Below are 57,671 nucleotides of genomic sequence, written 5' to 3'. Positions count from 1 at the left end.
TCCGGTCCCGGAGATCTACGAGGCCATTCGTACGGCCGAGCCCCTGGACGATCCGGTGACCTTCCGTTTCCCGGCCAGTGTGCGCCGCCATTACGAAGGACTCGCCGCATTCCCCGACCGGCTGCTCGTCATGGGCGACGCCTTCTGCAGTTTCAACCCGATCTACGCGCAGGGCATGACCGTGTCCGCCCTGGAATCGCTGACCCTGCTCCGGCATCTGCGCACGGGTGTCCTGCCGCAGCCGCTCTCCTTCTTCCACGACATCTCCGCGGACGTCGACGCGCCCTGGGACCTGTCGGCCGGTGCCGATCTCGGATTCCCCGGCGTCGAGGGAAAGCGCACGGTGAAGACCCGTCTGGTGAACGCCTATGTGGCGCGGCTCCAGAAAGCGGCCGTGCACGACGCGGAAATCTCCAACGCCTTCATCCGGGCGGCGGGCCTCATCGATCCGCCGCAGGCGCTCATGCGTCCCCGCATTCTTCTCCGGGTACTCAGGCACTCCCTGAGACCGGCCTCGTGATCTCGGCCCCGGCCGATGAAAGGTGAAACAACCATGCGCCCGTTCCGCATAGACATCCCCCAGGCCGCCCTGGACGACCTGGACCGCCGGATCGCCGACGCACGGTGGCCGGCCGAACTGCCCGGCGTGCGGTGGGACCGCGGCGTCCCCCTGGAATACCTGAAGGACCTGGCGGACCACTGGCGCACCAAGTTCGACTGGCGCGCCGTCGAGGACCGGCTGAACCAGGTCCCCCAGTACGTCACCGAGATCGACGGCGTCGACGTGCACTTCCTCCACGTTCGCTCGCCCGAGCCGACGGCGACGCCGCTGATCCTCACCCACGGCTGGCCCGGTTCGGTCACCGAGTTCCTGGACGTCATCGGGCCGCTGACCGACCCGGCCGCCCACGGCGGGGACCCGGGCGACGCCTTCCACGTGGTCATCCCGTCCCTGCCCGGATACGGATTCTCCGGCGCGCCCGCCGAAGCCGGCTGGGGGGTGAAGCGGGTCGCGCGGGCGTGGGCGGAACTCATGGCGTCCCTGGGCTACGACCGGTACATCGCCCAGGGCGGGGACTGGGGCTCCTCCATCTCCCTGCACCTCGGCCTCGCCGACCCGGAGCACGTCGCCGGGGTGCACGTGAACATGCTGGTGACCATCCCGCCGGAGGACCCCGCCGCGATGGCCGCCCTGGACGCGACGGACGCGGCACGGCTCGCGCACGCGGCCGCCTTCGAGGAGGACGGCACGGGATGGCGGAAGATCCAGTCCACCCGCCCGCAGACCCTCGCGTACGCGCTCACCGACTCACCGGTCGGCCAGCTGGCCTGGATCGCGGAGAAGTACAAGGAGTGGACGTCCTCGAAGGACGCCCCCGAGGAGGCGGTGGAGCGCGACCAGCTGCTGGCCGTGGCCTCGGTGTACTGGCTCACCGCGTCCGCCGGGACCAGCGCCCAGCTGTACTACGAGTCGAACCGCACCGTCGAGGACTTCCTGGAGACCTGGGCCGGTCCGTGGCCGCTCACCATGCCGGTCGGCGTGACGTACTTCGCGGGGGACATCGTCCGGCCGGTCCGTGCCTTCGCCGAGCGCATCCTGCCGACCCTCGCGCACTGGACGGAGCACGACCGCGGCGGCCACTTCGCCGCCCTGGAACAGCCCGGACCGTTCGTGGACGACGTACGGGAGTTCGCCCGGAAGCTGCGCTGACCCGGGGTCGGGCACCCCGCGAAAAAACTTCTCGACTTTTTTCCCGGGGGATGTCGAGAACGGCTCGCCCGCTCCGACCAAGGGGTGAGAGAGCGCACCGGCGCACCACTACGACACAAGGAGTTCCCATGCCGAAGTTCATGCTGATGGTCAACCACGACGGCGGAGTCTTCGAGCAGCCCATGGACGAGTGGGACCCCAGCGACATCGCCGCCCACTTCCAGTACTACGAGGTCCTGACCAAGGAGCTGACCGAGAGTGGCGAGATGATCCAGTTCACCGCGCTCGCCGACCCCCAGCTCACCAAGATCGTGCGGGCGGACGGGGTGGCGGCACCGAAGGTGGCCGACAGCCCCGACCCCGAGTCCAAGGCGCACCTGGCCGGCTTCAACATCTTCGACGTCGCCTCCGAGGCCCGCGCCCTGGAGATCGCCGCCCGCATCTCCGCCGTCCCGGGCCCCGGCGGCGTCCCGACCCAGCAGCCGGTCGAGGTGCGCCGGGTGATGAACGACTAGGGCGTCTCCGCCGAGCACGACGGGCACAGCTGATCGGCCGAGCGCGGGCCCTTGACCGGGGTCCGGCAGTCCGGCCGCCGGCACTCCCACATCGGGCCCGGCCGCGTCGTCGCGGCCGGGCGCTCCGGCGAGGTCTCCACGGGGCGGGCCGAGGGGCGGGAGCGGCGGGCGGAGCGTTCGGCGCAGCGCGGGCAGACCCCGCCCGTGTCGATGTCGACCCCGTCCTCGCAGCGCGGCGCCCCGCAGTCCCCGTCACCGACGAGGCGGACCGCGATGCCCACGGGCCGCTCCACCCGGCCGTGCGCGGCGTCGTCGCAGAAGCCCCAGGTGTACCAGCGGCGGCCCACCCGCTCGGCGACCTGCTCGGCGGTCCGCCACTCCAGCGCGGCGAGGACCGCGTCGCGCAGCACCTTCGGGCGGTAGCCGGGCAGCCCCCTCCGAAGCTCCGGCGGGAAGGCCGCCTCCACCGTGCGCACCGCGCGGCTCTGCTCCGCGCTCATCCGGAAGGACCGCTCGGCGGTGAGGGCCGCGCGCGGTTCTCCGGCTCTACTACGGTGAGTTGGCCTACGGCCGTCACCGGCGCTGCGCGCCGCAGGCGCATCCCGGTCTCGTTGACGTTGGTCTGCTTCACCTTCGTCTTCTTCCACCCCTTCCGGAGGGGGTACCGAACCCCTTCGCGCAGGGGGCCGTACCCCCTCGGAGAGGGGTACGCCTCCGAGCGCGGAAGTCTGCGCCGACGGCTCCGTACCCCCTCCCAGGGGGTACGGAAATCCTCGATGGCCGGGGCGCGGAACGCGGTCAGCGGCGGAGGCCGTTCCTTGTCCCGGCGGGCCCGCGTGCGCTCGGCGGCGACCCGGGCGCAGTGCTCCTTGAGCCCCTTGCGGACGGCCTCCAGCCAGAGGTCGAACTCCGACTCGCGGCGCCGCCGCTGCTCGTCCGTCTCGGACCTGGGCCCCCGGTTGAGGGCGTACCACTCGCCCATCGAGCGGGGGCCCGCGTATCCGGCGGACGGGGTCTGGTGGATGACGTAACGGTGCCGGCGCTTGAGGCCCGTCTCCACCCTCTTCACGGTCACCGCCTCGATGACCTCCAGTTCGAGGAGGTAACGGGCGACGTGCTCGGGCTTCTTGAGGTGCAGGAGCCGGGCCAGGGTCGCCAGCCCCGGCCACACCTCGGCGTCGTTGCGCTTCACGTTCAGGTGCGACGACAGCGCCCACCACAGGGCGCGCGCCTCCGACGAGGCCCCGGAGAGGAGCACCCAGTCCCCGAGCATGGTGAAGGGTGCACGGCGTCCCAGTTCGAGCTCGAAGGCGACGTCCAGCTCGGCCGGGTCGGAAAGGCTCACCGGGCCGCCTCGAACGGGCTGCCGTGCACATGCATCAGGTCTCCCGGGGTCCGTCCTGGCCGCCGGCGGACCGGCGGCCAGTGGCGGGGGGTGCGTCGTACGGGGTGGATCAGGCCGTGCCGGCGATCGCCCCGGACCGGAGACCGGGTGCGGGGAGCGGGGGGACCGTGTCGGCCTCGACGGTCGCCTCGAAGGCGCACGCTCCGTTCTGGAGGCCGCTGACCCGGAGGGTGCGGCGCGTCCCGGCCGCCCCGGGCGCGGCCGGGACGGCGGTGATCGTGCAGGGGCTGTCGAACTCGACGTAGCGGTGGAAGGCCATGTCCATCGATATTGGCATGCTCATGTCAGGCTGATCGCCGAGTGCGAGTACCGCCTGCTGCACCGCCTCGAAGAGGACCATGCCGGGCGCGTGGTCGACCGGGTGGTCGAAGAGGACGGGGTGGGTGGGGTCCAGCAGGAGCTGCCACTCCACGGCGCCGGCCGGGCCGCCGGCCGCCGGTCTGGCCGGCTCGGCGAGGACGACGTCGGCGGCGAAGCGGCGGTCCACGGTGTGGGGCGCCAGGGGCCTGCGCCGCCCGGCGGCGACCGGCTCCGGCGCGACACCGCCCCGGCCGGCCCGGACCTTCCGGTAGACGGCGGGGGAGCTGCATCCGATACGGGTGCTCGCCACGGCCAGGAGGGCGTCGCCGCGGCTGATCTCGAACCGCATCGCGAGGGCCGAGGGCAGTCCGCGGACGCGTCTGATCTCGTGACACCACACCCGCAGGTCGATCTCCGCCGGGGTGCCGGTGACCCGCATGGCCTCGGGGTCGGCCGTGTACCGGAAGTCCTTCCAGCTGAGCTGGTAGCCGAAGGGGACCTCGTACGCCGCGTGCATCAGCAGCGGGAACGTCTGGCGGATCGTCTCGCACAGCAGCATCGGGTCGTACACCGCCTGGCTGACGGAGTAGAAGCTGTGGCTGCGGGGCCACTGCGCGGTGAGGGAGAAGGCGTCCGGCCCGGTGCGCTGCCACCCGGTCAGGAAGACCTCGGCGAGAGCCGCTCGATGCACATACTCTTTGGCCACAGTGGTGGTCAGGCCATGCCGGGCGGTCGTGTCCACGGGCTCAGTCAACATGTGACTCCTAGCGGGGTGGGCTGGATGCAACCTTCTAGGGATGTGGAGCAGGCTGATAAAATAACGGTTGCTCGGTATTTTTCCAAGAGGGGCGCAAGTGGTGGCGACAAGGGATCCGAAGCAGGAACGAGCGATCAGGACAAGGGACTTGATCGTTCGTGCGGCAGCCGAGGTGTTCGAGGAGAGCGGTTACCACGCCGCGAGCGTCGCCAAGATCAGCGCCAAGGCCGGCGTGACCCAGGGCGCGCTCTACTTCCACTTCAAGACGAAGCAGGCCATCGCGCAGGAAGTCATGCACGCCCAGAGCTCCTTCGTGCAGATACCCGACGAGGGCAGGGGCCTGCAACGGCTCCTGGACGTCAACTTCTACCTGGCCAGGGAGCTTCAGCGGAACGTGCTCTTCCGTGCGGGCGTCCGGCTCGCGGTCGAACAGGGCGAGATCGGCATCCAGGACGCCAGCGCCTACCAGGGCTGGGCCGACCAGTTCCACGAGATCCTCGTCGAGGCGCGCGAGGAGGGCGAACTGCTCGCCGACGTGGACGAGCGCGAGTTCGCCCAGGTCCTGGTGGGCGCGTACAGCGGCACCCAGCTCTACTCGAAGGTCGCCACCGGGTCCGTCGACCTCATTGAGCGCATCGCCTCGCTCTGGCGGTACCTCCTCCCCGGGATCGCCACCGCCGAGGCCCTGGCCCGGCTCAGCGTGCGGCCGAACTGGGCGGAGCCGCGGGGGTGAGCCCGGTACGGGTCGTGCTCACCGGCGCCACCGGATTCATCGGCGGCGCGGTCCTGCGCGAACTCGCCCGGCACCGCGCCGCGACCGGCGCCGTGCTCCGCGCGGTCGGGCGCGGCCCGCGTCCGGACGGCCCGGCCGCCGCGGCCGACGAGTGGGTGTCCGCCGAACTCACCGAACCGGACTCGCTGCGGGGCGCCTGCGAGGGCGCCGACGTGCTCCTGCACCTGGCCTCCGCGCTGGGCCCGGACGCGGCCCGTTGCGAGGCGGTCAACGCCGGCGGGACGGCGGCCGTCATGGCCGAGGCCGTCCGGGCCGGGCTCGGGCGCATCGTGCACCTGTCGACCGCCGCGGTCTACGGCCGGGGGCCGCACCGGGGCATCGGCGTGGACGAGATCGTCCCCGCGCCGGTCTCCGCCGCCAGCCGCAGCCGGCTGCTCGCCGAGCGCCCCGCACGCGAGGCCGGCGCGTGCGTGCTCCGGCCCGGCCTCGTCCTCGGGCGCGGGGACCGCTGGGTCGTCCCGGCCCTGGCGGAGCTCGTACGCAGGGTGCCGGAGCGGTGGGACGGCGGGCGGGGGCTGCTGTCCGCGGTGGCCGTGGACGACCTCGCCCGGCTGATCGCCGCACTCGCCCTGGCGCCCGGGTCCGGGCCGGCCGCCGGGGGCGTCCACCACGCCTCCCACCCGCGGCCCGTGCGCAACGGGGAGCTGATGGACACCCTCGCGGCGCACGCCGTACTGCCGGCCCAGCGCGGCGAACTCGACTGGCCCGGCTGCCTGGAGCGGCTGCGCGCGGCCCCGGGGCCCGTCAGCGAGCGACAGTTCGAGCTGCTGGCCCGCGATCACTGGTACCGGAGCGAGGAGATCTGGGACGTGGCGCACTGCGATCCCGGGCCGGGACCGCTGGCGGCCGTCGCGGACGCGGCGGACTGGTACCGGGAGCGGCTCGCCTGATCCGGCCTCGGGCCGGGCTGTATCCGTCCCCGGGCCCGGCGTGTTCCGTTCCCGGGTCGGCCAGGCCTCAGGCCGGCACCGCTGCCTCGGGTTCGGCGGTGATGCCTCCCAGTGCCACCTGCCAGGCCCCCCGCAGCCTCGTCAGCGCGTCCTGGCGCTGCGTGTCCGGGCCCAGCGCCGTTCCGTGCAGCAGCAGCCTGATCAGTTCGGTGACGTCGTCGGGCCGCGCCGCCGCACGTACCTGGCCCTGCTTGCAGGCGTCGTCCACGAGAGTCGTCACCAGGGGCAGCCAGATCCGGGACCAGGGGGCGGTCGACCGCTCCCTGGACAGCCGGACCGCGCACCGCACGAGGGGGTCCTCCTCCAGGAGCCGGGCCAGTTCCAGGAGCAGGTCGGCCAGCCGGGTGAGCGGCGGCGTCGTCTGTGCCGCGAAGACGCGCACCGTCGAGCGCGTCACCTCCGCGCCCTCCTCCTCGACGGCGTCGGCCAGATCGTCCTTGCTGGCGAAGTGGTAGGTCAGCGCCCCCATCGTCATGCCCGACTTCTCGACCACCTGCGCCAGGGACGTGCCGTGGAAACCGTCCCCGCTGAACGCCGAAGCCGCCGCCTCCACGAGGAGGGCTCGTGTGCGCAGGGCCTTGACCCGCTTAGCCATAGTCACTCCGGATCTGTCCTGCCGTATCCAATACGCGGTCACCATCACGGGGCAACCGAGCGTTAACAAGGGGGAGTTGGCAAAGTGCGGCAGTTCGGGCGCTGTGTCACACCGGACCCGGTTCCGATGTGGCGAAGTGGAACCGAGGCCGTACGGGCGGGAGGAAAAAAAGAGGACGTCCGCTATTCTTTTGCGAGTCCAGTCACCCTGCCGACAGGGAGTCGCACTGTGCTCACGTCCCTCCCGCCGCGCCCCGGACCGGTCTCGGCCTTCGACTTCACCGAAGTGGTCTTCGGCCACCTCCCCCGGGTGGACCAGCGCAGATGGGCCCACGCCTACCTCGACGCCCTCCTGGCCACGCCCGGCAAGAAGTCGGTCCGCCGACTGGCCGAGTCGCTGGCCGGATCGGCGTCCACCGCGCAGTCGCTGCACCAGTTCGTCAACGCCAGCCCCTGGCCCTGGGAACCGGCGTACGGGGAGCTGATGCGGTGGGCGGAGGAGCACACGGTGCCGCGCGCCTGGACCATCGACGTCGCCGTGGTCCGCAAGCGCGGCGAACACTCGTGCGGGGTGCACCGCCGCTTCGTGCCCAGCACCGGACGGTCCGTCAACTGCCAGGTCGGCATCGGCGCTTTCCTGGTCACCGACGACGACGCGCTGCCGGTCGGCTGGCGGCTGCTGCTGCCCCGCATCTGGACCGAGGACCCGGCGCGCCGCAGCCGCACCCGCATCCCCCACGACGTCGACGCGCGCGGCCTGGAGATGTGCGCCCTCGAACTCGTCCGGGCCATGGGGGAGCGGTCCCGGCTCGGCGAGGTGCCGTTCGTCGCCGACCTCAGCAGCCACTGCCCCGGTACGTCGCTGATCCGCGGACTGAGCAGGAACCACCGGGACTTCCTCGTCGGCGTGCCGGCCCGCTTCCCGGTCGTCCCCGACCGCCACCTGCGCGCGCGGCCCTGCGACAGCGCCGCGCCCCTCGCGACCCCGGCCGCCGACCTCTTCGAGGCCGCGCGCGACCAGCACCTGGTGGGCTCGCACACGATCCGCGACAGCGGCGGCCGGCCGCTCACCTTCCGTACCGCGCTCGTCCGGCTCCCGGGCCCCGCCGCGGACCCGGCGGCCGCCCGCACGTACCGGCTCATCGCGGGCCCCGCGCGCGGGACCGGCCCGCAGCCCCTGTGGCTGACCAACATGGTCAGCCGGCGGCTGGACGACGTACTGCGGCTCACCCGGCTGCGGACCCGCTCCACACAGACGCTGGACCGGCTGGAGCAGGACTACGGGATGGCCGACTTCGAGGGCCGCTCGTATCCGGGCTGGCACCACCACATGGCGCTGATGTCCGCCGCCTACATGCACGCCCGGCTGGGCGCCGACGCCCCGGCGCTGGTGCGGGCCTCGTAGGGGGAGTCCAGGGCGAGCAGCGCGCCGAGCAGCGCCGGCCAGTCGCCCGGGACCTTGGGGCGGACGGCGCCCTCGCCCATGTGGTGCAGCCCCACCAGCGCCGAGACGACGAGCCCCGCCACGGCCGCGCTGCGGGTACCGGCCGGGACCGCGCCCTGCCGCTCCGCGTCCCGCAGGACGTCCTCCACGGCCGCCGACCAGGCGGCGAACGGATCGTCCACCGACGCGTCGACGAGTCCGCGTTCGGCCAGCAGCCGGAAGCTCCCGCGCACCTCCGGGTCGTCCGCCAGCAGCCGTGCGACCTCCTGGGCGAGTGCGGTCAGCAGGCCGGCGGCCTGGGGGAAGCGCGGGCGCAGCCGGCCGATCAGCCGCGGTACCAGGTCCGCCTGCCGTGCGATGACGGCCTTCGCGAGGTCGGTCTTCGACGCGAAGTGGAAGTAGACGGCGCCCTTGCTCAGTCGCCGGCGCGCCGCGACGTCCTCCAGTCGTGTGCCCAGATACCCCTTTTCTCCGAATACCTCGGCGGCTCCGCTCAAAATGGCTTCCCGGGTCCGGACGGATCGCTCGTGCACACTTCACCACCTTGGTGTTTTCAAGAGACTCACTCGGTCCCTACGGTGGATGGATGTTGAAGAACACCTATGAAGGACAGGACTGCAACGTCGCCCGCTCGCTGGAAGTCATAGGCGAACGGTGGACTCTCCTCATCGCTCGTTCGGCGTTCCTCGGTATCAAACGGTTCGACGGATTCCTGAGCAACCTCGGAATTGCTCGGAACGTGCTGGCCAACCGCCTGGGGAGGCTTGTCGAGCACGGTCTGATGGAAAAGGTTCTCTATCAGGAGAAGCCCGTCAGATACGAATACGTGCTCACCCCGAAGGGCCGCGACCTCGCCAAGCCCGTCATCGCGCTGATGCAGTGGGGGGACCGCAACCTCCACCTCGCCGGCGGCCCCCCGCGTACCGCCGAACACCTCGGCTGCGACGGATCGGTGCACGCGCAGCTGCGGTGCACGGACTGCGACCGCGAGGTGCACACGGACGAAGTGGCGGTCCGCCGGACCCGCTGAGCCGCCTACATTCCGGCTGCCCGGTCAACAGCGCACAGCGGAAGATGCCCGCCCCTCGCGCCCCGCCCACCATGAAGCCTCCACCGCCTCCCGTGGCGGTCCGAAGGAGGCTGATCGTGACGGCTGTGGGAGCACTGCGCCGGATTCTCATGGCGCCGTCCCTGGACGAAGTGACCTTCGCCCGACGAGGTTTTCCCGTCGAGGAGACGGCGCAGACACGCGCCCTCGAGACCATTCCGCAGGCGGTCGTCTGCGGGTTCGAGTGGGCCATCGAGGCCGGCGACCCGAAGGAGACCGAGCGCCATCTCGCCCTGGTCGACCCGGAGCTCCAGGGCTTCGCCTACGAGGGCGCGACCATGGCCTGCGTCGTGCGCGACGCCATGGGCCCCGGGAAGGGCCACCGGACCCTCGACCTGCTGCGCGGCCCCGGCGCCCCGCACATCTTCCTGAACTACATCGGCATCGGGTTCGCCATGGCCCGGCTGCCGCGGCCGCTGTGGAAGAAGGTCCTCCCCGACCTCTCGGACAGCGCCGAAGGACCCCCGCTCTACCCGCAGATGAGCTGGCTGGCCGTGGACGGATACGGCTTCGACAAGGCGTACTTCGACACCGCCCGGCACATCGACGCGCAGCACACCCCCGCCGCCTACCCCTGGCAGGGCGACGCCGGCTACTTCCCGCGCGCCGTGGACCAGGGCATCGGCCGGGCGCTGTGGTTCATCCACGGCGCGCACACCGAGCACGTCGACGCGGCCGTCCGCCGCTTCGCCTCCGCCCGCCACGCCGACCTGTGGAGCGGGGTCGGACTCGCGGCCACCTTCGCCGGCTCCTCCCACGCCGAGGACCTGGCCGCCCTGCGCCGGCTGGCCGGGGAGTACGCGCCGCAGGTGGCGCAGGGCTCGGTCTTCGCCGGCAAGGCCCGGCACCACTCCGGCGTCGTCCCCGAGCACACCCGTATCGCCGTACGCGAACTCGCGGGCCTGTCCGTCGAGGACGCGGCCGCACTCGCCGACGACTGCGCGGTGGAATCCGGCGACGGCACGCTGCCCGCCTATGAGCTGTGGCGGGAATCGGTACGCGGAAAACTTCCCGTGAACACCGGCTGAGCATTCCCGGAGTGGACACGGATCGGCTGCGGAAGGCACTTTTTCCGGAAAGCCGAAGACATCGGATGCGATCGCGGAAATGACGACGAGGGACGGTCTTCACTGTGTCAAAAATTCTTCGCGCGGCGAGGCGCAGGATTCTCACGCCGAATGTGTCGGCGACCAGAATGGACGTTCGCGGATTCAACGTGAAGGATGCGGCGTCGAAGAACCAGCTGGAAACGATCGGTAAAACGTTCCTCGACGGATACGCGTACGTGGTCGAGGCGCGGTCGTCCGCCGAAGCGGAGGAACGCCTCGAAACCATCGACGAGCAGTACCGCGGATTCGCGTACGAGGGCGCCGGCATGGGCGCCGTCATGCTCGACTCGCTCGCCGGCAGCACCAAGCGGCTCGACGGCCTCCTGGCCGGGCAGGGGCAGCACCACATCTACATGGTGTACGTCGGCATCGGCTGGGCGATGGCCCGGCTCCCGCGCTTCCTGTGGCCCGACGTGACCCGCACCGACCCGCTGCTGCGCTGGCTGATCCTGGACGGCTACGGCTTCCACCAGGCGTACTTCCGCACCGACGCCTATGTGCGCGACCCGGCCCGCGTCCACCCCTTCACCTGGGCGGGCGGCCCCGCGGACTACAGCCTGCGGGCGATCGACCAGGGCATCGGACGCGCCCTCTGGTTCGTCGGCGGCACCGACCCCGACGTCGTCACCGGGCTCATCCGCTCCTACGCCGAACACCGGCACGCGGACATGTACGCCGGCGCCGGCCTCGCCGCCACCTACGCGGGCAGCGTCGGCGAGGACGAACTCCGGCGCTTCGCCGAGCAGTCCGGCCCGCACCTCCCCCAGCTCGCCCAGGGCGCCGCCTTCGCCGCCGAGGCCCGGGAGAAGGCCGGTCTGACCATCGGCCACACCCACCTCGCCGCGCGCGTGCTCTGCGGCCGGACCCCCGCGGAGGCGGCCCGGATCTGCACCGACCTCATGCCCGGCGAGGACGCCCGCGCCACCACCGGACCGTCCGGCGAACCCGCGTACGAGACCTGGCGGCAGCAGATCGCCGGCCGGCTCACCGCCCTTCCCCTCACGCAGAAAGATGCCCTCTCATGACCCACCCACGGATCTGGTTGCGGAAGCAGGCGCCCGGTGTTGTCGCCCTCGCCCTGATGGTGGGCACCTTCTACGCGGTGCGCCTGCCCGTCTCCAGCGCGGCCGACAAGAGTGCCATGGCCTCGCACTTCACCTTCAAGGCCGAGTCCATCGCGATGCCCGCCGGCTACAAGCAGCAGACCATCCGCAAGGTCAACAAGGCGTACGAGCACATCGACGCCTGGATCTCCTCCGTCGGCGCCGGCATCGCCATGAACGACATCGACGGCGACTCGCTGCCCAACGACCTGTGCGTCACCGACCCGCGCATCGACCAGGTCGTCGTGACACCGGCCCCCTCCCCGAACCGCACCAGCCCCGCCTACGAGCCGTTCGTGCTGGACCCGGCCCCGCTGCCGACCAGCAAGACCATGGCCCCGATGGGCTGCACCCCCGGCGACTTCAACGAGGACGGCGTCACCGACCTCCTGGTCACCTACTGGGGCCGTACGCCGGTGATCTTCCAGGGCAAGCGGGGCGCCGGCCAGGACCTCACGAAGATGAGCCCCGACGGCTTCACCCCCGTCGAACTCGTCCCGGGCGCCGGCGGCACGACGTACAACGGCCCGCTGTGGAACTCCAACACCGCCGCCTTCGCGGACTTCGACGGTGACGGCCACAACGACATCCTCATCGGGAACTACTTCCCCGACAGCCCCGTCCTCGACCCGTCCAAGGACGGCGGGGTCACCATGAACGACTCCCTGTCGCACGCCCAGAACGGCGGCGGCTCCCACATCTTCCGCTGGACCGAGAACGGCTACAGCGAGGTCAAGGGGGCCATCCCCTCCGGCATCAGCCACGGCTGGACCCTGGCCGCCTCCGCCAACGACCTCGACGGCGACCAGCTCCCCGAGCTGTACCTCGGCCACGACTTCGGCACCTCCGCCCTGCTCTACAACGTCTCCCGCCCCGGAAAGATCCGGTTCGCCGAGGTGAAGTCCGCGTACAGCTCGACCATCCCGAAGTCCAAGCAGATGGGCCGCAGCTCCTTCAAGGGCATGGGCATCGACTTCGGCGACCTCGACAACGACGGCCTGTACGACGCGTTCGTCTCGAACATCACCACGTCGTTCGGCATCCAGGAGTCGAACTTCGCCTTCCTCGACTCCGCCCGCGACCAGAAGGACGTACGCGCCAAGCTGCGCGACGGCGTCGCCCCCTTCACCGACCACAGCGCCCCGCTCAACCTGGCGTGGTCCGGCTGGGGCTGGGACGTGAAGACCGGCGACTTCGACAACAACGGCGACCTGGAGATCGCGCAGGCCACCGGCTTCGTCAAGGGCAAGACCAACCGCTGGCCGCAGCTCCAGGAGCTCGCCACCGCCAACGACGCCCTGGTGCGCCACCCGATGTGGTGGCCCAACCTGCGCGAGGGCGACGACCTGGCCGGCGACCAGGCGCTGCACCTGTTCTCCAAGAGCCCGGACGGCTCCTACGCCAACCTGGCCCCCGCGCTCGGCCTCGCCGTGCCGGTGCCCACCCGGGGCGTCGCCACCGGTGACGTCGACGGGGACGGCCGGCTCGACATGGCCGTCGCCCGCCAGTGGGGCGAACCCGTCTTCTACAGCAACACCAGCAAGAACCCGGGCGACTACCTCGGGCTCAAGCTGGTCGACGCCAACGGCTCGCCCGTCGTCGGCGCCCAGGCCACGGTCACCCGCTCCGACGGCAGCGTGCGCGTCGGCCGCGTCGACGGCGGCGGCGGGCACTCCGGGCGCCGCAGCAGCGACATCCACATCGGACTGGGCGACCAGCCGGACGGACCGCTCCGGGTCAACCTCGTCTGGCGCGACCGCTCCGGCCAGGTACACCACCAGGACCTTCAGCTGAACCCCGGCTGGCACTGCCTCCAGCTCGGCGTCACGGCCAAGGAGAAGTGACCATGACCGACCAGCAGACCCCCACCCCGATCAACACGCAGAACGCCCCCCGGCACGACGCCAAGGTCATCAAGGCGCTGACCAGGTTCGCCATCTCCATCTCGGTGCTCAACATCCTCGGCTACACCGTCCTCGGCTTCGAACAGGCGTGGACCTGGCCGCTGGTCGCCCTGGCGACGGCATACCTCCTGGAGATCGCCCTGGAGGCCGTCAGCGCCCGGGTCGAGGGCCGCAGGGCCCGCTTCCTCGGCGGCGGCCCGCGCGGACTGATGCAGTTCCTGCTCCCCTCGCACATCACCGGCCTGGCCGTGAACATGCTGACCTACGTCAACGACCGGATCTGGGTCATGGTCTTCGGCGTGATCGTCGCGGTCGGCACCAAATGGGTGCTGCGCGCCCCGCTGCGCGGCCGGATGCGCCACTTCATGAACCCGTCGAACTTCGGCATCGCGGTCATCCTGATGCTGTTCCCGTGGGCCAGCATCGCCCCGCCGTACCACTTCACCGAGTACCTCTACGGGCCCGCCGACTGGGTCCTGCCCGGCATCATCATCGTGCTCGGCACCATGCTCAACGCCAAGCTCACGAACCGCATGCCGCTGATCGCCGCCTGGGTCGGCGGGTTCGCCCTCCAGGCCATCGTGCGCGGCCTGATCTTCGGGACCTCCATCCCGGCGGCCCTGGGCATGATGACCGGCACCGCCTTCGTCCTCTTCACCAACTACATGATCACCGACCCGGGCACCTCGCCGTCCAAGCGGCCCGCCCAGATCGCCTTCGGCGGCGGAGTGGCCGCGATGTACGGCCTCCTGACGGCCCTGCACATCGCCTACGGCATCTTCTTCGCCACCGCGCTCGTCTGCCTGATCCGCGGCGGCTACCTGTGGTGGATCCACTACACCGCCGACCGGAACACCGCCGCGCAGCCGCAGGGCGTGTCCCCCGTCGTTCCGCTCCGCCCCGCGGCCGTCGCCCCCCTCGACGGCACCTCGCCCGGCGAACAGAAGGAGTCGGTGCCCGCATGAGCAGGATCGCCATCGTCGGCATGGCGTGCCGGTACCCCGACGCCGCCTCCCCCGCGAACTGTGGGACAACGCCGTCGCCGGCCGCCGCGCCTTCCGCAGGCTCCCGGACGAGCGCATGCGTCTGGAGGACTACTACGACCCCGACCCCGCGGCCCCCGACCGCTTCTACTCCCGTACGGCGGCGCTCCTGGAGAACTACGAGTTCGACCGCGTCGCCCACCGGACCGCCGGCAGCACCTACCGGTCCACCGACCTCACCCACTGGCTGGCCCTGGACACCGCGGGCCGCGCCCTCGCCGACGCCGGCTTCCCCGACGCGGCCGGGCTGCCCCGCGAGACCACGGGCGTCGTCATCGGCAACACCCTCACCGGCGAGTTCTCCCGCGCCAACGTGATGCGGCTGCGCTGGCCCTACGTACGACGGGTGCTGACCGGGGCGCTCAAGGACCTCGGCTGGGAGGACGAACGGATCGCCGAGTTCGCCGCCGGGATGGAGGAGGACTACAAGCGGCCGTTCCCGCCCACCGACGAGGACACCCTCGCCGGCGGCCTCGCCAACACCATCGCCGGGCGCATCTGCAACTACTTCGACCTCAACGGCGGCGGATACACCGTCGACGGCGCCTGCTCCTCCTCCCTGCTGGCCGTCACGACCGCCAGTGCCTCCCTGCTCAGCGGCGTCACGGACATCGCCGTCGCCGGCGGCGTCGACCTGTCCATCGACCCCTTCGAGGTCATCGGCTTCGCCAAGACGGGCGCCCTCGCACGCGGCGAGATGCGCCTCTACGACCAGGGCTCCAACGGCTTCTGGCCCGGCGAGGGCTGCGGCATGGTCGTCCTCATGCGGGAGGAGGACGCGCTCGCCGGCGGCCACCGCATCTACGCCACCATCGCCGGCTGGGGCATCTCCTCCGACGGCCAGGGCGGCATCACCCGCCCGGAGGTCAGCGGCTACCAGCTCGCCCTGCGGCGCGCGTACGAACAGGCCGGCTTCGGCATCGAGACCGTGCCGCTCTTCGAGGGCCACGGCACCGGCACCGAGGTCGGCGACGCCACCGAACTCACCTCGCTCGGCGAATTCCGGGCCCGGGCCGGCGCCGAGCCCGGCTCCGCGGTCATCACCTCGATCAAGGGCATGATCGGCCACACCAAGGCCGCGGCCGGCGTCGCCGGCCTGATCAAGGCGGCGCTCGCCCTCGACGCGCGCATGCTGCCGCCCACCATCGGCTGCACCGACCCGCACGACCTGCTCACCGCCGACGACGCCAACCTCCGGGCGCTGCGCGTCGCGGAACCCTGGCCCGAGGACGCCCCGCTGCGCGCCGGCGTCACCGCGATGGGCTTCGGCGGCATCAACACCCACATCGCCCTCGACAGGCCCGAGCCGCAGCAGCGCAAGCCGCTGGCCCGCCGCTCCCTCGACCTCGCCGGCTCGCTCCAGGACGCCGAGGTCCTGCTCTTCGACGCGGACTCGCCCGGCGAACTGCGCGAACGCCTCACCCGGGCCGCCGACGAGACGATCCGGCTCTCCTACGGCCAGATCACCGACCTCGCCGCCCTCCTCCAGCGCGAGCTGCGCGACCTGCCCTGGCGGGCCGCCGCCGTCGTCACCTCACCCGAGGACGCCGAACGGCAGCTGCGCCGCCTGATCACCGCCGTGGACCAGCGCGACGGACGCGAGACGGCCTTCGCGGCGGACGGGAACACCTTCCTGGGCCACGCGGCCGACGAGCCCCGCATCGGCTTCCTCTTCCCCGGCCAGGGATCGGGCACCAGCACCACCGGCGGCGCCCTGGCCCGCCGCTTCCCGGAGGCCGCCGAGGCGTACGCCACCGCCGCCCTGCCCACCACGGGCGACATGACGGCCACCGAGACGGCCCAGCCGCGCATCGCCACCGGCTCGCTGGCCGGGCTGAAGGTCCTGGACTCCCTCGGCATCGAGGCCGGACTCGCGGTCGGCCACAGCCTCGGCGAACTCTCCGCCCTGCACTGGGCGGGCTCCCTGACCGACGCCCAGCTCCTGGAGACGGCCCGGGTACGCGGCCGGGCCATGGCCGACCACAGCGCCTCGGGCACCATGGCCTCCCTGGCCGCCGGACCCGAGACCGCCGAACGCCTGGCCCAGGGCCTCCCCGTCGTCGTCTCCGGCTACAACGGCCCGGCCCAGACCGTCGTCGCGGGACCGGTCGACGCCATCGAGGCGCTGGCCGCCCGCGCCGCCGAGGAGAGCGTCCCCTGCACCCGGCTGCCGGTCTCGCACGCCTTCCACTCGCCCCTCGTCGCCCCCGCCGCCGAGTCCTTCGGCAGCTGGCTGGACGGCCGGGCGCACCCGGCCCCCGGACGCCGGGTGATCTCCACGGTCACCGGCGACGAACTCACCCCGGACACCTCCGTCCCGGACCTGCTCCGCCGTCAGATCACCGCCCCCGTCCGGTTCTCCCAGGCCGTGGCCCGGGCGGCCGGGGACGTCGACCTGTTCGTCGAGGTCGGCCCGGGCCGGGTGCTCTCCGGACTGGCCGGCAACGCCACGGGCATCCCCGCCGTCGCCCTGAACACCGACGACGAGTCCGTCCGCTCGCTGCTGCGCGTCGTGGCTGCCGCCTGGGTCAGCGGGGCGCCCGTCGCCCACGAGCGCCTGTTCCGGCACCGGCTCACCCGGCCGCTGGAGATCGGCGCCACCCGGACGTTCCTGTCCAGCCCCTGCGAGCAGGCCCCCCTCCTGGACCTGCCCGCCGTCGCCCCGGCCGCCGCCCCGGCGGACACCGGCGCGGCGGGCGAGGGCGGCGGCGCGGACGCCGGCCGGTCCGTCCTGGAGGTGCTCACCGCCCTGGTGGCCGAGCGCGCCGAACTCCCGGTCGAGCTCGTCGGCCCCGAGACCAGCCTCCTGGACGACCTGCACCTCAGCTCCATCACGGTGGGCCAGATCGTCAACCAGGCGGCCACCCAACTGGGCCTCGCCGCCGCCCGGATGCCGACCAACTTCGCGACCGCCTCCGTACGGCTCCTCGCCGAGGCGCTGGAGGAGCTGGCCGCCACGGCCGACGCGCCGGACGCGGCGGGCCCGGTCGTCACCGGTGCCGCGCCCTGGGCCCGCGCCTTCTCCGTGGCCCCGAGGAACTGCCGCTGCCCGCCGCCCCGCGCGCCGGGGAGGGCACCAGCACCTGGCAGCTGTTCGCCGACGCCGGGGACACCGGGGCCGAGGAGATCCGCACCGCGCTCCAGGCGTCCCCGTACGGTCCCGGCATCCTCATACGGCTCCCCGGGCAGTGCTCCGAGGAGGCCCTTCAGCACGCGCTCGACGGGGCGAAGACGGCCCTCGCCGTCGCCTCCCAGGACGCCGAACTGCGCTGCGTCCTCGTCCAGTCGGGGCGCGGCGCCGCCGGCCTCGTCAAGACGCTCGCCCAGGAGGAGCCCCGGCTCCGCGTCACCATCGTGCACACCCCGCCCGGCGAGCACCTGGTCGAACGGGTCCTCGCGGAGGTCGCCGCCACCCGGGGCGCCGTCCGGTTCTCCGAGGCCCACTACGGCGAGGACGGCGTGCGCCGGGTGCCGACGCTGCGGGCCCTGCCCATCCGCGCCGAGCACAACGACCCGCCGATCGGCGCCTCCGACGTCCTCCTGGTCACCGGCGGCGGCAAGGGCATCTCCGCCGAGTGCGCCCTCGCCATCGCCCGCGAGACCGGGGCGGCCCTGGCCGTCATGGGACGGTCCGACGCGGAGGCGGACGCCGAACTCGGCGCGAACCTCGCCCGGATGGCGGACGGCGGCGTGGCCGTGCACTACGCGCGTGCGGACGTCACCGACCCCGCCCAGGTCCGGGCGGCCCTCGCGGAGCTGACCGGGCGGCTCGGCCCCGTCACCGGTCTGCTGCACGGTGCCGGGCGCAACGAACCCGCCCCGCTGACCACGCTGCGGCGCGACGACCTCCGGCGCACCTTCGCGCCCAAGGTCGACGGCCTCCGGCACGTCCTGGACGCGGTCGGCGCGGAGAACCTCAAGCTCCTCGTCACCTTCGGCAGCATCATCGGCCGGGCCGGCCTGCGGGGCGAGGCGCACTACGCCACCGCCAACGAGTGGCTGGCCGACCTCACCGAGAGCGTCGCCCGGGACCACCCGGGGCTGCGGGCCCGGTGCGTGGAGTGGTCCGTCTGGTCCGGCGTCGGCATGGGCGAGAAGCTCTCCGTCGTGGAGACGCTGTCCCGCGAGGGCATCGCCCCCGTCTCGCCCGAGCAGGGCGTGGAGATCCTGCTGCGCCTCATCACCGACCCGGACGCGCCCGTCGTCTCCGTCGTCAGCGGCCGTACCGAGGGCATCTCCACGGTCCGCCGCCACCAGCCGCCGCTGCCGCTGCTGCGGTTCACCGCCACCCCGCTCATCCGCTACCACGGCGTCGAACTGGTCACCGAGGCGGAACTCAACGTCGGCTCCGACCCCTATCTCGCCGACCACCACCTCGACGGCAACCTGCTGATGCCCGCCGTCATGGGCATGGAGGCCATGACCCAGGTCGCCTTCGCGGCCACCGGCCGGACCGGCACACCCGTCCTGGAGGACGTGCGGTTCAGCCGGCCGATCGTCGTCCCGCCGGACGGCTCCGCGCACATCCGGATCGCCGCCACCGTCACCGGACCCGACACCGTCGACGTCGCCGTCTTCACCAAGGAGACCGGTTACGCCGCCGAGCACTTCCGGGCCCGCGTGGTCCACACGACGACACCCCCGGCGGAAGGACGGCCCGACGTCAGCACCGCGCCGCTCGGCCCGGTGCCGCTGGACCCCGACGCCGACCTGTACGGGAGCGTGCTCTTCCAGGGCACCCGCTTCCAGCGGCTGCGCCGCTACCACCGCGCCGCCGCCCGGGACGTCGACGCCGACCTCACCCTGGCGGGCACCGGCGGCTGGTTCGCCGGCTACCTCCCCGCGACCCTGCTGCTCGCCGACCCCGGCATGCGCGACGCGCTCATGCACGGCAACCAGGTCTGCGTCCCGGACGCCACCCTGCTGCCATCCGGCATCGAGCGCCTGACACCGCTCACCGCCGCACAGCTCCCCGGCGACCTGGACGAGCTGCGCTACTGCGCCACCGAACGGTCCCGGGACGGTGACACGTACATATACGACATCGCCGTACGCACCCCGGACGGCACCGTGGTCGAGCGGTGGGACGGGCTCACCCTGCACGCCGTACGCAAGAACGACGGCGCCGGGCCCTGGCCGCCGGCGCTCCTCGGCTCCTACCTGGAGCGTTCGCTGGAGGACGTCCTCGGCGCGAGCATCGCGGTCGTGGTCGAACCCGACCCGGACGACGAGGGCGACGCCCCCGGGCCCGGAGCCGTGGCGACCAGGACCAAGAAGGTGACCAGGAGCCGCCGGGCCGCGACCCTGACCGCCGTGCAGCGCGCGCTGGGCGCACCCGCCGAGCTGCGCTACCGGCCCGACGGGAAGCCCGAACTCGCCGGCGGGCGGCACGTCTCCGCCGCGCACGGCATGAACCTCACCCTGGCGACCGTGTCCGACACCGCCGTCGCGTGCGACGTCGAGCCGGTCTGCGTACGCACGGAGAAGGACTGGGCCGGCCTCCTGGGCGACCACGCCCCACTGGCCGAACTGGTGGCGCGGACGACGGGCGAGGCCCCGGACACCGCGGCCACCCGGGTGTGGAGCGCGGTGGAGTGCCTGAAGAAGGCCGGCCACCTCACCACCACGTCCCTGACGCTGCTCCCGCGGACCAAAGCCAACTGGGTGCTCTTCAAGAGCGGTGACCTGGAGATCGCCACCTTCGTCACCGCGCTCCGCACCTCGCTGGAACCCGCCGTCTTCGCCGTCCTGGCGGAGCCCGGAAAGGGGGACGAGGGCCATGAGTGACACGTACGAGTACCGGTTCACGGCCACCGGGACGGAGGCCGAGGCCGACGGCTCCTACCTCGGCTGCCTCCTGCGCCAGGAGCAGTGCCGCGAACTGGCCCTGGAACGGACGGCGGCCCCCGCCGCACCCCTGGGCACCCGGGAGATGGACTGCGAGGCCCTGACCGAGACCGAGCCCGGTGACGCCGTGCTCGTCCGGGTCCGGGTCACCGGGACCGCGCCCGGAGAGCTGGAGCTGACCTACCACCAGTACAAGCAGGGGGCGCACGGCGAGGAGGTCCTGGTCGCCCGCGGCCGGGAACGCGTCGCCGGGATCAGCCCGTCCATCCTCTCGACACCGGCTGGGAGTTCCGCATGAGCCTGGTAACCACCCGCACCGCGGAGGACGTCGACCTCACCGACACCCGCCAGCTGCGCGGCGCCTTCGGAGCCTTCGCCACCGGGGTGTCCGTCGTCACCGTCGGCGGCAGCAGCTGGCGGGGCATGACCGCCAACTCGTTCACCGCCCTCTCCCTCGACCCCCCGCTCGTCCTGGTCTGCGTCGGCAAGGAGGCCGTCATGCACGGCAGCCTCACCGGCGCGGAGGACTTCTCGGTCTCCGTACTGGCGGCCGGGCAGGAGGACGTCGCCCGGCACTTCGCGGACCCCACCCGGCCCTCGGGGCTCAGCCAGTTCGCGACGGTCGGGTGGGAGCCGGGCCGGGCCACCGGCGCCCCGCTGATCGCCGGGGCCGACGCGCACTTCGAGTGCGTGCGCCAGGAGGTCTACGACGGCGGCGACCACACCATCTTCATCGGCCGGGTCGTCGCCGCGCGCAAGCGGGCCCCGGCCGCCGACACCCTGGTCTTCCGGGGCGGGCGCTTCCGGGGCCTGGCCGAAGAACGCGAGGCGGCATGACCGCCCGGCCGGCCGAACCCCCGGTCTCCGCCCTCCCGGGACTGCTGCGCAAACTGGCCACGGACCGCCTCGGCCTGATGCGGGACGCGGCGGCCCTGGGCGACGCGGTCCGCGTCGCCATCGGCCCGAAGAAGCTCTACATCTTCAACCATCCCGACTACGCCAAACACGTCCTGGCCGACAACAGCGACAACTACCACAAGGGCATCGGCCTGGTGCAGGCCCGCCGCGCCCTCGGCGACGGCCTGCTGACCAGCGAGGGCCCGGTCTGGCGCAAGCAACGCCGGACCGTCCAGCCCGCGTTCAAGCCGGCCCGGATCGCCCAGCAGGCCGAGACCGTGGCGGAGGAGGCGGAGAAGTTCGTCGCGCTCCTCGCCCAGCACGAGGGCGCGGCCCCCGTGAACATCATGCACATGGTCACCCAGCTGACCCTGGGCGTCCTCGGCCGCACCCTCCTGGACACCGGTCTCGACGGCTACGGCGAGGTGGCCCACGCCTTCGAGGCGGTGCAGGACCAGGCCATGTTCGACATGGTGACGATGGACAAGGTGCCCGCGTGGCTGCCGCTGCCCCGGCAGCGCCGGTTCCGCACCGCCCGCCGCGAGCTGCACCGGATCGCCGACGCCCTGATCGCCGACCGGCGCGGCCGGATGACCGGGGGAGCGGCGCCCGACGACGCGCTGGCCAGGATGATCCTGGCGGCGGCCGAGTCCGAGAGCGTCGACGGCGCCCCGGAGCAGCTGCGCGACGAGCTGGTGACCCTGCTGCTCGCCGGGCACGAGACGACCGCCAGCACGCTGGGGTGGACCTTCCACCTGCTCGACCGGCACCCCGAGGTCCGGGAGAAGGTCCGCCAGGAGGCCCGGGAGATCCTGGGGGACCGCGCCCCGGTCCTGGACGACCTGCACCGGCTGTCCTACACCACCATGGTCATCCAGGAGGTCATGCGCCTCTACCCGCCGGTCTGGGTGCTGCCCCGCATCGCCCAGCAGGCGGACAACGTCGGCGGATACGAGGTGTCGGCCGGGGCGGACGTCCTGATCAGCCCGTACATCCTGCACCGGCACCCCGGGCTGTGGACGGACCCCGAGCGGTTCGACCCGGAGCGGTTCGACCCCCAGCGGGTCGCCCACCGTCCGCGCTACGCGTACATCCCGTTCGGGGCCGGGCCCCGGTACTGCGTGGGCAGCAACCTCGGGATGATGGAGGCGGTGTTCGTCACGGCCCTGGTCACCCGGGACCTGACCCTCGACTCCGTGCCTGGGCACAGGGCGCTTCCGGAGGCGATGCTCTCGCTGCGCATGGCGGACGGGCTGCCGATGACGGTCGGCCGGAACCGCTGACGCCGTTGACCGCGGCGCACGAAGGGGCCGGCGGTGCGAATCCCCCTCGCACCGCCGGCCCCTTCGCGCGCCCCTTGCCCCCGGGGCTTCTCAGGCGGCGGCCGGGGCGTGGAGGTCCCGGCCCGACAGGGCGACGAGGATGGGCGGGTCCAGCGGATCGGCCGGGCGCAGCACGATGTCGGCGGGCAGCACGGCGACCCCGGGCTGCACGGTGACCGGCCCGTACCGGCCGACGCTGAGGGTGTCCGGCGCGTACCCGCCCCGGCCGGCCGGGAGCGGGGTGCCGTACGGGACGGAGTAGGCCAGGACGTGCCAGGTGCCGGGCGGCACGTCGTGCAGCTGGAAGGGGCCGGGGCCGTCCATGACGGTGTGCCGGACGGGCCGGCCCTGAAGGATCGCGCTGGGGAACAGCCCGATGAAGACCTGGCCCAGGGGCCGGTCGCCGGGCAGCACCACCCGTCCCCGGATGGCGAGCGGCGCGGGGCCGTCGTCACCGGTGCGGACCGGGACCGGGCCGAGCGCCGACACATCGCCGCCGCTCTCCCGGTACATGCTCGGCGACACCCCCACACACGTCTTGAAGCGCGTGCTGAACGTCCCGACGCTGCTGTAGCCGACCCGGCTGCTCACATCCGCGACGCTCATGTCCGTGGAGACGAGAAGGCGCTTCGCCTCCTGAATCCGGAGCGCGGAGAGGAACCGCCGCGGTGACGTTCCCGTGGTGTGCCGGAAGATCCGGGTGAAATGGAACTTGCTGAACATGGCGACGCGCGCCATGTCGTCGATCGTGAGTTCCTGATCGAGATGTTCGTGCATTTCCTCGACCACGCGAAGAATCGCCTGGTTGACCGATGGGGAAGTCACAAGAGATCCCTTCTGCCTAACGTCGATCGGGTCGCGATCCGCATGTTCAGCGGCCGGTATTCATTTCATTCGCGAATCGTCGCCATGAATCCGAGCACTTCATCGCCACATCGGCGATCGCCTGCCGGCTGTGCGCCGGGATGGCCGGAGTCTGGCGCCGCCATGCCTCGTCGGTGAGGAAATGGGCGTGCAGCCACCGGACGAAGTCGCGCCCGGAATCCGTCTGCCGCAGCGCCGGGTCACCGGCCAGGCTCCGCAGGATGTCCAGAGCGTCCCGGGTCGTCACGGTGCGGCCCCCGCCGGACGGGGCGCGGCGGACGGGCGCCGCACGCCGCGGGCCCTCCGGCTCGCGGGCCGCCGGGCGCGTCGCGGAGCGGGGACCCGGCTGGGGCGCCGGGTCCTCACCGCGCAGCAGCCGCTGCCGTACGTCGTGGGCGGTGCCCAGGGAGAGTCCGGTGCGCTGGGCCACCATGCGCAGGGTCAGGCCCGGCCGCAGCGCGATGAGTTCGGCGGCCTGCCGGCGCTCGGTGGTGCGGTCCAGCGGATGGGCCTTTCCGTCGCGCCCGACACGCATGTTCAGCTGCGGAGAATCCGCGGTTGAACGGTGCCGGACCCCGGCCACCGTCTTCGCGTCGAGCCCGGTGTAGATGCCGATGCTCCGGTCCGACATGGCCGGGAACGAGCGCAGGATCCGTTCCGCCGCGGCCTTCCGGTCGGCGGTCGAGAGCGGCAGTCCGTGCGCGATGTTCCGGGCGACGGACTGGATGAACGCCTCCTCGTCGGCGCCGTCGAAGAACTGCGCCCGCAGCACCTCGTGCCCGAGGATTTCGGCGGCCCGCAGCCGGTGCATCCCGTCGATGACCCGCATCGTCGGACGCTGCACCAGGACCGGCGGCAGCGAGTCGTACACCTCGGCGAGCCGCCGGGCGTGCGCCTCGTCGATCCCGTCCAGACGCGGTGAGCGGCCCGGAGTCAGATCGCAGATGCGCACCGGCTGCGTGAAATGGGCGGGTAGCTCCGTCTGTTCCTCGGCAGAACCGCTCATGGGTGCTCCTGGAAGTGGGGGTGAACTGTTCCCGACGTAGAGAGGTGGAACGATTTCCAACGCGCGCACGATCCGGTTCCGCTGTTCGAAGAGCGATTCGAACTCTACCGGCTGGCTGGTTTTATTGGGTGGCTCGGAGCGGCCCCGCGGAGACTTCGGTTAGTTGCTTCGTGGAACTCGGTCGTTTCTTGAACAGACTCACCCGTTGCTTGAACTCGCGCCCCTCGCATAGCTTCCTCGGCATGCCGCACGACATTCCGATTGTCCGAAGAGGGAGAGTTGATGACCGACGGGACGGGCCGGCAGGCGGCCGACAGCGCGCAACTGACCCTGGAAGCATTCGCGGACACCATAATCCCCGGTGAAAAGCGCGGTCCGGAGGACCGTGCCGTCGCCGGAGCGGCCACCGGCGGCGGAGCCGTCGCGGCCGGCGCGCTGGACCTCCTGCGCTGGGACGCCACCGGAATGTCGGAGGGCGTGGACGGCCTCGCGGAACTCCTGGACGAGCACGCCCGTGGCTACGCCGGGCAGCACGGCCTGGAGCTCGACGCGACGGTCCCGCCCTTCGTGGCCCTCGACTTCGAGCACCGCACCGAACTGGTCAAGCGGCTGACGGCCACCGGCCACCCGGAGCGCGAGTTCTGGATCCTGCTGGCCCTCTTCTCCAACATGTCCTTCGACTCGGCCGCCCACCTGCACACGGCGGAGGCCCTGGCCGCCGACCACCCCGGTCTGGCCGCCCTCGGCATCACCCCGCCCGGCGCGGACGGCTTCTGGCGCTTCACGAAGCCCGGTTACGGACGCCCGCTGGCCCGCCTGCACCCCGACACCACACCCTCCGGGAGCCCGGCATGACGAACCCCGCGGAAAGCACCGACGTCCTGGTGATCGGCAGCGGCTTCGGAGGCGCCATCACCGCCTACCACCTTGCGGCCGGCGGGGCCTCCGTCACCGTACTGGAACGCGGACCCTGGCTGACCAGCGAGGACTTCGAGCACGACTACAAGCTCGGCTCCTCGTACACCCGGGCCTTCGACTTCGTCGTCGGCGACGGCATGAGCGTCCTCGGCGGCAACTGCGTCGGCGGCGGCAGCGTCGTCTACTTCGCCGCGATGCCCCGCGCCCCCCGCTTCGTCTTCGAGCGCAAGGGCAGCATCGGCCGCCGCATGTGGCCGAAGGCCATCGACCGCGACACCCTCGACCCCTGGTACGACCGCGTCGCCCAGGCGCTGTCCGTCACCCGGCAGGACTGGGACGACGTCAGCTACGCCGGCGGACTGTGGGCGGCCGCGTGCGACCACTCCGGCCGCACCGCCAACCCGCTGCCGACCGCCGTGGACAGCTCCCGGTGCACCAACTGCAACTGGATGATGGCCGGCTGCCGCTACGAGGCGAAGCAGTCCCTCCTCCTCAACTACCTGCCCGCCGCCGTCTCCCACGGCGCCGTGATCCGGCCACTCCACGAGGTCCAGCGCATCACCCGGACCCCCGAGGGCGACTACCGGGTCCACTACGACGTCATCGACGCCGAGGACTACCGGGTCCGCACCGGAAGCGGCGTCATCGAGGCGAAGATCGTCATCCTGGCCGCCGGCGCGGGAGCCACGCCCGTCATCCTCCAGCGCAGCGAGGGCGACCTCGGCACCATGCCGCACGCGGTGGGGCGCTACTTCTCCGGCAACGGGGAACGCCTCAACACGGCGATCATCGACGAGGAGAAGGCCGCCGAGCTGCTGAAGCTCGACCGGGGCGACGGCACCGCGTACGCCGTCAACCAGATCGGCAAGGGCCCCACCGTCGCCAACTGGGACCGGCTCGACGGATCGCTCCCCGAGTTCTCCCGCTACTCGCTGGAACAGCTCTACTTCCCGCCCGGCCTCGGCACGATCCTCGCCCAGGTGCCGGGAGAGGCCGCCCCCTCCTGGTTCGGAAAGGCCAAGAAGGAGATCCTCAAGCGCTGGCAGTCCTGGCTGACCATCTTCACCATGATCGAGGACAACAACGAAGGCGTCTTCGGTCCGCCGCCCGCCACCGGGAACGCCCACCGCATCTCCCAGCAGATGCTGGGCCGCGGCAACCTCCGTTACGCCCCCACCACCAGCACCGTCGAGGCGTGGGCGAAGTCGGACGCCGAGGTCAAGGAGATCCTTGAGAAGGACGGCCTGTCCCAGGTCATGCCCTGGACCAACGACCTGGTCGGCGCCTATACGGTGCACCCCCTGGCCTCCTGCCGGATGGGGGACGACCCGCACACCTCCGCGCTCGACGACCGCAACGAACTCCGCGGCCACCCCGGCATCTTCGTCACCGACGGCTCGGCCGTCCCCGGCGCGCTGACGGTGAACCCCGCCATGACCATCGCGGCCATCGCCGAACGAGCGGTCCCGGGCATCGTGCGCGCCGCCCAGGACAAGGGCGTCCGCGTCACCTACCGGGGCACGCTCCCCGCCGCCGTCCGCGACAGCCGGTCCAGGACCCTGACCGTCATCCCGTCGCCGTCCGTACCCGCGCCCGTCGCCGGATAGCCGCGCACCCCCGCCCGGGCCAGGGGCCCGGGCGGCCACTCATCGCCAGCAGGTTGCTTCACGAAACCGGCCCCACCGCACCGAACGCCACGCACGAGCAGGAAGAGGGAAGACCATGAGCGCCTACTTCGAGTACCAGCACACCGTCGGCTTCGAGGAGACCAACCTGGTCGGCAACGTGTACTACGTGAACTACCTGCGCTGGCAGGGACGGTGCCGTGAGATGTTCCTGAAGCAGGAGGCGCCGGCCGTCCTGGCCGAGGTCCAGGACGACCTGAAGCTCTTCACCCTCAAGGTCGACTGCGAGTTCTTCGCGGAGATCACCGCCTTCGACGAGCTGTCCATCCGGATGCGCCTGGCGGAACTCGGGCAGACCCAGCTGGAGTTCACCTTCGACTACGTGCGGCTCGCCGAGGACGGCGGCGAGACCCTGGTGGCCCGCGGCCGCCAGCGGATCGCCTGCATGCGCGGCCCCAACACCGCGACCGTCCCCTCGCTCGTCCCGGACTCCCTGGTCCAGGCCCTCGCGCCGTACGCCGGCGCCGCGCTGGCCGCCTGACGCCCCGCCCCCGTACGGCCCACGCACGCCCAGTGGGTTGCTTCACGCAACCCCACCGAGTTGCTTCACACAACCCATCACACAACCCACCCCAGGAGACACCCCATGGCCACGCTGCAGGACACCCTCAAGGACCTCTCGATCGACGCCGAGGAGACCATCCGCCTCGTGGAGCACCTGGACGACGCCGCCTGGCGGACGCCCACCCCCGCCACCGGCTGGACGATCGCCGACCAGATCGCCCACCTGACCTTCATCTTCCAGCTGGCCAGGACCGCCGCCGCCGACCCGAAGACCTTCGAGAAGATCGCCGCCGGCGCGGCCGGTGACTTCAACGGCGCGGTCAACGCGGCGCTCCGCGGCTTCGACCACCTCACCCCGGCCCAACTGCTCGCCGCCTTCACCGCCGAGAGCGAGGCGTGCGTGCGGGCCCTGGCCGCCGTGCCGGAGGACTCCATCGTCCCCTGGCTCGTCAATCCGCTGCCCCCGAGGATCCTCACCTGCGCCGGGATCATGGAGGTCTTCGGGCACGGCCAGGACATCGCCGACGCCCTCGGCGTGCGCCGCGAGCCCAGCGACCGGCTCCGCCACCTGGCCGAATTCGCCTGGCTGACCCGTGACTTCGGCTACCTCTCGCGCGGCCTGACGCCGCCCGCCGAGCCGTTCCGGTTCGAGCTGACCGCCCCCTCCGGGGAGCACTGGAGCATCGGCCCGGCCGACGCCGAGGAGACCATCACCGGCCCCGCCCACGACTTCTGCCTGCTGGTCACCCGCCGCCGCCACCCCGACGACCTCGCGCTGACCGCGAGCGGCGACCGCGCGACCGAGTGGCTGGGCCTGGCCCAGGCGTACCGGGGCCCGGCCGGTGAGGGCCGCCGGCCGGGGCAGTTCGCGGCCCACAGCCACTGACCCGGCACCGCGACGGATCCCCCGGCGACCGCCATGACCTCACCGGCCCCGCACGACGTCACCGTGATCGGCTGCGGGACGCTCGGCACCTCCCTCGCCCTGGCGCTGACCCGGGCCGGCCGCAGCGTCGCACTCGCCGACCGGGACCCGCACGCCCTCGCCCGGGCCGTGTTCCGGGGCGCGGGCACCGAGCTGGCGCCCGACAGCCCCCCGGCCGGCCTGGTCGTCGTCGCCACCCCGACCGCCGCCGTGATCGACACCCTGTACGAGGCGCAGACCACCGGTCTCGGCCGCGCCTACACCGACCTCACCGCCGGGAACCACGGCATCTGGGACGAAGCCCGTCTGCGCGGCTGCGACCTGCGGGGTTACGTCCCCGGCCGCCCCCGGCTCGCCGCCCGGCCGGCCGGACCGTCCGCCGGCCTCTTCGCGGGCCGCCCGTGGACGGTGTGCCCCTACCCTCTGGTCGAACCGGACGCCCTGGACGCCGTCGACCTCCTCGTCCGCACCTGCGGCGCCCACCGCGACGACGTGCCCCGGGCACCCGGCCCTCGACTCCGATCCCCGAAAGAGGAAGACGATGACCACGCTCACCCAGCAGGCGTCCGACCAGCAGCCCGAAGCCCTCTCCGCGCCCCAGGTGCTGTGGAACTCGGGGGACGAGGGCGACGAGGCCGGATTCTTCAGCCACCGGTTCACCATGGCGGGCAGCTGGCGGATCACCGGTCCGCTGGACACCGCCGGTCTCCAGTGGGCCCTGGACCGGCTCGTGGTCCGGCACACCATCCTGCGTACCGTCGTCAAACGCGACAAGGACAGCCCGACCCAGGAGGTCGTGCCCGCCCGGCCCGTCCCCCTCCTGGTCGACCACCTCGCCGTGGCGGCGGGACCGGACCGGGACGCCGCCGCCGAACGGCTCCGCAACGAGGCCGAGACCGGCAGCCTCGACCCCCGCACCGTGCCGCTGCTCCGCGCCCGCCTGGTCCGCTTCGACGCCGAGGACGCCGTCCTGAGCCTCGTCACGCACCACACCGCCGGCGACGAGTGGTCGATGCAGGTGCTCCTGCGGGACCTGGCCGAGCTGATCCACGCCCACGCCGAGGACCGGCCCGCCGCCCTGCCCGAGGCCGTCCAGTACACCGATTTCACCCACGACGAGCACGCCCGCGAGAACGCGCCGCGCACCGAGGAGGACCGCGCCTACTGGCGTACGCGACTGGCCGGCGCCCGCGTCTTCGCGGTCCCCACCGACCGCGAGGTCCCGCACGTCCACTCCGCGCCCTACTCCGCGCACAACTTCCTGCTCGACGCCGCCACCGTGACGGCCGCCCGGGAGCTGGCCGCACAGGCGGACACCCCCGTCTCCACCGTGTACCTGGCGGCGTTCAACCTGCTGGCCCACCGGATCGACGGCACGACCGACCCGGTCATCGACACGCTCACCACCGTGCGCCCCGACCCGCGCCACCAGGGCATCGTCGGCCCGCTGATGGACTTCCTCGCCCTGCGCACCGGCCTGGCCGGCTGCGACACCTTCCGCGACGTCCTGGCGGCCACCGCCCGGACCTGCCGCGAGGGCCATGCGAACGCGGTCCCCATCCAGCACGTCGAGGACATGCTGCCCGAGCTGATGTCGCCCAACGACGAGCCCAGGAAGACCAACCTCATCTTCGGCGCCTTCGCTCCGCCCTTCGAGCCGGACGCCACCCGGATCGCCGACGGCACGGAAGAGGTGCCCAAGCCGGCCGGACTGACCCCGGAGGGCGCCTGGATTCCGCACGGCGTCGCGTGGACCGTGCACGCCCTGGCCACCGGGGAGCTGGGCGGGCACATCCAGTTCAACACCGAGGAGCTGGACCCGGAGACCGTCGCCGGCTGGGCCCGTACCTACGCCGCCCTGCTCGAAGCGGCCGTACGGGAGCCCGACCGGGCCTGGAACAGCATCGGGTGACCGGGAACGGCGGAGGCGGGTGGGGTACGGGAAGCCTCCCGTACCCCACCCGCCTCCGCGGTCCTCCTTCAGCCGCCGCTCACACCGGTCAGGCCGGGACGCTCACGGCGCGGCCGTAGCCCACGGTCGTGATCCGGTGGGCGGACTCCAGGTAGTAGTCGTCCGACACCGGCAGCGCGGTGTCCAGGCAGCTGACGTACCGGTTGAACATGCAGAAGGACGCCGCGATCAGCACGGTGTCGTGCAGGTCCGCGTCGCTCGCGCCCGCCCGCCGGGCCTCGGCCACCGCCTCGGCGGAGACCGCCCGGGCCGCCGCCTGCACCTCGGCCGCCACGGCGAGCAGCGCCCGCAGCTTGTCGCCGATGGGCGCGGTCGCCGGGTCGGCGAGGACCGCGTCGACCAGCGCCTGGCCCTCCACCAGCTGCGCGGCGGCGAAGGCGGCGTGCGAACCGGCGCAGAACGGGGTCCGGTTGAGGTGGGAGACGTACGCGGCGATCAGCTCCCGCTCGCCCTGGGGGAGCGAGGCGGGCGCCCGCAACAGGGTCTCGGCGAGATGGTTCAGCGGGGCCGCGGTGTCCGGCCGGTTGGCCATCAGGCCGGTGATGCCGGGGAGGTCGTTGTCGAGCGCGATGTGCGTCATGTGGTGCCCTTTCGCGGAGGAGTGTCACGTCACAGAGGGGTCAGCGGGGAGGCGGCCAGTTCCGCGTCGACCAGCGCGAGGGGCGGGTCGTCCGCGAGGTAGAAGTGGCCGCCGGAGAAGGTGAGTTGGCGGAACCCGCCGGTGGTGCGGTGCGACCAGCCGGCCGCCTGTCCGGGGCCGGTCACCGGGTCGGCGTCACCCAGGACCCCGGTGACGGGACAGCCGACGCGGTCCGCCGGGTCTGCCGCGTACCGGCTCGCCATGAGCAGGTCCGCCCGGATGTACGGGAAGTACCGGTCGAGGAGCCCCGGGTCCTCCAGCAGCGCGGGGTCGGTGCCCCCGAGCCGGACCAGGGTCGCCGCCAGCTCGTCCGGGGACGCCGTCTCCAGCCCGGCGGGGGCCGGCCGCGCCGGCGGGGCCGAGGCGCCCGAGACGAAGAGGTGGCTGAGCGAAACACCGTCCCGCTCCAGCAGCAGCGCCGTCTCGAACGCGGCCCAGGCGCCCATGGAGTGCCCGAACAGCGCCACCGGCCGGTCGGCCAGGGCCGCGACGGCCGGCGCGACGCCCGCCGCGAGGCCCCGGACCTCCGTGGCGCACGGCTCGGCCGCCCGCTCCGCGCGGCCCGGGTAGCGCACCGCGTACACCTCGAACCGTCCGCCGGGGGAGGCCCAGTGCCGGAAGAACGCGGCCGTGCCCCCGGCATGCGGGAAGCAGACCACGCGAAACGCGGCGCCGGGGACGGCCCGTACGCACTCCATCCACGCCATGACCGCGCTCCTCTCCGGGGCCGACGGCGGAACCCGGAGAGGCAGCCTCCACCGCGCGCGGCGGGCCCGACGCGCTTGAACGGGTGTTCAGGCACAGCGGAAGAGCGACCGCAGCACGCGGGAAGACGCGCCCGGCACCGCCCGGGCCCGTTGCGCACGACGGAAGATGCGCCGCCCACCGCACGGGCAGCAGCCTTGATCCACGCCCGGGCAGGCGCCGGAGACGCGCGGGCCGCGACGTCCCGCAGCGCCCGGTCCCTCCGCGAAGACCGAGACGAGAGGCACCACACATGACTGCGACAGCGCCGGTGGCCCACCCCCTCCAGGAGAACGTCAGCAAGGTCCTGCCGACGCTGCGCGAGCACGCGCGGTGGACCGACGACAACCGCAGGATCCACGAGGCCACGCTCGACGCGCTCGTCGGGACCGGGGCGCTGCGGATGCGCGTCCCGGCGCGCTACTCCGGCGAGGAGACGGACTTCGCGACCCTCCAGAGCGTCATCGGCGAGATCGCGCGCGGCGACGGCGCGGCCGCCTGGAACACCGCCGTCTGGTCCATGTGCGCCTGGCTCGCCGGGCTCTTCCCCGACCAGGTCCAGGACGAGGTCTTCGCCGACCCGGACGTCCGCGTCTGCGGGGTGCTCAGCCCCTCCGCCCAGGCCCGCCCGGACGGCTCCGACATGATCATCGACGGCCGCTGGGCCTTCGTCAGCGGCGCCCTGCACAGCCAGTGGCAGGTCGTCCTCGCCATGGCCCCGGCCCCGGGCGGCGACGGCGTCTGGCCCGTCATGGCCCTCGTACCGACGGCCGAACTCCAGCTGGAGGACGACTGGTTCACCTCCGGCCTGCGCGGCACCGGGTCCATCACCACCATCGCCGACAACGTCCGGGTGCCGATGGAGCGCGTCCTGCCCCTCCCCCTGGTCCTCCAGGGCCAGTACGCCACCGAGCTGAACCAGGCGTCCCCGGTCTGGAACGCGCCGATGATGGCGACCGGCTCCGCCTGCTTCGCCGGTGCCGCGGTCGGCCTGGCCCGCGCCGCCGTCGAGACCTTCCACGACCGGCTCCCCGGCCGGAAGATCACGTACACCGCCTACGAGAGCCGGCGCGAGGCCCCGGTGACCCACCTCCACGTCGCCGAGGCCGCCTACCTGGCCGACGAGGCCGAGTTCCACGCCCGCCGCATCGCCGGCGACCTGGACCGCAAGGGCCTGGCCCGCGAGCCGTGGACGCTGCCGGAGCGGATCGCCGCCCGCGCCGCGCTCGGCCGGACGTTCCGTCAGGCGGCCGGCGCCGTCGAGGCCCTGGCCACGGCGAGCGGCGGCAGCGGCCTCTACAGCACGGACCCCATCCAGCGCATCCGCCGCGACGTCCAGGCGCTCAACCTGCACGCGCTGATGCACCCCGACACCAACGCCGAACTGTACGGACGCGCGCTCTGCGGCCTCGACCCCAACACCTCGTACCTCTAGGCCCTGCCTGGGCCCTGCCCGGGGCAGCGCCCCCGCTCCACGCGACGGAACCCACCACAGCCCCAGGAACCGGGAAGACCACATGCATCCGTACCGCACCGAGTTCCCCCCGTCCGCACTGGACGACCTGCGCAGGCGTCTGGCGGAGACCCGCTGGCCCGCCGAGATCCCCGGAGCCGGCTGGAGCCGCGGCGTCCCCGTCGGCTATCTGCGCGAGCTCACCCAGTACTGGCTGGACACGTTCGACTGGCGCGCCGTCGAGGAACGGCTCAACGCCCACCCGCAGCTGCGCACCGAGGTCGACGGCACCCCCGTCCACCTCCTGCACGTCCGCTCGCCCGAGCCGGACGCCACCCCGCTGCTCATCACCCACGGCTGGCCCGGTTCCGTCCTGGAATACCTGGACGTGATCGGCCCCCTCACCGACCCCCGGGCGCACGGCGGCGACCCGTCCCGCGCCTTCCACCTCGTCCTGCCCACCCTCCCCGGACACGGCCTGTCCGGCCCGGCCGCCGAGCCCGGCTGGGGCGTGCCCCGGATCGCGCGGGCGTGGGCGGAGATCATGCGGAGGCTGGGCTACGACCGCTATCTCGTCCAGGGCGGCGACCTGGGCTCCTGGGTGAGCCTCGCCCTCGGCTCCCTCGACGCCGAGCACGTCGCCGGGGTGCATGTGAACTTCCTGGTGACCCCGCCCCCGGGCCCCGAGGCCGTCGCCGGGCTCGACCAGCGGGACCTGGGCCGCCTCGCCCGGCTCGGGGACTTCTTCGAATACGGCTCCGGCTACATGAAGATCCAGGGGACCCGGCCGCAGACCCTGGCGTACTCCCTGGACGACTCCGCGGCCGGCCAGCTCGCCTGGATCGCCGAGAAGTACAAGGAGTGGTCCGGCTGCGCCGAGCGGCCCGAAGAGGTCATCGACCGGGACGACCTGCTCGCCAACTTCACCCTGACCTGGCTCACCGCCACGGGCGGCTCGTCCGCCCAGACCTATTACGAGCTGGCCGACCAGCTGCCCGGCTCGCCCACCGCGACCGCCCCGCCGCCCATGACCGCGCCCCTCGGCGTCTCCGTCTACCCGGACGACCCGGCGCCCCCGGTCCGGGCGTTCGCCGAGCAGCAGTACCCGCACATCGTCCAGTGGCGCGAGCACCCCGGCGGCGGCCACTTCGCCCCGCTGGAGCAGCCCGCGCACTTCGTCGCCGACCTCCGCGACTTCGCCGCGGCCGTCGACGCCCGGCAGCCGGTCACCGCCTCGACGGGGGGCCGCGCATGACGGCCGGAGCCACCGCCCCCGGCCGGCGCGCCGTCGTCCTCGGCGGCGGCATCGCCGGCCTGCTGGCCGCCCGGGTCCTCGCCGACTCCTACGACGACGTCCTGGTCGTGGACCGGGACGAGCTGGCCGACACGGCGGCGCCCCGGCGGGCCGCACCCCAGGGCCACCACGTCCACGGTCTCCTCGCCAGCGGCCACGAGGTCATCGAGGGCCTGTTCCCCGGGCTGACCGAGGAACTGCGCGCCGACGGCGTCCCCGTCGGCGACTTCGGCACCAGTCTCGGCTGGCACTTCGACGGCCGCATGATGCGGCGCACCACCACCGGACTCACCTGCATCTCGCCCTCGCGGCCCATGCTGGAACAGCGGCTGCGCCGCCGGGTCCGCGCCCTGGACGCCGTCCGGTTCGCCGAGGCCACCGACATCACCGGGCTCGCCGGCACGACGGGGCACGGCCGGGTCACCGGGGTGCGCCTGCACGCCCGGAACGGCACCGAGGGCGCGTACGAGGTCCCCGCCGACCTCGTAGTCGACGCCACCGGACGCGGCTCCCGCACCCCCGGCTGGCTGGCCGCGCTCGGCCTGCCCCCGGTGCGCGAGGACAAGGTCAAGATCGACCTCACCTACACCACCTGCGACTTCCGGGGCCCCCTGGACCCCGACCCGGTCGGCGACGGGGTCGCCGAGGTCTGCGTCGCCACGCCCGGCTCCCCCCGGGGCGCGACGCTGGCCCGGCTGGCGGACCGCTACTCGCTTTCGCTGTACGGGATCCACGGCGACCGCCCGCCCGCCGACCTGCCCGGCTTCCTCGCCTTCGCCGCGTCCCTCCCGGTGCCGGCGATCCACGAGGCGGTGCGCGACGCCACCCCGCTGGGCGACCCGGTCTCCTTCCACTACCCGGCCAGCGTGCGCCGCCGCTACGAATCCCTCGGCGCGTTCCCCCGGGGGCTGCTCGTCCTCGGCGACGCGGTCTGCTCCTTCAACCCCATCTACGCCCAGGGGATGACGGTCGCCGCCCTCGGTGCGCGGGTGCTCGCCCGGCACACCGGCCGCGACCGGGACCCGGACCCGCGCGCCTACTTCCGCGACCTGGCACGCGTCAACGACGCCCCCTGGGCACTGGCGGCCGGCGGCGACCTCGCCTTCCCCGGCACGCGGGGCAGGCGGAGCCTGCCCGTACGGCTGGTGAACGCCTACATGCCCAGGCTGCGCGCGGCGGCGGTCCACGACGAGGCCGTCACCGAGGCGTTCCTGCGCGTGGCCGGGCTGGTCGACCCGCCGCCGGCCGTGATGCGCCCCTCGGTGCTGCGCCGGGTGCTCCTCCCGCGCGGCAGGCGTGGGAGCGCGGACACGGCGGCGGACCGCGAGCGGGCCCTGTCATGAGGACCGGCCGGCTCGTCCGCCTCGTCTCCCGCCCGGCCCAGCGCGTCCCGGACCCCGGGGACGTCGAACTGGTCGAGGTGGACGTCCGGGACCCCGCCCACGGCGAGGTCCTGGTGCGCAACCTCTACATGTCCATCGACCCCGGCGCGCTGCTGCGGATGAGCGACCTGTCCGCCCTGGACATCCCCCACTTCGAGACCGGCGAGCCCCTGTGGAGCGACGCGGTCGGCGAGGTCGTGGAGTCGCGGTACGAGGGCCTGGCGGCCGGCGACCTCGTATGGCACCGGTACGGGTGGCGGGACTACGCGGTCGGCGACGGCCGGCAGTTCCGCCGCCTGGACCCGCACGCCTACCCGTCGCTCTCCCACCACCTCAGCTTCGGGGTCGTCGCCTACATCGGCGTCGAGCTCGCCCGCATCAGACCCGGCGACACCGTGCTGGTGTCCAGCGCCGCCGGCGGGGTGGGCTCCATCGCCGGGCAGATCGCCCGGCTGCGCGGCGCGGGCAGGGTGATCGGCTCGGTCGGCTCGCCCGAGAAGGTGCGCTTCGCGGTCGAGACCCTCGGCTACGACGCCGCGTTCGACTACCACGACGGGATCGCCCCGCAGATCGGGGGCGAACTCGACGTCTACTTCGACAGCGTGGGCGGAGAGCACCTGGAAGCGGCCATCGACGCCCTGCGGCCACGCGGCCGCATCGTGATGTGCGGGCAGACCGAACAGGTCAGGTCCGGCGTGCCGACCGGCCCGCGCAACATGCTCACCGTGGTCGGCAAACGCCTCAGCATCCAGGGCTTCTACACCTTCGACCACCCCGAGCTGATGCCCAAGTTCGAGGAGGAGTTCACCCACTGGGTGCGCACCGGCCGGATCGTGGTGCCGGAGACCGTGGTCGACGGCCTGGAGAACGGCGTCGACGCGGCGGTCGGCCAGCTGACCGGCCGCTTCACCGGCAAGGTCGTCCTCAGATTCTGAACACCGCCGCCTCCGGCTCCTCGTCCGGCTCCTCCGCGACAGCGTGGTCGCGGCCGAGGAGCGATACGGCGAGCAGCCGGTGGCACAACTCGTTGGACGGGCCCATCAGCGCCACCCCGCGCGCGTCCGCGAGCAGGCCCGCCATCGCGCTCTCCGACGAGTAACCGGCCGAGCCCATGAGCCGGCCGGCCTCCAGACAGATGTCCTCCGCCGCCGTCGAGGCGAACAGCTTGCTGTGCAGCGTCGCCAGGTCCGGGCGGGGAGCGGTCCCCGCACCCGCCCGCTCCACCATGGCCCGGGACGCCTCCAGACGGGTCGTCAGCTCGGCGAGCCGGTAGCGGAACGACTGCCGCCCCATCAGCCCGTGCCGATGGGCGTACCCGGTCACCTCGTCCAGCGCCGCCTGCGCGATGCCCACCGCCACCGCGCCCAGGCTGGCGCCCGACCGGTGCGCGCCGGCCACGATCTCCTGCCCGGCGCCCACCGCGCCCAGCCGGTTCGCGTCCCGCACCCGGCAGTCCGTCAGGGACACCGTCCCCGTCGCGGACCCGCGCATCCCGGCAAGGTCCAGGCCCAGATCCGCGGCCAGGCCCTCGGCCGCCGCCGGGACGACGAAGAACGTCGGCCGCGGGGACCCGCCCGGCACCGGCTCCACGGCCGGGCGCGCGTCGCGCACCTGCACCAGATACAGATCGGCCAGGCACGCACCCGTGGTGAACGCCTTCGCCCCGTGCAGCACCCAGCCGCCCGTCTCCTCGCGCACCGCCGTACTGCGCGGTCCGCCCGCCCCGCCCCGGCCGCCGCCCTCGCTCCACGCGGACGCGGCCAGCCAGGTGCCGTTCGCCAGCCGGGGCAGCAGCTGCGCCTTCTGCGCGGCCGACCCCCACTCACCGATCCGCGCCGCGACCGAGCAGTGCTGGAACGCGATGATGGCCAGCGACGGATTGACCACCGCCACCTCCTCCACCATCCGGTTCACCTCGGCCGCCCCGCCCCCGCGCCGCCGTACGCCTCGGACACCGCCAGGGCCAGCAGCCCCGAAGCCCGCAGCTCGGCCACCGCCGCCCGGTCCGGCTCACCGCTGCGCGCCGACAGGGCCGCCGAGGTTCGGAGCCGGGCCCGCAGCACCGGCGTAAGGGACGGTCGCCGCCGCTCGACGACAGGCACAGGGGACATGGCGCCTCCTCGTTCTCCGCCTCGCCCGGCCGGGGCGAGGACACCCCCTCAGCGTTCAACCCCGCGCCCCGGCAGGCATCTTCGGGGTTGCCGGTCCACCGGGCCCCGGGCGAACCGGCAACCGCGGAGGTGCCCGCCCCGCCCGCCGGCTGACAACCTGCGCCGAAAACCGCCGGGACCAACGGACCGCCGGGCCACGAGGCCGCCGGGCGGCGACGGGCACGGCACGGTTCGCGGGAGGCGCGGAGAAGATGAGACAGATCGTGGGAGCGATGCTCCGGCACGCGTGCACACAGATCCGGTACGTCACGGCCGTACGGCAGTCCGAGGCGCGCGGCGACGTCGCCGCCGTCTACGCCCAGGCCGTGGAGGACTTCGGGGTGCTGGCACCCCCGCTCGCCCTGCACTCGCCGTCCCCGACCGCGCTGGCGGCGGCCTGGACGATGCTCCGGGAGGGCCTGCTCGTGGACGGCGCGACCGACCGGGCGGCGCGGGAACGGGTCGCCGCGGCGGTGTCCCGGGCCAACGCCTGCCCGTACTGCGTGGACGTCCACCGGGCCACGTACGAGACCCTGGACGGCGCCGCCGACGAGGACCCCGAGCTGACCGCCTGGGCCCGCGCCGCCGCCGACCCGGGCGCCGGGACCCCGCCCTGGCCAGCCTCCTGGCCGCCGGACCGGCGCGCCGAATTCCTCGCGGTGGCCGTCGTCTTCCACTACCTCAACCGCATGGTGACCCTCTTCCTCGCGGAGTCGCCCATGCCCGCCGCCGTCCCGGGGCCGGTGCGCGGCCCGATGATGCGGACGGTCGCCCGGGCCATGCGCCCCGCCGGTGCCGCGAGCCCGGCGCCCGGCCGGTCGCTCCCCCTGCTGCCCGCCGCCCCGGCCCCGGAGGGCTTCTCCTGGGCGGAGGACGCGCCGGCGGCCGCCGACGCGTTCGGCAGGGCCGCCGCCGCGACGGACGCCGCCGTGCACTGGCTCCCCGAGCCGGTCCGCGCCCTGGTGAACGGGCGCCTGGACACGGGGGACCACCCGCGGGGGCCGAGCCGTGCCTGGTTCTCCGACGCGGTGGCGGGCCTGCCGGCCGCCGACCGGCCCGCCACCGCCCTCGCGCTGCTGGTGGCGTACGCCCCGTACCAGGTGACCGACCAGGACGTCGCCGCGTTCCGCGCCCGCCACCCCGGGGACCGGGCGCTCGTCGAACTCACCTCCTGGGCGGCGCTGCGCTCCGCGCTGAGCACCGGCCGCCGCCTCGGCCGCAACCAGGAGGCGCGTACCGCTCCCCGCGCGGACGGGGGCCGCCGCACATGAGCAACCACGGAGATGCCCCCCTGGGGTCCCACTGCGCAGAATCGGTGCCCGGAGCTCGCCGCTGCCCGCAAGACCCGTACCGTACCGGGAGGTTCAGCACCCATGCCTGATGTAGCTCGCACCCTGACGGCCGGCCCACTGGGGACCGAACTGCTGGACCGGTACCGGCGCGACGGGTACCTGATGCTGCCCCCGGGCTATCTGAACACCGATGTGCCGGGGGTGGTCGACACGCTGCTGCCCCGGCTCCACGCCGACGACGGCCCGCGCCGCGTCATGGAGCGGGACAACACCACCGTCCGCTCCGTCTACGGACTGCACCAGACCTACCCGGAGATCGCCGAGGTCACCCGGGCGCCCGAGCTGCTGGGCGCGGTCGAGCAGATCGTGGGCCACTCCGCCTACGTCCACCAGTCGAAGATCAACTTCAAGGCGCCGTTCTCCGGGGACCAGTGGGAATGGCACCAGGACTACATCTACTGGCTGCAGAACGACGGCATCCAGCGGCCCGACCTGGTCAACGTGGCGATCTTCCTGGACGAGGTCACCGAGTTCAACGGACCCCTCACCTTCGTCCCCGGCTCGCACCGCCGGGGCGTGCTCGCCGGCACCGAGTCCTCGGGCATGCCGGCCGGCTACGAGGACGCCCCGTCCTGGGTGGCCACGCTCACCGCCGAGGAGAAGTTCCAGGTCGGCCACGACACCGTCGGGGCCCTGGTGCGCGAGCGCGGCATGGTCAGCCCCAAGGGCCCGGCCGGCTCCGTGCTCTTCTTCAGCCCGAACATCCTCCACACCTCCGCGCCGAACAGCTCACCGTTCCGCCGGGCGATGGTGATCTTCGTCTACAACAGCAGCGACAACGGACCGCAGGACGTCTCGAAGCCCCGCCCGCCGTTCCTCAGCGAGCCCACGGTGCGGGCCCTCACACCCATGCCCTACGCGACAGGGGAGACCCCGCAGTGACCAAGACCGTAGAACTCATCATCCCGAACGCCGCCGAGTACTTCCTGCGCGACCCGGACCTCAACCTCACCGGCGACGAACGCGCCCGCGTGGTGCGGTTCAGCGGTACGTACGAGTGCGAGCACTCCGTGTTCTGGACCTCCGCCCCGCGCGTCCTCCTGCTCCCCGCCGGAGTGGACGAGCAGTGGTTCGCGGACGTGCACAACGCGCTGGGCGTCGAGGCACCCCCGTACATCTCCCCGGCCGTGACCACGGGCCTGCTGGTCGAGGACCTGCTCGCCGACGGCGCCGCGCAGCGCGCCCTGCGCGCCCGTCTGGAGGGCAACGACCTGGTCAAGATGCAGATGGTCGGCCCGACCCCGGAGACGTACCAGCTGGCCGCCATCATCCGCGGCTGGGGTCTCGACGTCGAGCTCGACTCCGTCGACACCTCCGACTACTGGGCGAGTCTCTACCTCGACTCGAAGGTCAGTGTTCTCGATCTGGCCCGCGAACTGCCCGACATCCACGTCGCCCCCGGCGTCGTCGTCAGCAACTGGGTCGAGCTGCGCGGCGCCCTCACCCGGCTGCTCACCCGGTACGACCGGGTCATCGCCCGTACCGCGTACGGCGTCGCGGGCGACGGCTCCGGCGTCGTCTCGGCCGGGACCGTCGAGAGCTTCCTCGACAACGCCGCGCGGGACTCCTTCTTCGCCTTCCCCATCCTGGTGCAGCAGTTCGTGGAGCACGCCCCCGGCGTCGGCTGCCCGGCCGTCGACATCCTGGTCGGCGAGGACGGCGTCGAGGACGTCGTCCTGTGCGCCCTCACCGTCGAGAACGGCTACCAGTTCCGCAGCGTGGACGTCGGCGACGGCGCGCTCCCGCAGAACTGGGGCGCCGAGGTCACCAAGGTCGCGCACGGCGTGGGCTCCGCCGCCCACGCGCTCGGCTACCGGGGCTGGATGTGCGCCGACTGCGTCGCCGGCGCGGACGGCACCCTGTACGTGACGGAGATCAACGCCCGCCGCAGCGGCTCCCTGCACGCCGGCGGCCTGCTCCGGCTCTGGAACGCCGAGCGCGACCTCACCCTCTCCGCCCACTTCATGATGACCGTGCCGCCCGGGCTCAGCTACCAGGAGCACATCCGCCCCGTCTTCCAGCGCCTCTGGGACCAGGGCGTCCGCGCCTACCCGACCAGCGTGCGCGGCATCCACTGGGACGAGCCGATGATCGCGGTCATCGCCGCCGCGCCCACCGCCGACGAGGCCCAGGCCATCGTCGCCGGCATCGCCGAGGAGATCGCCGCGACGGCCGCCACCCCGGCCGTCTCCGCCGCCGAGGCGGCGGGCTGCCCGATGGCGGCGGCCTGAGCGACCAACGGCCCGCCGCCCCTCTCGGCGGCGGGCCCGCCCCCCACCCGGAACAACTCGCACAGGCCGTCACGGCCAGGAGGTAAGCAGTGGCTGGAGCACTCCCGGGCAGCGTTCTGGAACGCCCCCGTCCCCACGGCAGCGCGATCTCCGCTGCCTTCCCGCAGGACGCGTCCGCGCCGGACCTGGCCGCACGCCTCCAACTGATGACCCGTCTGCACCGCCACTACGCGGCCTACCTGGGCGGCCCCGAGACCTTCGAGCAGATCCCCCGGCTCAACGCCTCGCAGCAGATCGGCCGCATCGAGAGCGAGTGGCTGCGCTGGGAGGACGAGCAGGTCGACACCGCCCGGCTGCCCCGGTCCGCCGACGAGTTCCGCGACTGGTTCGAGGCGGTCAGCGCCGCCCATGTGCAGCCCGACTTCTGCCGGTACATCGAGAACGAGGCCACGCTCGACGAGGTGGCGCTCTTCTTCCTCGCCGAGGAGCTGGTCGACAGCCGCTTCGACGACCTGGTCGCCCTGGTCCAGCTCGGCTCCGCCGGCGCCAGCAAGCTGGTCATGGCCGAGAACTACTGGGACGAGATGGGCGAGGGCGCGCTCGAACGGATGCACACCGTGCTCTTCGAGCACTCCGCCGTCTACATGCGCGACCGCCTGGCCGAGCGCGACATCGACACCTCCGAGATCAACGGCACGGAGGTCTTCGAGAACGCCTGCCTCACCCTCATGTACGCGCTCCACCGCGGCCTGGTCCCGCGCGCCCTGGGCGCCCTCGGCCTGATGGAGCACAGCGCGCCGCCGCGCTTCCAGGCGATGGTCGACGCCTGCACCCGCCTCGGTGTGCCCGCCGACGTCATCACGTACCAGAGCATCCACGTCCACGTCGACGAGGGCCACGGCGCCGACTGGCTGGACCACGTCCTGCTGCCGCTCGTCCACTCCTCGCCCGCCGCGCTCCGCGAGGTGTGCATGGGCGTGCTCACCCGGGAGCGCGTCGCGAACGCCTACTACCGGCGCATCTGGCAGCAGATGAAGGACCTGCGCCGCTGACCTGCCGACCCCGACCGCAGGGAGCGGCCCCATGAAGCCCGACGCCTTCTACCACGAGCACAGCCGAGGACTTCAGCACCGGTTCGGCACGACCGGCCTGGCCGGCCACCTCGCCGAGAAGTACGTCCTCGACCGCCTGGAGCCCGAGCACCAGGAGTGGATCGCCGCCGCCGACGAGGTGTTCGTGGCGACCGTCGGCCCCGACGGGCGGCCGGACTGCTCGTACAAGGGCGGACTGCCCGGCTTCGTCCGGGTGCTCGACGCGCGCACGCTGGAACTCCCCAGCTACGACGGGAACGGCATGTACCGCACGCTCGGCAACGCCGTGGCCGCCGCGCACGTCGCCCTGCTCTTCCTGCCCGCCGACGTCCCCGGGAAGCTCCGCGTCGGCGGGCGGGCCCGGCTGCTCACCGACCCGGAGGCGGTCGCCGCGCACGAGGGGGCGGAGGCCGTCCTGCGGATCACGGTGGACCAGGTCTTCGAGAACTGCCCGCGATATCTGCACGACCGGGCCACGGGCGCCCACTCGGCGCACTGCCCCCGCCCCGGCCACCTGCCGCCCGAACCGGAGTGGAAGAAGAAACCGGAGTACGAGGGGCTGCTGCCGCTGCGCGGCCCCGGCCACCCCGGCTGAAGCGTGGAACACCGACCGAGAGGAACCACCGTGGGGCACCCCGTCCGGACCAGGATCATCGATCTCTCCCACACCATCGAGCACGGCATGGACACCTACCCGGGCCTTCCCGGGCCGGAGTTGAGCGACCACCTCTCCCGCGAGGAGTCGCGCGGCAGGTACCCGGCCGGCACCGAGTTCCACATCGGTTCCATCACCATGGTCGCCAACACCGGGACCTACCTGGACACCCCCTTCCACCGCTACCCGGACGGCCCCGACCTGTCCGCGCTCGACCTGTCCCGGCTGGCGGACGTGGAGGGCGTCGTCATCGACGCCACGGGCATCGACGGCCGGTCCGTCGGCCCCGAGCTCTTCGACGGCGTCGAGGTCACCGGCCGCGCGGTCCTGATCCGCACCGGCTGGGACCGCCACTGGCGCACCCCCCGGTACGCGGACGCCGGACACCCCTTCCTCAGCGCGAGCGCGGTGGAACGGCTCGTCGCGCTGAAGCCGGCCGCGGTGGGCATCGACTCGGTGAACATCGACGACATGGCGGACATGACGCGCCCCGCCCACACCGGACTCCTCGCGGCGGGGGTCTGCGTCATCGAGCACCTGCGCGGCCTGGAGCTGCTGCCCGAGGACGGATTCCGCTTCCACGCGGTGCCGGCGCCCGTCGCGGGCCTCGGCAGCTTCCCCGTACGGGCGTACGCCGTCGTGAGCTGAGGCGCGCGGGACCACCCACACCACCCACCACAGTGAGGAGCCGCCATGCTCACCACCACCGCAGCGCCCTACCGGCTCGAACGGGCCGGCCAGACCTTCGCCGCCACGGTCCACGGACTCGACCTGAGCGAACCGCTGACCGAGGAGACCGTCGGCGCGCTGACCCGCGATCTCGCCGAGCACCGGGTGCTGGTGATCCCCGGTCAGCGGCTCAGCCACGAACAGCACGTCCGGGTCAGCCGCAGGTTCGGGCCGCTGGACGTCTACCCCGTCTCGAAGTACGTGGTCCCCGACCACCCCGAAGTGCTGACCATCAGCAACATCTTCAAGGACGGGCAGCCGATCGGCCTGTACGACGGCGACGAGCAGATCGAGTGGCACACCGACTACAGCTGGAAGGCGCGCACCAGCAGGGCGTCGCTGCTGTACTCCGTCGTCGCGTCGGAGACCGGCGGCGACACGCTGTTCGCCGACTCCACCGCCGCGTACGACGAACTCCCGGAGGCCGTCAAGCAGCGGATCGCCGGGCTCCAGGGCGTGCACTCGATGCACCACCTGGTGGAGACCGAGCGGCTGACCAACCCGCACAAGGCGCCGCTCACCGCCGAGGAACGCGAGCGGATGCCCGACATGGCGCACCCCCTCGTCCGGGAGCACCCCGCGACCGGCCGCCGGTCGCTGCTCCTCGGCAGCATGATCATCAGCGGGATCGTCGGCCTCGGCCGGGCCGAGAGCGACGCGCTGCTGCGCGAGCTGCACGACCACGCGACGGCCGACCGCTATGTGTACCGCCACCAGTGGCGCGAGGGCGACGTGGTGATGTGGGACAACGAGGCCACCATGCACACCCGTACGCCCTGCGACCGCCTCGTCAGCCCGCGCCTGCTGTACCGCACCACCGTGCTGTGGGACTGACCGGACACGACGCGCCGGACACGACGGAGCGGGGCGCGGCCACCCGGTGGCCGCGCCCCGCTCGTGTGCCGTTCCGGTTACGCGTCCGGCAGGACCTGGGCGATCTCCCAGACGTTGCCGGACGGGTCGGCGAAGGCGGCGGTACGGCGCCCCCAGGGGCGGTCGATCGGACCGTTGAGCAGGGTCACCCCGTGCTCCACGAGTTCCGCGCACACCGCCTCGGCGTCCTCGACCTCGATGGTGAGCAGCAGCCGCGCGCCCGCCTCGGGGGCGGCGACCGGGCGCGGCTCGACCAGCGTCGGGGCGTTGCCGGTCACCAGCAGGTTGATCATCGTGTTGTTGAGCTTGACCACCGCGGAGTCCTCATTCTCGAAGACCACTTCGAGGCCGAAGACGTCCGTGTAGAACCGCTTCGCCTCGACGACGTCCTCGACGAAGAGGGTGATGACCTCAAGCCGGTCGAGTCCCTTGATCATTTCTTACTCCGTATTCCGTGCGGCACCATCCGGGTCCGCCGACCGTAGCGTCCGGCGGACATCCGGCAGGAGGGGCACATTCCAAAGTCGCGCGGGCCCGGCGAAACCGGTGGAATGTGCCGCTCCGCCCGTCACCGGTAGCTCGCCGCCTGGAGGCCGAAGAGTTCGGCGTAGAGCCCGCCGCCCGCCATCAGCTCCTGATGGCTGCCGGACTCCGCGATGTGCCCGTCCCGTACGACGAGGATGAGGTCGGCCATGCGCGCGGTGGAGAACCGGTGCGAGACCAGGACCGTGATCGCGCCGGCCGCCTCGCGCACCTGCCGGGCCTGCTCCGAGAACCGCTCGAAGAGCTGGTGCTCGGTCTCCGCGTCGAGCGCGGACGACGGCTCGTCCAGGACCAGCAGGACCGGGGCCCGCCGCATCATGGCCCGGCCGAGCGCCAGCTTCTGCCACTGCCCGCCCGAGAGTTCGGCGCCCTCCGTCCAGCTCTTGCCCAGCTGGCTGTCCAGCCCCTCCGGCAGCCGCTCGACCACGTCACCGGCGTGCGCCGACTCCAGGGCGTCGAGCACCGCGCGGTCGTCGTCCACCCGGGGCAGGTCGCCCAGCCCGACGGTGGTCCCGGCCCGGAACTCGTACCGTACGAAGTCCTGGAGGCCGACGGAGATACGGGCCCGCCACTCCTCGGCCGACAGCCGGCGCAGGTCGACGCCGTCCACCAGGACCCGGCCGCTCGTCGGGCGGTACAGCCCGCACAACAGCTTGACCAGCGTGGACTTCCCGGCCCCGTTCTCGCCGACCACGGCGACCGTGGTGCCGGCCGGGATGCGCACCCGCAGGTCCGTGAGCACCGGCGCCTCCGCACCCGGGTAGCCGAAGCCGACCCCGTCCAGCTCGATGCCCTCGCGCATCCGGTCCGCGGGGCTGAGGCCGCCCTCGTCGGCGGGGCCGTCCGGCTCCGCCACCATGGTGCGCACCGCCGCCACCCTGCGCAGGGTGCTGCCCATCCGCTGAAGGGTGCCCGTCAGATTGACCGCCTCCGTGACCTGCTGGTTCACCTGGACGGCCAGCGCGATGACGACGGTGACCTCCCCGATGCCGTGCCGGCCGGACACCGCGTCCCGCAGCACGAGCAGCACGGTGCCCACGTAGGCCAGGGCGAAGACGACCTGGCCGCCGGCCCGCAGCGCGGCGGCCCCGGCCTGCCCGCGCCACAGGACCCGGTCCGCGTCCGCGCGCAGCCCGGCGTGCCGGCGCCGCATCTCCTGGCGCAGCCGGAAGACGCGCAGCTCCCCGGCGTGCCGGGCGGAGGTGGAGAGCCGGAAGAGGTTGAGGGCCAGCCGGGTCGGTTCGGCGGCGGCCGTCCGGGAGCCGTCGAGTCGGCGTTCGGCGGCCCGCCCGGCCAGCAGCGGGGGAGCGGCGGCGAGCGGCAGCAGGAGCAGCACCGGGTGGAGCCGGGCCAGCAGGACCGCGGTGAGGACCATGGCCAGGGCCAGGCCGACGCTGCTGAACAGCGCGGACAGGGCATTGCTGAACTGCCGCACCTCGCGGTCCAGCACGGACAGCTCGTCGGCGAACTCGGCCCGGTCGTGGTGCTCGATCCCCTCGGAGCCGTTGGACAGCTCCGCCAGTTGCTGGACCATGTCCAGCTCGGCCAGCTCCGACAGCTCGAAGTAGGCGATGTGCGCGAAGTGCGCCCCGGTGAGGGTGAGCGCGGCGAGCACCGCGGTCGCCACGCCGTGCAGGGCGGCCGCCGTGCCCCGGCCCGCGACCACCGCGTCGGTCATGAGCCCCAGGAACACCGCGAGCAGCGGGGCCGAGACCGCGCCCGCCACCATCAGGGCGAGGGCGAGGAGCGTCTTGCGGGGGTGGATGCGCCACGCCATGCGGAACAGGCCCCACGAGCCGTCGAGGGTTTCCTTCATGACAGCACCTCCGCCGGCACGCCGTGGCCGGCTCCGTCGTCGTCATCGGTGAAGCGGTCGGCCTGGAGCCGGAACAACTCCGCGTACCGGCCGTCCCGTTCGAGCAGCTGCTCATGGCTGCCCCGCTCGATGACCCGGCCGCCGTCGAGCACGACGATGACGTCCGCGCGCCGCACGGTGGAGAAGCGGTGCGAGATCAGCATCGTGGTGGCGCCCCGGGTGAGCGAGGTGAACTCCTCGAAGAACCCGGCCTCCGCGCGGACGTCGAGGCTGGCCGTCGGCTCGTCCATGACCAGCACGGACGAGCCGTGTTCCAGGGCGAACAGGGCCCGCGCCAGGGCGAGCCGCTGCCACTGGCCGCCCGACAGCTCCGCCCCGCCCTCCAGATGGCGGGCCAGCGGCGTCGCCGTGCCCCGGGGGAGCGCGTCGAGGGCGCCGGTGAGGCCCACGGCCTCGATCGCCCGGCGGACGCCCTCGGTGTCGTCGGCGCGGTGGACGGCGCCGAAGGCCACGTTGTCGGCGGCCGAGACCTCGTACCGGGCGAAGTCCTGGAAGATCACCGCGGTCTTGGCGCGCCATGCCTCCAGCGGGTAGGAGGCGATGTCCACCCCGTCGAGGCGGATGACGCCGGCGCTGGGTTCGTAGAGCCGGGTGAGCAGCTTGACCAGGGTCGTCTTGCCGGCGCCGTTCAGCCCGACCAGGGCCGTGCAGCTGCCGACGGGGATCTCCAGGTCCAGGTCCTCGAAGACCGCGCGGTCCTCGCCGGGGTAGCGGAAGGTGACGTGGTCGAAGTGGATGACCCCGGCCGGCTCCGGCACCTCGTCACCGCGCATCTCCCCGGCGGCGTCCGCGGGGGTGGCGTCCAGATGGTCGGTGAACCGGCGCACCGCCTCGTACGCGTGCATGCCGATGGCGGTCTGCAGATCGCTCTCCGGGTAGAACTCGGCGAGCCGCAGCGCTCCCAGGGCGGCCTGGAGGACCATCGCGAACACGGTCAGGGTCTGCCCCGCGTTCCCGTCGGCCGCGCCGGTGCCGATGGCCGCGAGGGCGGCGCCGCTCACCAGCACCATCCACAGCGTGTACCAGAGGAACGGCCCCAGGTAGATCGCCCGGCGGATCTTCCACAACGGCTCCAGCCAGGCGGTGTACGAGGAGTGCAGCCGGTCCTGGAGCCACCGCATGAGACCGAAGACGCGGATCTCCTTCGCCGCCTCGGCCGAGGTGGCGAGGTTGCGCAGATAGTCGTTCCCCATCTCCTGCGAGCCCAGGTCGAACCGGGCCCCGGCGTACTTCCGGAGCCCGCCGACGTGGCCGTGCCGGAAGAGCAGCACGGCGGTCAGCAGCCCGGCGGCCGCGAGCCAGGAGAAGGCGAAGCCGACGACCGCGACATACCCGAGGAGCTGGATCTGCCGTGCGCCCAGCGCGAGCAGCCCGGCCCCGGCCTGGCCCGGGCTCTGCACCCCGGACTCCAGCTCACGGGCGGCGGCGCGCAGGTCCTCGACAACCCGGGCGTCCTCCAGCGCGGCGATCCCGGGCTGCGACATCGCCGCGTCCATCAGCTCGTCCAGCACCCGGCCGTCGATGCGGCGGGCCACCGACTCGCCGAGCGCCTGCTGCGCGGGCGCGAGGATCTGCTGCCCCACGAATGAGGCGGCGGCCAGCACGAAGGCCCGGATCAGCGCGTCGAAGGCGGGGGAGCCGGTCCCGCCCTCCACCGCCGCCGGGACCCGGCCGAGCACCAGGGCGCCGGCCACCACGAACAGCACCGGCAGGAGGCCGAGGAGGACGTTGACCACCGCGCTCGCGGCGACCAGGGCCGCCCCGGCCCGGGGCAGCAGGCGGGCGATGTCCCGGCGGGCTGCGAGCAGCCGGGCCACACCGTCCGGCAGGAGCCACTTCATCCGGCGACCCCGTGCTGTGCGAGGTGGTCCGCGCAGGCCGGCAGCTTGCGCTCGACGATGACGTCGTTGAAGTCGAACGGTGTCACCGTACGCAGCTCGGTCAGCAGCCCGGTGATGGGCGTGCCGTACTTCCGCGCCATGTACTGGTAGTTGGGCGCGGCCGCGTCCTCGTTCTCCTCGAAGTCCTTGTAGTGCGGCAGGTGGATGGCCGAGGCGTCCCGGCACAGCTCGAACCGCACACCGTCCCGGTGCAGCCGGTAGCCCAGGTCGAGGTCCTCGCCGCCCCAGGACCGGAAGTTCTCGTCGAAGCCGCCCGCCGCCCGGATCGCCGCGGTCGGGGCCGAGACGTGGCCGGTCCAGAAGACCACCCACGGGGCGGGCAGGCCGTTGAAGTCGTCGGTGTACTTCTCGTAGAAGTACTCCCGGATGTCGAACCGGGTGCCGCTCCCCGCGAAGGCGGCCATGGTGGCGTCCGGGTCGTCCGTGTCGATCTCCCGCTCCAGCGCCTCGGCGTCCGCGTTGTCGACGGTGAAGCCGTAGAGGTAGCCGACGAGCGCGACCGGACCGGGCGCCTTCCGGTGGGCCGTCAGATGGGCGGCCAACGCCCCGCTGTGCAGCACCACACCCGAGTCGATCATGACGGTGACGTCGGCGCGGGCCGCCGCGATGCCGACATTGCGGGCCCTGGCCACCTGCCAGCCGTCGTCCGGCTGGAAGAAGTACCGCACGTCCAGCCGGTCCGCGTAACCGCCGACCAGCTCCTCCGTGCCGTCACTGGAACCGTCGTCCACGACCAGGACCTCGAACCGCTCGCGCGGCAGGGTCTGCCGGACCAGTGAGTCCAGGGTGTGCGCCAGGTGCGCCTTCCGGTTGTACGTGGGAATGACGACGCTGCACTGCAACTGCTCGCTCATGACGCCTCCGCCAGGGTGGGAACCTCGGACTGCCGTGCGATGTCGCGGGCCCGTGCCGCCTCGATGAACGAGCGCACGTCCGCCACGAAGAGCTCGGGGACCTCCATCGCGGGAAAGTGCCCGCCCCGGTCGAACTCGCTCCACTGCACGATCTCCGGGAAGCGGGGCGCCGCCAGACTGCGTACGGGCAGCGCGCTGTCGTACGGATGCACGGTCACCGCCAGCGGTACGGGGAGCGGCGGCGGCACCTCCTGCGGCTTGGACGAGCCGGGCAGCTGGTCGGCCATCTCGTAATACAGCTGGGCCGACGAGCCGCCGGTGGCCGTGAACCAGTAGAGGGAGACATTGGTCAGGAGCCGGTCCCGGTCGACCGAGCCGCCCGGCACCGAGGAGTCCGTCCACTCGTGGAACTTCTCCGCCACCCAGGCCAGCTGTCCGGCCGGCGAATCGGTGAGCCCGTACCCCAGCGTCTGCGGCCGGGTGCTCTGGATGCGCATGTAGCCGCTGCCCTGCTCCATCGCCCCGAGCGCCGCGACCCGCTCCCGGTCCGAGGCGTTCAGGGCCTCGATCTCGCCGGGTTCGCCGGACGGCGGCGTCAGCAGGAAGTTGACGTGCGCCCCGATCACCCGCTCCGGGTGCGTCCCGGCCAGCGTCAGCGAGATCCACACCCCCAGGTCGGTGCCGTGCAGCGCGTACCGCTCGTACCCCAGCCGCTCCATCAGGGTGGCCCAGGCACCGGCGATCCGCCCCACGGTCCAGCCGGCCTCCGGCGCCGGACCCGAGAACCCGAAGCCGGGCGGGGTCGGGATCACCAGGTGGAACGCCTGCCCGGGGTCCCCGCCGTGCGCGCGGGGATCGCTCAGCGGCCCGATCACGTCCAGGAACTCGGCGATCGACCCCGGCCAGCCGTGCGTCATGAGCAGCGGTGTCGCGTCCGGCTCGGGCGAGCGCACATGGATGAAGTGCACCCGCGCACCGTCGATCTCGTCCACGAACTGGGGGAACGCGTTGATCCGCGCCTCGGCGGCCCGCCAGTCGAAGCCGTCCCGCCAGTAGTCGGCGAGCGCGCGCACCTGCCCGACCGGCAGCCCCGCGAGTGCCCCGTACCGGGCAGCTCACTGGGCCATCTCGTACGGGAGAGGCGGTCGTGGAGATCGTCCAGCGCCTCCTGGGGAATCGCGACACGGAAGGGGCGCATCCCTGAACTCCTTTGCAGAACCGGGCATTTTGGGTTCACCGGTGGGTCAAATGAAAGCCAGAGTAGGGAAGTTGCGCACGCTACGGCAGCGAACAGCCGGAAGAGAGCAATCCGGAAGTGGTCGCCCGACCGCCCGACCACCGCCGCCGTCCCGGTCCGCACGAGTGCGCACGCTGGAAGTGGTGCCGCTCGCCGCCCGCTCGTTAGCGTCTGCGCACCGGCGAGAGCCGTCAGGAATCCGGCGCGGAACCAGCATCCGCCGCGCTTCCGGCCTGCCGCCGCCAACGCTTCGCATGTGACGGAACAAGGAGTGGTCTGCGTGGAACCGGAGTCGATCGTTCTCGACCCGACAGGTCGGGACGTGCACGCGGAAGGCGCGCGCCTGCGCCGGAGCGGCCCCATCGCCCAGGTCGAGCTGCCCGGCGGGGTACGCGCCTGGTCGGTCGTCGGTCACGACGCGCTGAAGGAGGTGCTGAACGACGAGCGGTTCGCCAAGGACGCCCACAAGCACTGGCCCGCCTTCATCAACGGCGAGATCGGCGAGGACTTCCCGCTGATCGGCTGGGTGATGATGGACAACATGACGACGGCGGACGGCGCCGACCACGCCCGGCTCCGCCAGCTCACCGCCAAGGCGTTCACGCTGCGCCGCTCCGAGGAGATGCGGCCCCGCGTCGAGCGGATCACCGCCGAACTCCTGGACGACCTGGCTACGAGCGGCCCCGACGAGGTCGTGGACCTCAAGGACCGCTTCGCCTACCCGCTGCCGACCCGGGTGATCTGCGAACTCTTCGGCGTCCCGGAGGACCGCCGCCGGGACGTCATGCGCGGCGGCGAGGTCAACACCGAGACCACGATCTCCCACGAGGAGGCCGTCGCCAACGTCGAGCAGTGGCACCAGGCCATGTACGACCTGGTCGCGTTCAAGCGCCGCGAGCCCGACGACGACCTGCTGAGCAAGCTCATCGAGGCCCAGCAGGAGGACGGCTCCCGGCTCAACGACTCGGAGCTGGCCGGCACCCTGCACCTCATGCTCGGCGCCGGCTCGGAGACCACCACCAACCTGATCAGCAAGGCCGTGGTCGCCCTGCTCACCCACCCCGACCAGCTCGCACTCGTCCTCGCCGGCGAGGTGCCGTGGGCGGAGGTCATCGAGGAGACCCTGCGCGTGGAGTCCCCGATCGCCCAGCTCCCGTTCCGGTTCGCCACCGAGGACATCGACATAGCGGGCGTCACCATTCCCAAGGGCGACCCCGTCCTGACCGGCTTCGCCGCCTCCGGCCGGGACGCCACCCGGCACGGGGACGACGCCGACCGCTTCGACATCACCCGCGCCGACAAGCGCCACCTCTCCTTCGGCTACGGCGTCCACCACTGCCTGGGCGCCCCGCTGGCCCGGATCGAGGCCCTCGTCGCCCTGCCGGCCCTCTTCGAACGCTTCCCCGACCTCTCCCTCGCCGTCCCCGCCGACCAGGTCAGGCCCGCCGGCACCTTCCTCCTCAACGGCGTCGACACCCTCCCGGTCCACCTCAAGCGCCAGTAGGCGTACCCCTCCGAGCCGTGGCCGCCGACGTCCCCCCGCGACGACGGCCACCGGAAGGCGGGCCGGCACCCCCGTACCGGCCCGCCTTCGCACTGCCGTCCACGTCAGGAAGGACATCCGCCGGTGCGCATGGGCGAGCTGTGCCGCAGGTCCGGAGTGCCCGTGGCGACGATCAAGTTCTACATCCGCCAGGGCCTGCTGCCCGCGGGCCGGCTCACCAGCCCCACCCGGGCCAGTTACGACAGCACCCACGAGCACCGGCTGCGCCTGGTCCGGGCCCTGCTCGACGTCGGCAGGCTGTCCCTGGCGGCCATCGGGGACGTGCTACGCGCCGTGGACGACCCGGACCGCTCGCCGGCCGACGTGCTCCGCACCGCCACGGACCGCCTGACCCCGCCCCGGGAGGCCGCACCCGGCCCGGAGCTGGACGAGGCCCGCGCCGAGGTGGCCCGGCTGCTGCGCCGCCTGGGCTGGCGGGCGGAGCCGGACGGACCGGCGGGCGAGGCACTGGCCGGTGTGCTCGTCGCCCTGCGCGCCGCGGGCCACGGAGACCTCGCCGTACTCCTGGACGACTACGCGGCGGCCGCCGAGCAGGTCGCCCGCGCCGAACTCGGCCACCTCGGACGGCCGGCCGGACGCGCGGAACCGGCGGAGCGGGCGGCCGTGGGCGCGGTGATGGGCGAGGCGATGTTCAGCACCCTGCGCGCACTCGCCCACGCCGACGCCTCGGCGCGTACGTACCCGATCCGATCCGGTCCGCAGCCCTTCGCGGCAGGCTCCCGCGGAGACCCGTTCACCCGCACAAGTACGGCTTAACCACCCACCGCTACCTTGCCCTCCGCGCACTCGACGAGTACCGGGCAACGAGCAGGGAGCAGGAACGGGAATGACCACCACCGACACCGACACGGAGCTGTGGGTCCGCCGCTTCAACCCGGCCCCGAGCAGCCGTACCGCCTCGTCTGCCTCCCGCACGCGGGGGCACGGCCTCCGCCTTCTTCTCCTTCTCCCAGGCCCTGGCCGCCCATGCCGACGTCCTGGCCATCCAGTACCCGGGCCGCCAGGACCGCCGCCACGAGCCCCCGATCACCGTCACCGAGGACCTTGTCGCCGCCATCCACCAGGCGCTGCGGCCCTGGGCCGACCGCCCGCTGGTCCTCTTCGGACACAGCATGGGCGCCGTCCTGGGCTTCGAACTCGCCCGCCGCATGGAGGCGGAGAACCGACCGCCGCTCGGCCTGATCGTCTCCGGCCGCCGCGCCCCCCACCTGCCGCGCCCCGACAGCGTGCACACCAAGGGCGACGACGCCCTCATCGCGGAGATCCAGCAACTGGCCGGTACCGACCCGGGAGTGCTCGCCGACGAGGAGATCGTCCGCATGGTGCTGCCCGCCATCCGCGCCGACTTCAAGGCCATCGAGACGTACCGCTACCGCCCCGACCCCGGCCGGGACACGGCACTGAGCTGCCCGCTCAGCGTGCTCACGGGGGAGTCCGACCCCCGGGTGAGCCTGCACGAGGCGATGGAGTGGCGGGAGCACACCTCCGGAGACTTCACCTTCCGCAGCTTCCCCGGCGGCCACTTCTACCTCACTCCCCAGCAGGACGCGGTGACCCGCGCCATCGCCGACGACCTGGCGGCCCTGGGCCAGAAGCGGCTCGGCACCGCCGTCGGCTGACCGGCGCGCGCGGAGTTGTGGCCAGGCAATAACTGGCCACTGCGGAGCACGGGTCAGCCCCTCGGCCGGTCCCTACGCTGGGCGGACAAGTGACGCCGCGCAACGGGGGAAATGGCTGATGACGCTCTTGTCCCGGGACACCGAACTCGCCCGGCTGAACACCGCCCTCGCCGCGGCGGAGGCCGGTGCCACCGCCATCGTGCTCATCGAAGGAGCCGCCGGCTGCGGGAAGTCCGAAACGCTCAGGACCGTCGCCGACACCGCCCGCGAACGCGGCGCGACCGTCCTGTGGGCCGCCGCCACCCCCGAAGGGCCCGCCACCGGCCACCGCGCGCTGGACGAGTGGGCCGAGGCACTGCCCACTCCCGTGGCCGACTCCGCCCCCTTCACGGCCACCGCCTTCACCGCGGCCGTCCGAGGGCTGGACGGCCCCGCACCGCTCGTCATCTGCCTCGACGACCTTCAGTACGCCGACACGGCCTCCCTCGCCTGCCTGACCGGGGCGACCCGGGCCCCGCGCGGCACCGGCCTGCTCCTCGTGCTCACCGGCCCGCTCGGCGGCCCGGGCGCGGACGCCCGCGACGCCGTCACCGAACTGCTGCGCCACCCGGGCTTCGACCGCATCCGGCTCGGCCGGCTCGACCGCGCCGCCACCGCCGCCCTCCTGCGCGACCGCCTCCGGGGCGCCGCGCGCGGCGAAACGGCCGACCGCCTGTACGCGCGCACCGGAGGCAATCCGCTGCTGCTCAAGGCCCTGCTGTCCGAGTACGACACCGCCCGCCCCGAACCGGCGGGGCCGTTCGCCGACGCGGTGCGGGCCTGCCTCCAGCGCTGCGGGCGCCCCGCCCGCGACCTCGCCCGCGCCCTGGCCGTCCTCGGGACCCACGCCACCCTCCAGCGCGCCGCCGCCATCGCCGGGGCAGCGCCCGCGGACGCCGCCCGGGCCCTCGCCGCGCTGGAGGAGACCGGACTCACCGACGGGCCCGAACTGCGCCATCCCGACATCGCCGCCGCCGCACTGGACACCCTCGGAGCGGCCGAGCGCACCCGCCTGTACGGCCGTACCGCCGAGGTCCTGTACGCCGACCGGGCCGAAGCCGAGACCGTCGCCTCGTACCTGCGCGTCCACGGCAGCGCTCCCGGCGACTGGGCCGTGCGTACGCTCTGCGAGGCCGGACAGCAGGCCCTTGCCGCCGACGAGGCCGAACGCGCCGCCGCCTGCCTGCAACTCGCCCACGCCGGCACCGACGACGAACCGACCCGGTGGCGGATCGGCCTCCAGCTCGCCGCTCTCACCTGGCGCCTCACCCCCGCCGCCGCCGAACAGCACCTCGACGCTCCGCTCGCCGCACTGCGTGCCGGACGCCCCGGCGCCCCCACGGGCTCGCTGGCCCGGCTGCTCGTCTCCCAGGGGCGGGCGGCGGAGGCGGCGGAGGTACTGCGGCTCGCGCCCTCCGGCGCCGGCGCCCTGCGCGACCTCTTCGCGGTCCCACCCGCCTCCGAGAGCGACGAAACCCTCCTCTGCGCCGCGCTCTGGACCCACCCCGGCGACCCCCGGGGAGCGTCCACCGCCGAACGGCTGCTCGAAGGAACCCCGCTGGCCCACGACACCTTCGAACCGCTGGTCCAGGCCGTACGGATCCTGCTGCACACCGGCCACCCGCGCCGGGCCGCCGCCCGGTGCGGGGAACTGCACGCCGACGCCGAGCACCGCCGGGCCCGCGGCTGGCAGGCCATGTTCGCCTCGCTGCGCGGCGAGGCACTCGTCCACCTCGGTGACCTCGCCGGTGCCGAGCGCGCGGCGAGCGCTGCCGTGGCGGCGGTCGCGGGACGCGGCGGAACGTTCATGTACCGCCCCGTCGCGGTCCTCGTCACCGCGCTCACCGCCATGGGCCGCTACGACGACGCCGCCCGGCACCTTCCGCTGCCCCTGCCCGACCAGCTTCCCGACCAACTGCCCGGCACCGTGCACGCCCTGCCGTACCTGCGGGCACGGGGCAGGTACTACCTGGCCACGCACCGCGCCCAGGCCGCCCTGAGCGAATTCCTCGACGTGGGCCGCCTGGCCGAACGCTGGGGCCTGGACCACTGCGGCGGTCTGCCCTGGCGCATCGACGCGGCGGACGCCCTGCTGCGGCTGCGCCGCCCCGGCGAGGCACGCGTGCTGACCACGGCGCAGCTCGCCGTACCGGGGATCGGCCCGCGAACCCGCGGCATGGCGCTGCGCCTGCACGCCGCGACCGAGGAGACCCACGGCCGGCCCGCCCTCCTCACCCGGGCCATCGCCGACCTGCGCGGCTGCGGCGACCGCCTGGAACTCGCCAAGGCCGTGGCCGACTTCGGCCGCAGCCTCCAGACCCTGGGCGAGGGGCCGCGCGCGGGCTCCGTCATCAGGCGTGCCTGGAGACTGGCCGACGAGTGCGACGCGACACCGCTCTGCGAGGAGATCCTGCCGGACCGGCCGCGCGGAGACGCCGGCGCCGAGGTGCGACGCTGCGCCCCGACGGCCGCCGATCCCGACATCGACCTCCTCAGCCAGTCCGAACGGCGCGTCGCCGCTCTGGCTTCCGCCGGGTACACGAACCGGGAGATAGGGGCCAAGCTGTTCGTCACGACGAGCACGGTCGAGCAGCACCTCACGCGGATCTACCGCAAGCTCAACATTTCCCGTCGGCAGGACCTGCCGATCGACTTGCAGCTCGACATTCTCGAGCACGTCGGAGTCCAGTGAGCACGCAAGACGGGCTTTAGCCGGCGTTGTGACGATCGGCTTGGACCCCTGCGGTGCGACCTGGTGACGAAGTGGA

49 protein-coding genes and 3 pseudogenes (1 of these 52 running past the window's edge) are annotated in these 57,671 nt (G+C 73.0%); 36 read left to right on the top strand and 16 right to left on the bottom strand.

All coding sequences use genetic code 11. The annotated features are described in order from the left end of the window. The 3 genes from NEH16_RS31995 to NEH16_RS31985 all read left to right on the top strand — a co-directional run. A protein-coding gene (locus NEH16_RS31995) for an FAD-dependent oxidoreductase (RefSeq protein WP_265547471.1) crosses the window boundary here: on the top strand, positions 1-520 show its final stretch. Its footprint begins 824 nt before the window's first position; the window shows 520 of its 1,344 coding nt (coding positions 825-1,344); its start codon lies beyond the left edge, outside the window; it ends in the stop codon at positions 518-520. A 33-nt stretch (positions 521-553) separates the two neighbouring features. After that, complete coding sequence (locus NEH16_RS31990) at positions 554-1,711, top strand: epoxide hydrolase family protein (protein ID WP_265546621.1); 1,158 nt, start codon at positions 554-556, stop codon at positions 1,709-1,711. Positions 1,712-1,839: 128 nt separating this feature from the next. Further along, positions 1,840-2,226, top strand: a complete 387-nt coding sequence (locus NEH16_RS31985) for a YciI family protein (RefSeq protein WP_073969483.1) — start codon at positions 1,840-1,842, stop codon at positions 2,224-2,226. Here NEH16_RS31985 and NEH16_RS31980 read toward each other — a convergent pair. The 3 genes from NEH16_RS31980 to NEH16_RS31970 all read right to left on the bottom strand — a co-directional run bounded on the left by NEH16_RS31980 (position 2,223) and on the right by NEH16_RS31970 (position 4,688). Next, positions 2,223-2,726 (bottom strand): hypothetical protein, encoded by a 504-nt coding sequence (locus tag NEH16_RS31980; protein WP_265546620.1) that lies wholly within the window; start codon positions 2,724-2,726, stop codon positions 2,223-2,225. The two genes, NEH16_RS31985 and NEH16_RS31980, sit on opposite strands and share 4 nt — an antisense overlap. Further along, on the bottom strand, positions 2,723-3,571 hold the full coding sequence (locus tag NEH16_RS31975) for a hypothetical protein (protein WP_265546619.1): 849 nt from the start codon (positions 3,569-3,571) through the stop codon (positions 2,723-2,725). Before NEH16_RS31975 ends, NEH16_RS31980 begins: the two co-directional genes overlap by 4 nt. Positions 3,572-3,680: 109 nt before the next feature. Beyond that, positions 3,681-4,688 carry a ScbA/BarX family gamma-butyrolactone biosynthesis protein gene (locus tag NEH16_RS31970; protein WP_265546617.1) on the bottom strand — a complete coding sequence of 336 codons (1,008 nt, stop codon included), beginning with the start codon at positions 4,686-4,688 and terminating at the stop codon, positions 3,681-3,683. Between the two features lie 97 nt (positions 4,689-4,785). On the opposite strand from NEH16_RS31970, the gene NEH16_RS31965 reads away from it, so the two are divergent. Together NEH16_RS31965 and NEH16_RS31960 are read left to right on the top strand one after the other, a co-directional pair. After that, the gene (locus NEH16_RS31965; RefSeq protein WP_343299527.1) at positions 4,786-5,421 is read left to right on the top strand and encodes a ScbR family autoregulator-binding transcription factor; all 636 of its coding nucleotides are present in this window, start codon (positions 4,786-4,788) and stop codon (positions 5,419-5,421) included. Continuing rightward, a complete protein-coding gene (locus tag NEH16_RS31960) occupies positions 5,418-6,371 on the top strand; it encodes an NAD-dependent epimerase/dehydratase family protein (RefSeq protein WP_265546614.1) in 954 nt (317 codons plus the stop codon). The genes NEH16_RS31965 and NEH16_RS31960 overlap by 4 nt, the downstream gene beginning before the upstream one ends. Positions 6,372-6,438: 67 nt before the next feature. Here NEH16_RS31960 and NEH16_RS31955 read toward each other — a convergent pair whose 3' ends face one another. After that, on the bottom strand, positions 6,439-7,026 hold the full coding sequence (locus NEH16_RS31955) for a TetR/AcrR family transcriptional regulator (protein ID WP_073969479.1): 588 nt from the start codon (positions 7,024-7,026) through the stop codon (positions 6,439-6,441). Between the two features lie 228 nt (positions 7,027-7,254). Here NEH16_RS31955 and NEH16_RS31950 point away from each other — a divergent pair, with 228 nt between their 5' ends. Beyond that, positions 7,255-8,430: an IS701 family transposase gene (locus NEH16_RS31950; protein ID WP_265546613.1), complete on the top strand. Its 1,176-nt coding sequence runs from the start codon at positions 7,255-7,257 to the stop codon at positions 8,428-8,430. Here the strand turns inward: NEH16_RS31950 and NEH16_RS31945 are convergent. Then, a complete protein-coding gene (locus tag NEH16_RS31945) occupies positions 8,376-9,002 on the bottom strand; it encodes a TetR/AcrR family transcriptional regulator (RefSeq protein WP_265546612.1) in 627 nt (208 codons plus the stop codon). The genes NEH16_RS31950 and NEH16_RS31945 overlap by 55 nt on opposite strands. 53 nt (positions 9,003-9,055) lie before the next feature. Here NEH16_RS31945 and NEH16_RS31940 point away from each other — a divergent pair, with 53 nt between their 5' ends. From NEH16_RS31940 to NEH16_RS31900, 9 genes and pseudogenes are all read left to right on the top strand, one after another. After that, a complete protein-coding gene (locus NEH16_RS31940; RefSeq protein ID WP_073969476.1) occupies positions 9,056-9,499 on the top strand; it encodes a winged helix-turn-helix transcriptional regulator in 444 nt (147 codons plus the stop codon). Positions 9,500-9,612: 113 nt separating this feature from the next. After that, positions 9,613-10,605, top strand: a complete 993-nt coding sequence (locus tag NEH16_RS31935; RefSeq protein WP_265547469.1) for a DUF1702 family protein — start codon at positions 9,613-9,615, stop codon at positions 10,603-10,605. A gap of 104 nt (positions 10,606-10,709) precedes the next feature. After that, positions 10,710-11,711 carry a DUF1702 family protein gene (locus NEH16_RS31930; RefSeq protein ID WP_265546610.1) on the top strand — a complete coding sequence of 334 codons (1,002 nt, stop codon included), beginning with the start codon at positions 10,710-10,712 and terminating at the stop codon, positions 11,709-11,711. Then, complete coding sequence (locus NEH16_RS31925) at positions 11,708-13,633, top strand: FG-GAP repeat domain-containing protein (RefSeq protein ID WP_265546608.1); 1,926 nt, start codon at positions 11,708-11,710, stop codon at positions 13,631-13,633. The genes NEH16_RS31930 and NEH16_RS31925 overlap by 4 nt, the downstream gene beginning before the upstream one ends. A gap of 2 nt (positions 13,634-13,635) precedes the next feature. Next, a complete protein-coding gene (locus NEH16_RS31920; RefSeq protein WP_265546606.1) occupies positions 13,636-14,658 on the top strand; it encodes an enediyne biosynthesis protein in 1,023 nt (340 codons plus the stop codon). Next, positions 14,655-20,523 (top strand): annotated as a pseudogene (locus NEH16_RS31915) (type I polyketide synthase). Before NEH16_RS31920 ends, NEH16_RS31915 begins: the two are co-directional and overlap by 4 nt. Next, entirely contained in the window at positions 20,516-20,881 is a 366-nt protein-coding gene (locus tag NEH16_RS31910; protein WP_265546604.1) for a hypothetical protein, read from the top strand. The pseudogene NEH16_RS31915 and the gene NEH16_RS31910 overlap by 8 nt, the downstream one beginning before the upstream one ends. Continuing rightward, positions 20,878-21,420, top strand: coding sequence for a flavin reductase family protein (locus NEH16_RS31905; protein WP_073969471.1), 543 nt, complete (start codon positions 20,878-20,880; stop codon positions 21,418-21,420). The genes NEH16_RS31910 and NEH16_RS31905 overlap by 4 nt, the downstream gene beginning before the upstream one ends. Continuing rightward, positions 21,417-22,763: a cytochrome P450 gene (locus NEH16_RS31900; RefSeq protein WP_073969470.1), complete on the top strand. Its 1,347-nt coding sequence runs from the start codon at positions 21,417-21,419 to the stop codon at positions 22,761-22,763. Before NEH16_RS31905 ends, NEH16_RS31900 begins: the two co-directional genes overlap by 4 nt. Positions 22,764-22,853: 90 nt before the next feature. Here the strand turns inward: NEH16_RS31900 and NEH16_RS31895 are convergent, their stop codons facing one another. Both NEH16_RS31895 and NEH16_RS31890 read right to left on the bottom strand, forming a co-directional pair. Further along, positions 22,854-23,579 (bottom strand): helix-turn-helix transcriptional regulator, encoded by a 726-nt coding sequence (locus NEH16_RS31895; RefSeq protein WP_276103277.1) that lies wholly within the window; start codon positions 23,577-23,579, stop codon positions 22,854-22,856. Between the two features lie 94 nt (positions 23,580-23,673). Next, positions 23,674-24,672, bottom strand: coding sequence for a ParB/RepB/Spo0J family partition protein (locus tag NEH16_RS31890; RefSeq protein WP_265546599.1), 999 nt, complete (start codon positions 24,670-24,672; stop codon positions 23,674-23,676). A gap of 282 nt (positions 24,673-24,954) precedes the next feature. Between NEH16_RS31890 and NEH16_RS31885 the strand changes: the two genes are divergently transcribed. The 6 genes and pseudogenes from NEH16_RS31885 to NEH16_RS31860 all read left to right on the top strand — a co-directional run bounded on the left by NEH16_RS31885 (position 24,955) and on the right by NEH16_RS31860 (position 30,616). Continuing rightward, complete coding sequence (locus NEH16_RS31885) at positions 24,955-25,527, top strand: DUF5987 family protein (protein ID WP_073969467.1); 573 nt, start codon at positions 24,955-24,957, stop codon at positions 25,525-25,527. Beyond that, on the top strand, positions 25,524-27,197 hold the full coding sequence (locus tag NEH16_RS31880; RefSeq protein WP_265546596.1) for an FAD-dependent oxidoreductase: 1,674 nt from the start codon (positions 25,524-25,526) through the stop codon (positions 27,195-27,197). Before NEH16_RS31885 ends, NEH16_RS31880 begins: the two co-directional genes overlap by 4 nt. A gap of 115 nt (positions 27,198-27,312) precedes the next feature. Then, on the top strand, positions 27,313-27,756 hold the full coding sequence (locus NEH16_RS31875; protein ID WP_073969466.1) for an acyl-CoA thioesterase: 444 nt from the start codon (positions 27,313-27,315) through the stop codon (positions 27,754-27,756). A 105-nt stretch (positions 27,757-27,861) separates the two neighbouring features. Continuing rightward, entirely contained in the window at positions 27,862-28,665 is an 804-nt protein-coding gene (locus tag NEH16_RS31870) for a TIGR03084 family metal-binding protein (protein WP_265546594.1), read from the top strand. A 33-nt stretch (positions 28,666-28,698) separates the two neighbouring features. Continuing rightward, positions 28,699-29,175: pseudogene (locus tag NEH16_RS31865) on the top strand (prephenate dehydrogenase/arogenate dehydrogenase family protein); the annotation flags it as partial. Positions 29,176-29,245: 70 nt separating this feature from the next. Then, entirely contained in the window at positions 29,246-30,616 is a 1,371-nt protein-coding gene (locus NEH16_RS31860; RefSeq protein WP_265546593.1) for a condensation domain-containing protein, read from the top strand. Between the two features lie 88 nt (positions 30,617-30,704). Here NEH16_RS31860 and NEH16_RS31855 read toward each other — a convergent pair whose 3' ends face one another. After that, positions 30,705-31,256: a carboxymuconolactone decarboxylase family protein gene (locus NEH16_RS31855; protein ID WP_265546592.1), complete on the bottom strand. Its 552-nt coding sequence runs from the start codon at positions 31,254-31,256 to the stop codon at positions 30,705-30,707. A gap of 29 nt (positions 31,257-31,285) precedes the next feature. Continuing rightward, positions 31,286-32,023 carry a thioesterase II family protein gene (locus NEH16_RS31850; RefSeq protein WP_265546591.1) on the bottom strand — a complete coding sequence of 246 codons (738 nt, stop codon included), beginning with the start codon at positions 32,021-32,023 and terminating at the stop codon, positions 31,286-31,288. A gap of 290 nt (positions 32,024-32,313) precedes the next feature. On the opposite strand from NEH16_RS31850, the gene NEH16_RS31845 reads away from it, so the two are divergent. From NEH16_RS31845 to NEH16_RS31830, 4 genes are all read left to right on the top strand, one after another. Further along, positions 32,314-33,495 (top strand): acyl-CoA dehydrogenase, encoded by a 1,182-nt coding sequence (locus NEH16_RS31845; RefSeq protein ID WP_265546590.1) that lies wholly within the window; start codon positions 32,314-32,316, stop codon positions 33,493-33,495. Between the two features lie 82 nt (positions 33,496-33,577). Next, complete coding sequence (locus NEH16_RS31840) at positions 33,578-34,768, top strand: epoxide hydrolase family protein (protein WP_265546588.1); 1,191 nt, start codon at positions 33,578-33,580, stop codon at positions 34,766-34,768. Then, complete coding sequence (locus tag NEH16_RS31835) at positions 34,765-36,150, top strand: FAD-dependent oxidoreductase (RefSeq protein ID WP_265546587.1); 1,386 nt, start codon at positions 34,765-34,767, stop codon at positions 36,148-36,150. Before NEH16_RS31840 ends, NEH16_RS31835 begins: the two co-directional genes overlap by 4 nt. Beyond that, positions 36,147-37,124, top strand: a complete 978-nt coding sequence (locus NEH16_RS31830; protein ID WP_265546586.1) for an NADP-dependent oxidoreductase — start codon at positions 36,147-36,149, stop codon at positions 37,122-37,124. The genes NEH16_RS31835 and NEH16_RS31830 overlap by 4 nt, the downstream gene beginning before the upstream one ends. On the opposite strand, the gene NEH16_RS31825 is transcribed toward NEH16_RS31830, so the two are convergent. Next, positions 37,114-38,094, bottom strand: a complete 981-nt coding sequence (locus NEH16_RS31825; RefSeq protein WP_265546585.1) for an acyl-CoA dehydrogenase family protein — start codon at positions 38,092-38,094, stop codon at positions 37,114-37,116. The two genes, NEH16_RS31830 and NEH16_RS31825, sit on opposite strands and share 11 nt — an antisense overlap. Positions 38,095-38,099: 5 nt before the next feature. Then, a complete protein-coding gene (locus NEH16_RS31820) occupies positions 38,100-38,300 on the bottom strand; it encodes a hypothetical protein (protein ID WP_265546584.1) in 201 nt (66 codons plus the stop codon). 251 nt (positions 38,301-38,551) lie between these two features. Here NEH16_RS31820 and NEH16_RS31815 point away from each other — a divergent pair, with 251 nt between their 5' ends. The 7 genes from NEH16_RS31815 to NEH16_RS31785 all read left to right on the top strand — a co-directional run bounded on the left by NEH16_RS31815 (position 38,552) and on the right by NEH16_RS31785 (position 45,231). Then, complete coding sequence (locus tag NEH16_RS31815) at positions 38,552-39,610, top strand: carboxymuconolactone decarboxylase family protein (protein WP_265546583.1); 1,059 nt, start codon at positions 38,552-38,554, stop codon at positions 39,608-39,610. Between the two features lie 102 nt (positions 39,611-39,712). Continuing rightward, positions 39,713-40,573: a phytanoyl-CoA dioxygenase family protein gene (locus NEH16_RS31810; RefSeq protein ID WP_073969454.1), complete on the top strand. Its 861-nt coding sequence runs from the start codon at positions 39,713-39,715 to the stop codon at positions 40,571-40,573. Next, a complete protein-coding gene (locus tag NEH16_RS31805; RefSeq protein WP_265546582.1) occupies positions 40,570-41,922 on the top strand; it encodes a hypothetical protein in 1,353 nt (450 codons plus the stop codon). Before NEH16_RS31810 ends, NEH16_RS31805 begins: the two co-directional genes overlap by 4 nt. A gap of 89 nt (positions 41,923-42,011) precedes the next feature. After that, positions 42,012-42,974: an iron-containing redox enzyme family protein gene (locus NEH16_RS31800; protein WP_242442292.1), complete on the top strand. Its 963-nt coding sequence runs from the start codon at positions 42,012-42,014 to the stop codon at positions 42,972-42,974. Between the two features lie 31 nt (positions 42,975-43,005). Continuing rightward, complete coding sequence (locus NEH16_RS31795) at positions 43,006-43,608, top strand: pyridoxamine 5'-phosphate oxidase family protein (protein ID WP_265546581.1); 603 nt, start codon at positions 43,006-43,008, stop codon at positions 43,606-43,608. 30 nt (positions 43,609-43,638) lie between these two features. Continuing rightward, positions 43,639-44,316 carry a cyclase family protein gene (locus NEH16_RS31790; protein ID WP_265546579.1) on the top strand — a complete coding sequence of 226 codons (678 nt, stop codon included), beginning with the start codon at positions 43,639-43,641 and terminating at the stop codon, positions 44,314-44,316. A 45-nt stretch (positions 44,317-44,361) separates the two neighbouring features. Beyond that, positions 44,362-45,231 carry a TauD/TfdA dioxygenase family protein gene (locus NEH16_RS31785; RefSeq protein ID WP_265546577.1) on the top strand — a complete coding sequence of 290 codons (870 nt, stop codon included), beginning with the start codon at positions 44,362-44,364 and terminating at the stop codon, positions 45,229-45,231. Between the two features lie 77 nt (positions 45,232-45,308). Here the strand turns inward: NEH16_RS31785 and NEH16_RS31780 are convergent, their stop codons facing one another. The 5 genes and pseudogenes from NEH16_RS31780 to NEH16_RS31760 all read right to left on the bottom strand — a co-directional run bounded on the left by NEH16_RS31780 (position 45,309) and on the right by NEH16_RS31760 (position 51,642). Next, complete coding sequence (locus NEH16_RS31780; protein WP_073969450.1) at positions 45,309-45,707, bottom strand: VOC family protein; 399 nt, start codon at positions 45,705-45,707, stop codon at positions 45,309-45,311. 131 nt (positions 45,708-45,838) lie between these two features. Further along, positions 45,839-47,629, bottom strand: a complete 1,791-nt coding sequence (locus tag NEH16_RS31775) for an ABC transporter ATP-binding protein (protein WP_073969449.1) — start codon at positions 47,627-47,629, stop codon at positions 45,839-45,841. Then, positions 47,626-49,530 (bottom strand): ABC transporter ATP-binding protein, encoded by a 1,905-nt coding sequence (locus tag NEH16_RS31770; protein WP_265546574.1) that lies wholly within the window; start codon positions 49,528-49,530, stop codon positions 47,626-47,628. The genes NEH16_RS31775 and NEH16_RS31770 overlap by 4 nt, the downstream gene beginning before the upstream one ends. Next, positions 49,527-50,444, bottom strand: a complete 918-nt coding sequence (locus tag NEH16_RS31765; protein WP_265546572.1) for a glycosyltransferase family 2 protein — start codon at positions 50,442-50,444, stop codon at positions 49,527-49,529. The genes NEH16_RS31770 and NEH16_RS31765 overlap by 4 nt, the downstream gene beginning before the upstream one ends. Continuing rightward, positions 50,441-51,642, bottom strand: a pseudogene (locus NEH16_RS31760) (epoxide hydrolase family protein). The gene NEH16_RS31765 and the pseudogene NEH16_RS31760 overlap by 4 nt, the downstream one beginning before the upstream one ends. Positions 51,643-51,937: 295 nt before the next feature. Here NEH16_RS31760 and NEH16_RS31755 point away from each other — a divergent pair. The 4 genes from NEH16_RS31755 (at position 51,938) to NEH16_RS31740 (ending at position 57,595) form a co-directional block, all read left to right on the top strand. Beyond that, on the top strand, positions 51,938-53,185 hold the full coding sequence (locus NEH16_RS31755; protein ID WP_242442290.1) for a cytochrome P450 family protein: 1,248 nt from the start codon (positions 51,938-51,940) through the stop codon (positions 53,183-53,185). A gap of 129 nt (positions 53,186-53,314) precedes the next feature. Next, the gene (locus NEH16_RS31750) at positions 53,315-54,001 is read left to right on the top strand and encodes a MerR family transcriptional regulator (protein ID WP_265547467.1); all 687 of its coding nucleotides are present in this window, start codon (positions 53,315-53,317) and stop codon (positions 53,999-54,001) included. A gap of 146 nt (positions 54,002-54,147) precedes the next feature. After that, a complete protein-coding gene (locus NEH16_RS31745; RefSeq protein WP_343299537.1) occupies positions 54,148-54,864 on the top strand; it encodes a thioesterase II family protein in 717 nt (238 codons plus the stop codon). Between the two features lie 118 nt (positions 54,865-54,982). Then, entirely contained in the window at positions 54,983-57,595 is a 2,613-nt protein-coding gene (locus tag NEH16_RS31740; protein WP_265546570.1) for a helix-turn-helix transcriptional regulator, read from the top strand. Positions 57,596-57,671: the final 76 nt, after the last annotated feature.

Origin of the sequence: Streptomyces drozdowiczii (assembly GCF_026167665.1) — a bacterium.
Lineage (GTDB): Bacteria > Actinomycetota > Actinomycetes > Streptomycetales > Streptomycetaceae > Streptomyces > Streptomyces drozdowiczii_A.
Note: the sequence above shows the minus strand (reverse complement) of the source record. Positions and strands in the feature narration are given on the sequence as shown.

Coding starts and splice junctions, on each gene's coding strand:
- NEH16_RS31990 (WP_265546621.1), top strand. CDS start 554: ATGCGCCCGTTCCGCATAGACATCCCCCAGGCCGCCCTGGACGACCTG.
- NEH16_RS31985 (WP_073969483.1), top strand. CDS start 1,840: ATGCCGAAGTTCATGCTGATGGTCAACCACGACGGCGGAGTCTTCGAG.
- NEH16_RS31980 (WP_265546620.1), bottom strand. CDS start 2,726: ATGAGCGCGGAGCAGAGCCGCGCGGTGCGCACGGTGGAGGCGGCCTTC.
- NEH16_RS31970 (WP_265546617.1), bottom strand. CDS start 4,688: ATGTTGACTGAGCCCGTGGACACGACCGCCCGGCATGGCCTGACCACC.
- NEH16_RS31955 (WP_073969479.1), bottom strand. CDS start 7,026: ATGGCTAAGCGGGTCAAGGCCCTGCGCACACGAGCCCTCCTCGTGGAG.
- NEH16_RS31940 (WP_073969476.1), top strand. CDS start 9,056: ATGTTGAAGAACACCTATGAAGGACAGGACTGCAACGTCGCCCGCTCG.
- NEH16_RS31925 (WP_265546608.1), top strand. CDS start 11,708: ATGACCCACCCACGGATCTGGTTGCGGAAGCAGGCGCCCGGTGTTGTC.
- NEH16_RS31920 (WP_265546606.1), top strand. CDS start 13,636: ATGACCGACCAGCAGACCCCCACCCCGATCAACACGCAGAACGCCCCC.
- NEH16_RS31910 (WP_265546604.1), top strand. CDS start 20,516: ATGAGTGACACGTACGAGTACCGGTTCACGGCCACCGGGACGGAGGCC.
- NEH16_RS31905 (WP_073969471.1), top strand. CDS start 20,878: ATGAGCCTGGTAACCACCCGCACCGCGGAGGACGTCGACCTCACCGAC.
- NEH16_RS31900 (WP_073969470.1), top strand. CDS start 21,417: ATGACCGCCCGGCCGGCCGAACCCCCGGTCTCCGCCCTCCCGGGACTG.
- NEH16_RS31895 (WP_276103277.1), bottom strand. CDS start 23,579: ATGCACGAACATCTCGATCAGGAACTCACGATCGACGACATGGCGCGC.
- NEH16_RS31890 (WP_265546599.1), bottom strand. CDS start 24,672: ATGAGCGGTTCTGCCGAGGAACAGACGGAGCTACCCGCCCATTTCACG.
- NEH16_RS31885 (WP_073969467.1), top strand. CDS start 24,955: ATGACCGACGGGACGGGCCGGCAGGCGGCCGACAGCGCGCAACTGACC.
- NEH16_RS31880 (WP_265546596.1), top strand. CDS start 25,524: ATGACGAACCCCGCGGAAAGCACCGACGTCCTGGTGATCGGCAGCGGC.
- NEH16_RS31875 (WP_073969466.1), top strand. CDS start 27,313: ATGAGCGCCTACTTCGAGTACCAGCACACCGTCGGCTTCGAGGAGACC.
- NEH16_RS31870 (WP_265546594.1), top strand. CDS start 27,862: ATGGCCACGCTGCAGGACACCCTCAAGGACCTCTCGATCGACGCCGAG.
- NEH16_RS31860 (WP_265546593.1), top strand. CDS start 29,246: ATGACCACGCTCACCCAGCAGGCGTCCGACCAGCAGCCCGAAGCCCTC.
- NEH16_RS31855 (WP_265546592.1), bottom strand. CDS start 31,256: ATGACGCACATCGCGCTCGACAACGACCTCCCCGGCATCACCGGCCTG.
- NEH16_RS31850 (WP_265546591.1), bottom strand. CDS start 32,023: ATGGCGTGGATGGAGTGCGTACGGGCCGTCCCCGGCGCCGCGTTTCGC.
- NEH16_RS31845 (WP_265546590.1), top strand. CDS start 32,314: ATGACTGCGACAGCGCCGGTGGCCCACCCCCTCCAGGAGAACGTCAGC.
- NEH16_RS31840 (WP_265546588.1), top strand. CDS start 33,578: ATGCATCCGTACCGCACCGAGTTCCCCCCGTCCGCACTGGACGACCTG.
- NEH16_RS31835 (WP_265546587.1), top strand. CDS start 34,765: ATGACGGCCGGAGCCACCGCCCCCGGCCGGCGCGCCGTCGTCCTCGGC.
- NEH16_RS31830 (WP_265546586.1), top strand. CDS start 36,147: ATGAGGACCGGCCGGCTCGTCCGCCTCGTCTCCCGCCCGGCCCAGCGC.
- NEH16_RS31825 (WP_265546585.1), bottom strand. CDS start 38,094: ATGGTGGAGGAGGTGGCGGTGGTCAATCCGTCGCTGGCCATCATCGCG.
- NEH16_RS31820 (WP_265546584.1), bottom strand. CDS start 38,300: ATGTCCCCTGTGCCTGTCGTCGAGCGGCGGCGACCGTCCCTTACGCCG.
- NEH16_RS31815 (WP_265546583.1), top strand. CDS start 38,552: ATGAGACAGATCGTGGGAGCGATGCTCCGGCACGCGTGCACACAGATC.
- NEH16_RS31810 (WP_073969454.1), top strand. CDS start 39,713: ATGCCTGATGTAGCTCGCACCCTGACGGCCGGCCCACTGGGGACCGAA.
- NEH16_RS31795 (WP_265546581.1), top strand. CDS start 43,006: ATGAAGCCCGACGCCTTCTACCACGAGCACAGCCGAGGACTTCAGCAC.
- NEH16_RS31785 (WP_265546577.1), top strand. CDS start 44,362: ATGCTCACCACCACCGCAGCGCCCTACCGGCTCGAACGGGCCGGCCAG.
- NEH16_RS31780 (WP_073969450.1), bottom strand. CDS start 45,707: ATGATCAAGGGACTCGACCGGCTTGAGGTCATCACCCTCTTCGTCGAG.
- NEH16_RS31775 (WP_073969449.1), bottom strand. CDS start 47,629: ATGAAGGAAACCCTCGACGGCTCGTGGGGCCTGTTCCGCATGGCGTGG.
- NEH16_RS31770 (WP_265546574.1), bottom strand. CDS start 49,530: ATGAAGTGGCTCCTGCCGGACGGTGTGGCCCGGCTGCTCGCAGCCCGC.
- NEH16_RS31765 (WP_265546572.1), bottom strand. CDS start 50,444: ATGAGCGAGCAGTTGCAGTGCAGCGTCGTCATTCCCACGTACAACCGG.
- NEH16_RS31750 (WP_265547467.1), top strand. CDS start 53,315: ATGGGCGAGCTGTGCCGCAGGTCCGGAGTGCCCGTGGCGACGATCAAG.
- NEH16_RS31740 (WP_265546570.1), top strand. CDS start 54,983: ATGACGCTCTTGTCCCGGGACACCGAACTCGCCCGGCTGAACACCGCC.